At 66.0% G+C, this 55267-nt stretch carries 56 protein-coding genes and 2 tRNA genes (2 of these 58 cut by a window edge); 31 read left to right on the top strand and 27 right to left on the bottom strand.

The features are described from left to right. Together slmA and IP91_RS18815 are read right to left on the bottom strand one after the other, a co-directional pair. A protein-coding gene (gene slmA / locus IP91_RS18810; protein WP_145650635.1) for a nucleoid occlusion factor SlmA crosses the window boundary here: on the bottom strand, nt 1–319 show its 5' portion. 257 nt of this gene lie to the left of the window's left edge; the window shows 319 of its 576 coding nt (coding positions 1–319); its start codon is at nt 317–319; the stop codon falls past the left edge of the window. Nucleotides 320–352: 33 nt separating this feature from the next. Continuing rightward, the gene (locus tag IP91_RS18815) at nt 353–1123 is read right to left on the bottom strand and encodes a pyrimidine 5'-nucleotidase (protein WP_145650636.1); all 771 of its coding nucleotides are present in this window, start codon (nt 1121–1123) and stop codon (nt 353–355) included. 19 nt (nt 1124–1142) lie between these two features. On the opposite strand from IP91_RS18815, the gene IP91_RS18820 reads away from it, so the two are divergent. Continuing rightward, nucleotides 1143–2057: a TraB/GumN family protein gene (locus IP91_RS18820; RefSeq protein ID WP_145650637.1), complete on the top strand. Its 915-nt coding sequence runs from the start codon at nt 1143–1145 to the stop codon at nt 2055–2057. A gap of 110 nt (nt 2058–2167) precedes the next feature. Here IP91_RS18820 and IP91_RS18825 read toward each other — a convergent pair. Continuing rightward, nucleotides 2168–2242, bottom strand: a tRNA-Thr gene (locus IP91_RS18825). Nucleotides 2243–2307: 65 nt separating this feature from the next. Then, entirely contained in the window at nt 2308–3234 is a 927-nt protein-coding gene (gene argB, locus IP91_RS18830) for an acetylglutamate kinase (protein WP_145650638.1), read from the bottom strand. Between the two features lie 158 nt (nt 3235–3392). On the opposite strand from argB, the gene IP91_RS18835 reads away from it, so the two are divergent. Beyond that, nucleotides 3393–3629, top strand: a complete 237-nt coding sequence (locus IP91_RS18835; protein ID WP_145650639.1) for a cysteine-rich CWC family protein — start codon at nt 3393–3395, stop codon at nt 3627–3629. Between the two features lie 27 nt (nt 3630–3656). On the opposite strand, the gene IP91_RS18840 is transcribed toward IP91_RS18835, so the two are convergent. Further along, on the bottom strand, nt 3657–4724 hold the full coding sequence (locus tag IP91_RS18840) for an extracellular catalytic domain type 1 short-chain-length polyhydroxyalkanoate depolymerase (protein WP_145650640.1): 1068 nt from the start codon (nt 4722–4724) through the stop codon (nt 3657–3659). A 205-nt stretch (nt 4725–4929) separates the two neighbouring features. Between IP91_RS18840 and IP91_RS18845 the strand changes: the two genes are divergently transcribed. The 3 genes from IP91_RS18845 (at nt 4930) to IP91_RS18855 (ending at nt 7281) form a co-directional block, all read left to right on the top strand. Next, nucleotides 4930–5133: a DUF1289 domain-containing protein gene (locus IP91_RS18845; protein ID WP_145650641.1), complete on the top strand. Its 204-nt coding sequence runs from the start codon at nt 4930–4932 to the stop codon at nt 5131–5133. Between the two features lie 23 nt (nt 5134–5156). Further along, nucleotides 5157–6065, top strand: coding sequence for an MBL fold metallo-hydrolase (locus IP91_RS18850; protein WP_145650642.1), 909 nt, complete (start codon nt 5157–5159; stop codon nt 6063–6065). Between the two features lie 262 nt (nt 6066–6327). Further along, the gene (locus IP91_RS18855; protein WP_145650643.1) at nt 6328–7281 is read left to right on the top strand and encodes an NAD(P)H-dependent flavin oxidoreductase; all 954 of its coding nucleotides are present in this window, start codon (nt 6328–6330) and stop codon (nt 7279–7281) included. 173 nt (nt 7282–7454) lie between these two features. On the opposite strand, the gene IP91_RS18860 is transcribed toward IP91_RS18855, so the two are convergent. Continuing rightward, a complete protein-coding gene (locus tag IP91_RS18860) occupies nt 7455–8162 on the bottom strand; it encodes a hydrolase (protein ID WP_145650644.1) in 708 nt (235 codons plus the stop codon). Between the two features lie 100 nt (nt 8163–8262). Beyond that, entirely contained in the window at nt 8263–9033 is a 771-nt protein-coding gene (locus IP91_RS18865; RefSeq protein WP_158643168.1) for a sigma-70 family RNA polymerase sigma factor, read from the bottom strand. Between the two features lie 126 nt (nt 9034–9159). On the opposite strand from IP91_RS18865, the gene clpP reads away from it, so the two are divergent. Continuing rightward, on the top strand, nt 9160–9744 hold the full coding sequence (clpP, locus tag IP91_RS18870) for an ATP-dependent Clp endopeptidase proteolytic subunit ClpP (RefSeq protein ID WP_145650646.1): 585 nt from the start codon (nt 9160–9162) through the stop codon (nt 9742–9744). Here the strand turns inward: clpP and IP91_RS18875 are convergent. Further along, nucleotides 9741–10322 (bottom strand): hypoxanthine-guanine phosphoribosyltransferase, encoded by a 582-nt coding sequence (locus tag IP91_RS18875; RefSeq protein WP_145650647.1) that lies wholly within the window; start codon nt 10320–10322, stop codon nt 9741–9743. The two genes, clpP and IP91_RS18875, sit on opposite strands and share 4 nt — an antisense overlap. Nucleotides 10323–10589: 267 nt before the next feature. On the opposite strand from IP91_RS18875, the gene IP91_RS18880 reads away from it, so the two are divergent. From IP91_RS18880 to IP91_RS18920, 9 genes are all read left to right on the top strand, one after another. After that, on the top strand, nt 10590–11570 hold the full coding sequence (locus tag IP91_RS18880; RefSeq protein ID WP_145650648.1) for an alpha/beta fold hydrolase: 981 nt from the start codon (nt 10590–10592) through the stop codon (nt 11568–11570). 79 nt (nt 11571–11649) lie between these two features. Beyond that, nucleotides 11650–13494 carry an aminopeptidase P family protein gene (locus tag IP91_RS18885; protein WP_145650649.1) on the top strand — a complete coding sequence of 615 codons (1845 nt, stop codon included), beginning with the start codon at nt 11650–11652 and terminating at the stop codon, nt 13492–13494. Further along, the gene (locus IP91_RS18890) at nt 13491–13751 is read left to right on the top strand and encodes a hypothetical protein (RefSeq protein ID WP_145650650.1); all 261 of its coding nucleotides are present in this window, start codon (nt 13491–13493) and stop codon (nt 13749–13751) included. Before IP91_RS18885 ends, IP91_RS18890 begins: the two co-directional genes overlap by 4 nt. 35 nt (nt 13752–13786) lie before the next feature. Beyond that, complete coding sequence (locus IP91_RS18895) at nt 13787–14530, top strand: MgtC/SapB family protein (protein WP_145650651.1); 744 nt, start codon at nt 13787–13789, stop codon at nt 14528–14530. A 29-nt stretch (nt 14531–14559) separates the two neighbouring features. Further along, nucleotides 14560–15144 carry a DUF924 family protein gene (locus tag IP91_RS18900; RefSeq protein ID WP_145650652.1) on the top strand — a complete coding sequence of 195 codons (585 nt, stop codon included), beginning with the start codon at nt 14560–14562 and terminating at the stop codon, nt 15142–15144. Nucleotides 15145–15146: 2 nt separating this feature from the next. Beyond that, nucleotides 15147–15980: a Rossmann-like and DUF2520 domain-containing protein gene (locus IP91_RS18905; protein WP_145650653.1), complete on the top strand. Its 834-nt coding sequence runs from the start codon at nt 15147–15149 to the stop codon at nt 15978–15980. A gap of 182 nt (nt 15981–16162) precedes the next feature. Beyond that, nucleotides 16163–16525: a hypothetical protein gene (locus tag IP91_RS18910; protein ID WP_145650654.1), complete on the top strand. Its 363-nt coding sequence runs from the start codon at nt 16163–16165 to the stop codon at nt 16523–16525. A gap of 100 nt (nt 16526–16625) precedes the next feature. Next, complete coding sequence (locus IP91_RS18915) at nt 16626–17222, top strand: alpha-ketoglutarate-dependent dioxygenase AlkB family protein (protein WP_145650655.1); 597 nt, start codon at nt 16626–16628, stop codon at nt 17220–17222. A gap of 220 nt (nt 17223–17442) precedes the next feature. Further along, on the top strand, nt 17443–18027 hold the full coding sequence (locus IP91_RS18920; protein ID WP_145650656.1) for an outer membrane beta-barrel protein: 585 nt from the start codon (nt 17443–17445) through the stop codon (nt 18025–18027). 127 nt (nt 18028–18154) lie between these two features. Here the strand turns inward: IP91_RS18920 and ettA are convergent, their stop codons facing one another. Together ettA and rarD are read right to left on the bottom strand one after the other, a co-directional pair. Then, nucleotides 18155–19822 (bottom strand): energy-dependent translational throttle protein EttA, encoded by a 1668-nt coding sequence (ettA, locus tag IP91_RS18925; RefSeq protein WP_145650657.1) that lies wholly within the window; start codon nt 19820–19822, stop codon nt 18155–18157. A gap of 67 nt (nt 19823–19889) precedes the next feature. Further along, nucleotides 19890–20774, bottom strand: a complete 885-nt coding sequence (rarD, locus tag IP91_RS18930) for an EamA family transporter RarD (protein ID WP_145650658.1) — start codon at nt 20772–20774, stop codon at nt 19890–19892. Between the two features lie 166 nt (nt 20775–20940). Between rarD and IP91_RS18935 the strand changes: the two genes are divergently transcribed. Together IP91_RS18935 and IP91_RS18940 are read left to right on the top strand one after the other, a co-directional pair. Continuing rightward, nucleotides 20941–22812, top strand: coding sequence for a potassium transporter Kup (locus IP91_RS18935; protein ID WP_229474659.1), 1872 nt, complete (start codon nt 20941–20943; stop codon nt 22810–22812). Nucleotides 22813–22947: 135 nt separating this feature from the next. Next, nucleotides 22948–23406 carry an FKBP-type peptidyl-prolyl cis-trans isomerase gene (locus IP91_RS18940; protein ID WP_229474661.1) on the top strand — a complete coding sequence of 153 codons (459 nt, stop codon included), beginning with the start codon at nt 22948–22950 and terminating at the stop codon, nt 23404–23406. A gap of 105 nt (nt 23407–23511) precedes the next feature. Here the strand turns inward: IP91_RS18940 and IP91_RS18945 are convergent, their stop codons facing one another. The 12 genes from IP91_RS18945 to minC form a co-directional block, all read right to left on the bottom strand. Next, the gene (locus tag IP91_RS18945; protein WP_145650660.1) at nt 23512–23964 is read right to left on the bottom strand and encodes a GNAT family N-acetyltransferase; all 453 of its coding nucleotides are present in this window, start codon (nt 23962–23964) and stop codon (nt 23512–23514) included. A 75-nt stretch (nt 23965–24039) separates the two neighbouring features. Beyond that, entirely contained in the window at nt 24040–24465 is a 426-nt protein-coding gene (locus IP91_RS18950; protein WP_145650661.1) for an organic hydroperoxide resistance protein, read from the bottom strand. A gap of 221 nt (nt 24466–24686) precedes the next feature. Then, nucleotides 24687–25730 (bottom strand): histone deacetylase family protein, encoded by a 1044-nt coding sequence (locus IP91_RS18955; RefSeq protein WP_145650662.1) that lies wholly within the window; start codon nt 25728–25730, stop codon nt 24687–24689. Between the two features lie 24 nt (nt 25731–25754). Continuing rightward, a complete protein-coding gene (gene gshA, locus IP91_RS18960; protein WP_145650663.1) occupies nt 25755–27350 on the bottom strand; it encodes a glutamate--cysteine ligase in 1596 nt (531 codons plus the stop codon). A 149-nt stretch (nt 27351–27499) separates the two neighbouring features. Continuing rightward, on the bottom strand, nt 27500–28324 hold the full coding sequence (prmC, locus tag IP91_RS18965; RefSeq protein WP_371860636.1) for a peptide chain release factor N(5)-glutamine methyltransferase: 825 nt from the start codon (nt 28322–28324) through the stop codon (nt 27500–27502). Nucleotides 28325–28343: 19 nt separating this feature from the next. Next, complete coding sequence (locus tag IP91_RS18970; protein WP_145650665.1) at nt 28344–28811, bottom strand: disulfide bond formation protein B; 468 nt, start codon at nt 28809–28811, stop codon at nt 28344–28346. A gap of 227 nt (nt 28812–29038) precedes the next feature. Further along, nucleotides 29039–30115 carry a peptide chain release factor 1 gene (gene prfA / locus IP91_RS18975; protein ID WP_145650666.1) on the bottom strand — a complete coding sequence of 359 codons (1077 nt, stop codon included), beginning with the start codon at nt 30113–30115 and terminating at the stop codon, nt 29039–29041. Between the two features lie 72 nt (nt 30116–30187). Next, nucleotides 30188–31462 carry a glutamyl-tRNA reductase gene (gene hemA, locus IP91_RS18980; RefSeq protein ID WP_145650667.1) on the bottom strand — a complete coding sequence of 425 codons (1275 nt, stop codon included), beginning with the start codon at nt 31460–31462 and terminating at the stop codon, nt 30188–30190. A gap of 113 nt (nt 31463–31575) precedes the next feature. Then, nucleotides 31576–32265, bottom strand: coding sequence for a response regulator transcription factor (locus IP91_RS18985; RefSeq protein WP_145650668.1), 690 nt, complete (start codon nt 32263–32265; stop codon nt 31576–31578). Between the two features lie 386 nt (nt 32266–32651). Then, nucleotides 32652–32903, bottom strand: coding sequence for a cell division topological specificity factor MinE (gene minE, locus IP91_RS18990; RefSeq protein WP_145650669.1), 252 nt, complete (start codon nt 32901–32903; stop codon nt 32652–32654). Further along, a complete protein-coding gene (gene minD, locus IP91_RS18995; protein WP_145650670.1) occupies nt 32904–33719 on the bottom strand; it encodes a septum site-determining protein MinD in 816 nt (271 codons plus the stop codon). 61 nt (nt 33720–33780) lie between these two features. Then, the gene (gene minC / locus IP91_RS19000; RefSeq protein ID WP_145650671.1) at nt 33781–34560 is read right to left on the bottom strand and encodes a septum site-determining protein MinC; all 780 of its coding nucleotides are present in this window, start codon (nt 34558–34560) and stop codon (nt 33781–33783) included. Between the two features lie 223 nt (nt 34561–34783). Here minC and IP91_RS19005 point away from each other — a divergent pair, with 223 nt between their 5' ends. The 7 genes from IP91_RS19005 to IP91_RS19035 all read left to right on the top strand — a co-directional run bounded on the left by IP91_RS19005 (nt 34784) and on the right by IP91_RS19035 (nt 40471). Then, a complete protein-coding gene (locus tag IP91_RS19005) occupies nt 34784–35704 on the top strand; it encodes a LysR substrate-binding domain-containing protein (RefSeq protein ID WP_145650672.1) in 921 nt (306 codons plus the stop codon). A gap of 124 nt (nt 35705–35828) precedes the next feature. Then, the gene (locus IP91_RS19010) at nt 35829–36197 is read left to right on the top strand and encodes a phasin family protein (protein WP_145650673.1); all 369 of its coding nucleotides are present in this window, start codon (nt 35829–35831) and stop codon (nt 36195–36197) included. Between the two features lie 56 nt (nt 36198–36253). After that, nucleotides 36254–37432 carry an acetyl-CoA C-acetyltransferase gene (locus IP91_RS19015; RefSeq protein WP_145650674.1) on the top strand — a complete coding sequence of 393 codons (1179 nt, stop codon included), beginning with the start codon at nt 36254–36256 and terminating at the stop codon, nt 37430–37432. An 89-nt stretch (nt 37433–37521) separates the two neighbouring features. Further along, complete coding sequence (phbB, locus tag IP91_RS19020; protein ID WP_145650675.1) at nt 37522–38262, top strand: acetoacetyl-CoA reductase; 741 nt, start codon at nt 37522–37524, stop codon at nt 38260–38262. Nucleotides 38263–38477: 215 nt separating this feature from the next. Continuing rightward, a complete protein-coding gene (gene pip / locus IP91_RS19025) occupies nt 38478–39443 on the top strand; it encodes a prolyl aminopeptidase (RefSeq protein ID WP_145650676.1) in 966 nt (321 codons plus the stop codon). 100 nt (nt 39444–39543) lie between these two features. Continuing rightward, nucleotides 39544–40008, top strand: a complete 465-nt coding sequence (locus IP91_RS19030; protein ID WP_145650677.1) for a DUF2721 domain-containing protein — start codon at nt 39544–39546, stop codon at nt 40006–40008. Between the two features lie 10 nt (nt 40009–40018). Further along, nucleotides 40019–40471: a hypothetical protein gene (locus tag IP91_RS19035; RefSeq protein WP_145650678.1), complete on the top strand. Its 453-nt coding sequence runs from the start codon at nt 40019–40021 to the stop codon at nt 40469–40471. Nucleotides 40472–40479: 8 nt separating this feature from the next. Here IP91_RS19035 and IP91_RS19040 read toward each other — a convergent pair whose 3' ends face one another. From IP91_RS19040 to IP91_RS19055, 4 genes are all read right to left on the bottom strand, one after another. Further along, on the bottom strand, nt 40480–41139 hold the full coding sequence (locus tag IP91_RS19040) for an SRPBCC family protein (RefSeq protein ID WP_145650679.1): 660 nt from the start codon (nt 41137–41139) through the stop codon (nt 40480–40482). Between the two features lie 291 nt (nt 41140–41430). Then, nucleotides 41431–43140 carry a cation:proton antiporter domain-containing protein gene (locus IP91_RS19045; protein WP_145650680.1) on the bottom strand — a complete coding sequence of 570 codons (1710 nt, stop codon included), beginning with the start codon at nt 43138–43140 and terminating at the stop codon, nt 41431–41433. A 275-nt stretch (nt 43141–43415) separates the two neighbouring features. Next, nucleotides 43416–44537 (bottom strand): beta-ketoacyl-ACP synthase III, encoded by a 1122-nt coding sequence (locus IP91_RS19050; protein ID WP_145650681.1) that lies wholly within the window; start codon nt 44535–44537, stop codon nt 43416–43418. A gap of 134 nt (nt 44538–44671) precedes the next feature. Further along, complete coding sequence (locus tag IP91_RS19055) at nt 44672–46147, bottom strand: S41 family peptidase (protein ID WP_229474663.1); 1476 nt, start codon at nt 46145–46147, stop codon at nt 44672–44674. Nucleotides 46148–46463: 316 nt separating this feature from the next. Here IP91_RS19055 and IP91_RS19060 point away from each other — a divergent pair, with 316 nt between their 5' ends. Both IP91_RS19060 and IP91_RS19070 read left to right on the top strand, forming a co-directional pair. Further along, the gene (locus IP91_RS19060; RefSeq protein ID WP_145650682.1) at nt 46464–47051 is read left to right on the top strand and encodes a hypothetical protein; all 588 of its coding nucleotides are present in this window, start codon (nt 46464–46466) and stop codon (nt 47049–47051) included. A 138-nt stretch (nt 47052–47189) separates the two neighbouring features. After that, a complete protein-coding gene (locus tag IP91_RS19070; protein ID WP_145650684.1) occupies nt 47190–49235 on the top strand; it encodes a M13 family metallopeptidase in 2046 nt (681 codons plus the stop codon). A 121-nt stretch (nt 49236–49356) separates the two neighbouring features. Here the strand turns inward: IP91_RS19070 and IP91_RS19075 are convergent, their stop codons facing one another. Further along, nucleotides 49357–49938: a c-type cytochrome gene (locus IP91_RS19075; protein WP_145650685.1), complete on the bottom strand. Its 582-nt coding sequence runs from the start codon at nt 49936–49938 to the stop codon at nt 49357–49359. 238 nt (nt 49939–50176) lie between these two features. Here IP91_RS19075 and IP91_RS19080 point away from each other — a divergent pair. The 5 genes from IP91_RS19080 to prsK form a co-directional block, all read left to right on the top strand. Next, a tRNA-Arg gene (locus tag IP91_RS19080) sits at nt 50177–50252 on the top strand. 613 nt (nt 50253–50865) lie between these two features. After that, nucleotides 50866–52155: a nucleotide sugar dehydrogenase gene (locus IP91_RS19085; protein ID WP_145650686.1), complete on the top strand. Its 1290-nt coding sequence runs from the start codon at nt 50866–50868 to the stop codon at nt 52153–52155. Between the two features lie 13 nt (nt 52156–52168). Then, nucleotides 52169–53224 carry an SDR family oxidoreductase gene (locus IP91_RS19090; RefSeq protein ID WP_145650687.1) on the top strand — a complete coding sequence of 352 codons (1056 nt, stop codon included), beginning with the start codon at nt 52169–52171 and terminating at the stop codon, nt 53222–53224. 66 nt (nt 53225–53290) lie between these two features. Further along, the gene (locus IP91_RS19095) at nt 53291–54691 is read left to right on the top strand and encodes a TIGR03013 family XrtA/PEP-CTERM system glycosyltransferase (RefSeq protein ID WP_145650688.1); all 1401 of its coding nucleotides are present in this window, start codon (nt 53291–53293) and stop codon (nt 54689–54691) included. Nucleotides 54692–54694: 3 nt separating this feature from the next. After that, nucleotides 54695–55267, top strand: the 5' end (the start) of a protein-coding gene (prsK, locus tag IP91_RS19100; protein ID WP_229474665.1) for an XrtA/PEP-CTERM system histidine kinase PrsK. Its footprint extends 1467 nt past the window's final position; 573 of the gene's 2040 nt are visible here — the first part of the coding sequence; its start codon is at nt 54695–54697; its stop codon lies off the right edge, out of view.

Consider the following 55267-nt stretch of genomic DNA (forward strand, 5'->3'; position numbering starts at 1 on the left):
TCAGCACGCGCGTCATGCCGGGGTTGTTCACGGCGAACTGCAGCAGCAGGGCGAGGATGTCGCGCGCCTGCGCCATGCCGTCCTGCTGCCGTTCGGTCGCCTGGTTGATCAGGCCGAACACGCTCGTCTCGATGAACTCGATCAGGCCTTCGAACATCTGCGCCTTGCTGGCGAAGTGCCGGTACAGCGCCGCTTCGGACACTTCCAGCCGGCGCGCCAGCGCGGCGGTGGTGATCTTCTCGCCCTTCGGATGCTCGAGCATCGCGGCGAGGGCCTGGAGGATTTGCAGCTTGCGTTGACCGGGCGGTGTCGTAGCCATAAGCCTGTTCGGGAGTGGTAGAAAATGAATGCGCTAGGTAGCGAGTGGCGAGCGCCGCAGGCGCGCCAGCCGCTGCGGCAGGTGCTTGACCGACCTGACCTTGACGTCGACCCAGCCGGGCCGCACCAGGCGCTTCGGCGGATGGGCCGCGCCGATCGGGTCGCCCACCTTCAGGTATTGCGTGACCCAGGCCGTGCCCATGCCCAGCGCGTGCGCGGTGCGCAGGTTGGCCAGCGTGTCCTCGACGAGGATGCAGCGGCGCGCCGTCACGCGCTGGTGCCGCATCACCTTGCGCAGCAGGAGCTTCGACGGCTTCGGCCGCAGCTGGCCGTTCACGCGCATCGATTCGATGGCGATGTGGTGCGTGAAGTGGCGGGCGATGCCGAGATGGCGCAGCACCATCGTCGAATAGCGGTGCGGCGCGTTCGTCAGCAGCACCTTGCGGCCGGGCAGGCGCCTGAGCAGCTGGCCCAGGCCCTTCTCGTGGCGGATCATCGACAGCAGGTCGTCCATGCCGTGCGTCTCGGCCAGGAAGTGGTCGGCCCGCACGCCGTGGTGCTTCACCAGTCCCAGCAGCGTGGCGCCGTAGCGCTTCCAGTACAGCGTGCGCGCCGCGTTCACGGTCTCCACGCAGGCCGGCGTGGTGCCGTCGCCGAGCACGCGCGCGATGTACGTGTTCATGTTCGCCATGATCGCCGGGAAGATCGCGTGCGAAGCATTGTGCAGCGTGTTGTCCAGGTCGAACAGCCACACGGGGGCGGAAGGTTTAATATTCACGTCTGTTGGAACTGCCAAGGAAGTCATGCGACGCCAGATTATAGTGATGTTTTGTTGCCTGTTCGTGTTTACCGCTGCGCCAAATGCTACGCCGCGGGCATGGGCCGACGACGCCGCGCCGCCCTCCCCGGCACCGGACCGGGGCGCACTGTTCCGCATCGAAGGTTCCGGCCACGTGGCCTGGCTGTTCGGCACCATCCACGTGGGTTCGCAGAGCTTCTATCCCCTCGAGCCGCGCATCACGGCCGCCTTGCAGACGGCGCGCGTGCTGGCGCTGGAAGTCGATCCCCTGGGCAGCCAGGACGACATCGCGCGCGCCGTGCGCGAGTACGGCATCTACCAGAACGGCCGCGGCCCGGCATCGGCCGAACTGCACGCTGCCTACCGGCCGCGCCTGGACCGCCTGCTGCGCCAGTTCGACGTGGCGCCCGCGTCGGTGGCGCCGATGAAACCGTGGATGATCGCCAGCCTGCTGACGGTGCGCGAGTTCGAGACGCAGGGCTACCAGTCCGAGCTGGCCGTGGAAGTGTGGCTGTCGAAGGGCGCCCGCGAACGCAAGCAGAAGATCGTGGAACTGGAATCGGTGCAGGCGCAGATGGCGCTGTTCGGCCGCATGAGTACTGGCGACCAGGCCCTGTTCCTGCAGGAGACGATCGATGCGATCGACAAGCGCGAACAGGCCTCCGACGCGCGCGCCATCGCGCAGGCCTGGGCCACGGCGGACAAGGCGGCGCTGGAGCGCATCGCCGAGAAGACCGCCAGCGACGAGTCGTTCTCCGGCCGCTTCGTTACCCGCGTGCTGCTGGCCGGGCGCAATCCGCTGCTGGCGGACGGCATCGCGAAGCTGCTGGCGCGCGAGACGAGCAGCGTGGCGGCGATCGGCGTGCTGCACCTGGTCGGCAAGGGCAGCGTGCCGGAACTGCTGCGGCAAAAGGGCCTGCGCGTGGAACGGATCTACTGACGGGTCTACTGAGGGCGGTACTGAGGAATTTGCTGCGGGTCTTGCGGAAAGCGGAGAGGGAACTGCAAGGGAAGAGAAGGATACTGCGGGCTACTGCGCAAAGCGGGAAGTGGTGCCCTTTACGTGGATTGAACACGTGGCCTCTCCCTTACCAAGGGAGTGCTCTACCACTGAGCTAAAAGGGCATCGGTACGACTGAAGGTATGGCTCACACAGCGAAAAAACGGGCAGCATGACTGCCCGCTTTTTTTCAGTGAGACCGGATCATAGTGCCAAACGCCTGTTCGGTCAACACTTCGAGCAGCAGGCTGTGCTCGATGCGCCCGTCGATGATGTGCACCGTGTTCACGCCCGACTTCGCCGCATCCAGCGCGGACGAGATCTTCGGCAGCATGCCGCCGGAGATCGTGCCGTCGGCGAACATCTCGTCGATTTCGCGCGCCGACAGGTCGGTGACCAGGTTGCCGCTCTTGTCCTGCACGCCGGCGATATTGGTCATCATGATCAGCTTTTCTGCCTTCAGGATCTCGGCGATCTTGCCGGCCACGACATCGGCGTTGATGTTGTAGGCCTGGCCGTCCTGGCCGAAACCGATCGGCGAGATGATCGGGATGAACGCATCGTCCTGCAGCGCCTTCACGACGGCCGGGTTGATCGCATCGATCTCGCCCACGAAGCCGATGTCCAGGTACTGGCCCGGGTTGTCCTTGTCCGGCATCGCCATCTTGCGCGCGCGGATCAGGCCACCGTCCTTGCCCGTCAGGCCCACGGCCTGGCCGCCGTAGTGATTAATCAGCATCACGATGTCCTGCTGGACTTCGCCGCCCAGCACCCACTCGACGACTTCCATCGTTTCCTCGTCGGTGATGCGCATGCCCTGCACGAAGGTGCCCTGCTTGCCGATCTTCTTCAGCGCATTGTCGATCTGCGGACCGCCGCCGTGCACCACCACCGGATTCATGCCCACCAGTTTCAGCAGGATGACGTCGCGCGCGAAGCCGTGCTTCAGGCGCTCGTCCGTCATCGCGTTGCCGCCGTATTTGATGACGATGGTCTTGCCATGAAAATTGCGGATGTACGGCAGCGCTTCGGCAAGAATCTGCGCCTGGATGCGCGGCGATACCGCGGTCAGGTCGTCCGATTGCACATCCAGGGTCAGGTTGGTGAGTTGGCTCATGGCGGGTCCGGTAGAGAGATGGGGCTAATATACAGCGACAGCGTAGCGAAGGCATGAACGGCCGCGCTCTGGCGTCTGCTGGTGTTCCAAGACGGTTGACGCGCATTATAGGGCCAAATGGCTTGTGGTTTGGCAGCCGATCCGCTAGCGTTGGCGCGATGAGCACCTGCGAGCGCTGCGGCGCCACTTTTCACTGCGCGATGAAGGACGGTCCGGCTGCCGGGGAGGGCGCTGCGCCGTGCTGGTGCACCTACCTGCCGGCCGTGGTTCCCGTCCCCGCGCCCGTTCCGGGTTCTTCTGCCGAACGGGAGGTGGCCGTCGGCTGCTGGTGCCCGGCCTGCCTGGCGGCGCAGATCGCTGCCTGGCAAAAAGGCAGGCCAGCCGGGAGCGATTGAATAGCTCAACTGCCGCTCAACTGCCGCTCAACTGCCGCGCACCGTGCTGAAGAAGCGCATCATCTCGCGGCTGGCATCCGGCCCCTTGTGGTCCGTGTAGCTGCCGGCCGCGCTGCCGCCCGACCAGGCATGGCCGGCGCCGTGGATGACCCAGTGCTCGGCCAGCGGCGAGCCGTCGTGCAGCCAGTGCTTGACGCGTGTGTAGGCATGGCCATCGGGCACGCGGCCGGCCACCCGCGACGGCTGTGCGCTGCCCCCCAGCGGATGGCTGCGCAGGCCCTGCGCCATCAGTTCCTCGCCATTGGCCGGATGCACCGTCGTGTCCCGGTCGCCATGGAAGACGATGATGGGCAGGCCGGCGCTGCGCGCCTCCCGGGCACTCGACGCGGCGCCACGCTTCATGGCCGACAGTGCGGAAGGCAGGTCGCGCGCCGCCGCGAACGGCAGGCCGGAATGCACGCCCACGGCGCTGAACAGTTCCGGATACAGCGTGCCCACGATGACGGCCATCGCCCCGCCGGCCGACATGCCGGCGATGTACACCTGGCCCGGCGTGACGGGATAGCGGTCCATGATGTCCTGCGCGATGCCGGCGATGATCGAGGGCTCGCCCTGGCCGTGCTTCTGGTCCAGGGCGCTGAACCAGTTCCAGCAGCGTGCATGGTTGGCGTCCGCCGACTGGGCCGGATAGACGACGAAGCAGCGGCGCTCCTCGGCCACCGCGTTCATGCGCGTGCCGGCGGCGAAATCGTCCGGATCCTGGCCGCAGCCGTGCAGCATGATCACCAGCGGCAGCCGCTGGCCTTTCCAGCAGGACGGGGTGTACAGCTTGTAGTGGCGCGTGCCGGCGCCGTTCGTGTAGGTGCCCGATGTGAAGCGGGTGCCGGCCGGCGCGGCGGGGGCGCGCGGCGGTGGTGACGGCAGTGGCGCAGGGGGTTGGGCTGGCGGCGGCGCGTCGAAGATGCGTTCGGGCCGGGGCAGCCTGAAGGCGGCGGGAATGCCGGGCGTGCGGAACGCCGAGTCGGTGAAGGCCCTGCCGAACAGGAGGCGGGCCGTCTTTCGAACCTGCTTCAACCAGTGGTGACCGTCTTTCATCGCATACCTCGGAGGCTGGTGGATGCCGCTGTACTGCGCCTCCCCCAGCCGGTGCCGGCTGCAACGATGGGGCGGCGCGCGCTGCGTCTCCTCTGCGCTCCGTGGGTCCACGGGCCATTGTTTGGGGCCAGTATAGCCAAATTCACCGGCGCGGGGTGCCGCACTGTATCGGCTAAAATACACTCTCGACCGAACACCACCGCCCATGAAACCTGCTACACCGGAATTCGCCACGCCAGTGCCTTCGCCCTGCGTCAGCCTGTGCAAGATGAACCGCGACACCGGCTTCTGCGAGGGCTGCCTGCGCACCATCGACGAAATCGTCGCCTGGTCGAAGGCGGACGACGACTTCAAGCGCGCCGTCTGGGCCCGGCTCCCCGCGCGCGAACAGTCGATCGGTTTCGACTGAACGGCCGGGCCGCGCATCCCATCATGATCACGCTTCCCGATTCCATCCGCGTCTTCGAACGGGGCTGGCTCTCCGCCAACAACGTGCTGCTGGTCGGCCGCCACGACACGGCGCTGATCGACAGCGGCTATGTCACGCACGCGCCGCAAACGCTCGAGCTGGTGCGCCACGAACTGCCGGGCCGCCGGCTCGACCGCCTGTACACCACGCACCTGCATTCCGACCACTGCGGTGGCAACGCGCTGCTCGAGGCGCACTTCGGCTGCGACACCTTCGTGCCCGCGCCGGAAGAAGAGAAGGTGCGGCACTGGGACGAAGACGCGCTGGGCTTTCGCGCGCTGGGCCAGCAGTGCCCGCGCTTCCTGATCGACGGCGTGGTCCGCCCCGGCGACGTGCTGACCCTGGGCGACCTGGAATGGCAGGTGCTGGGTGCGCCGGGCCACCAGGCCCACTCGCTGATCTGGTACTGCGCCGCGCACAAGCTGCTGGTCTCGGCCGATGCGCTGTGGCAGAACGGCTTCGGCGTGATCTTCCCCGAACTGGAAGGCGACGAAGGCTTCGAGGAAGCGGCCGCCACGCTGGACGTGATCGCGGCGCTGGACGTGGAGGTCGTCGTGCCCGGCCACGGCGCCATGTTCACCGATGTGGACGCGGCCCTGACCCGCGCCCGGCGCCGGCTCGATTTCCTGTCGTCGAAACCGGCCAACAACGCCGAGTACGCGGTGAAGGTGCTGCTCAAGTTCCTGCTGCTGGAACGCCAGCGCATCCCCGTCGCCGACGTGCAGGCGCTGCTGGCCTCCATTCCCGTGGTCGTCGCCACCAACCTGCGCCACCTGCACAAGTCCGAAGCCGACCTCGCCGCCTGGGCCATCAAGCAGCTCGTCCGGGGCCTCGCCGCGAAGATTGACGGCGACGACCTCGTCAATGTCTGACCGGGCCAGCCAAGGCTGAGTCCGTGTCACACCAAGGGGTCAGGCGTAGTGACACGAGCTCAGCATTACCGCCTTTTTTGCCGTGCACGAGGGGCTGAAATCTCCGCGCAGGGGCCTACGGTTGAGTGCGTGTCACTACGCCTGACCCCATAGGGTGACACGGGCTCGACGGTGGATAGAGCGATTCGTCTAGAATTCGTACGACCGTACTTTTTCGGGTCTATAATCGATTGATCTGATCAACCTCAAAAGCGAGTCGACCATGGCCGTGCCAAGCGTGTTGCAAAACCTGTCTCTTCCCGTTATCGCTTCGCCGATGTTCATCGCCAGCGGCCCCGCGCTCGTGGCGGCGCAGTGCAAGGCCGGCATCGTCGGGTCGTTCCCGGCGCTGAACGCCCGGCCGGCCGAGCTGCTCGATTCGTGGCTGACGGACCTGCAGAAGGAGCTGGCCGAGTTCCAGGCTGCCCATCCGGATAAAAAGGTGGGGCCGATCGCCGTCAACCAGATCGTCCACCAGTCGAACGACCGCCTCGCCCATGACGTGGAAGTGTGCGTCAAGCACCGCGTGCCGATCATCATCTCGTCGCTGCGCGCCCCGCCGAAGGAGATGCTGGACGCGATCCACAGCTATGGCGGCATCGTGCTGCACGACGTGATCTCGCTGCGCCACGCGCAGAAGGCGCTGGAGGCGGGTGTCGATGGCCTGATCCTCGTCGCGGCCGGCGCAGGCGGCCATGCCGGCATGCTGTCGCCGTTCGCGCTGGTCGGCGAAGTGCGCAAGATCTTCGACGGTCCCATCGCGCTGTCCGGCGCGATCGCCACGGGCGATGCGATCCTGGCGGCCCAGGCGATGGGCGCGGACTTCGCCTATATCGGCTCGCGCTGGCTGGCCACGCAGGAGTCGAACGTGACGGATGCCTACCGCGACGCGATCGTTGAATCGGCCGCGGCGGACGTGGTCTACACGAACCTGTTCACGGGCGTGCACGGCAACTACCTGAAGAAATCGATCGTGGCGGCCGGCCTGGATCCGGACGCGCTGCCCGAGTCGGACAAGAGCGCGATGAGCTTCGGCTCGTCCAGCGCCAAGGCCTGGCGCGACATCTGGGGTGCCGGCCAGGGCGTGGGCCTGATGAATGACGTGCCGACGGTGGCCGAGATGGTGGAGCGCCTGAAGGCCGAGTACGACGCGGCCCGCCGCCGTCTGGCCCTGTAACGCCATCCACCATGGAAAAAGGGGCCGCGGCCCCTTTTTTGCGTTAACGCGGCTTTACTGCGCGTGGTTTTACTGCGTGTGGCTTTACTACCTGCGGCTTTACTACCTGCGGCTTTACTACTTGCGGCTTTACTGCGTGCGACTTTACCGCGTGCGACCTTACTGCCAGCGGCTTACTGCGGCTGCGCCGGCACCGGCGCGAGCGTCTCGTGCTGCGACGTGATGCGCTGCGGCGCCTTGTGCACCATCGTGTAGGCGTAGTCGACGCCCATGCCGTACGCACCCGAGTGCTCGCGCACGATCTTCATCACGGCATCATAGGTATCGCGGTGTGCCCAGTCGCGCTGCCATTCCAGCAGCACCTGCTGCCAGGTGACGGGCACCACGCCGGCCTGGATCATGCGCTGCATCGCGAAGTCGTGCGCTTCCTTCGACGTGCCGCCCGAGGCATCGGCCACCATGTAGATCTCGTAGTCGCCTTCCAGCATCGCGCACAGGGCGAAGGTGGTGTTGCACACTTCCGTCCACAGGCCCGCCACGATCACCTTCTTGCGGCCGTTGGCGGCCAGCGCATCGCGCACCTTCTGGTCGTCCCACGAATTCATCGACGTGCGTTCCAGGATCGGCTGGCCGGGGAACACATCCAGCAGTTCCGGATACGTGTGGCCCGAGAAGCTCAGCGTCTCGACGGTGGTGATGGTGGCGGGGATGTTGAAGACCCTGGCGGCCTTGGCCAGCCCGACCGTGTTGTTCTTCAGGACCTGGCGGTCGATCGACTGCACGCCGAAGGCCATCTGCGGCTGGTGGTCGATGAAGATGATCTGGCTGTTCTGCGGGGTCAGGACTTCGAGCTTGGCGGTATTCGTAGCGGTCGTGTTCATGGGGCACCTCGGATGGTTGATCTGCACCGAAAATGGTAGTGCAGACCTGCCCCGCTGCCCATGGGTCTTAGGTGGGAGCGCCGCTACCCCTGCATGGGGTTCACGCCGGCACCAGCCGGCGGCGCGGCGCCACCACGTACAGCGCCGTGTCGAGGCTCAGCAGCAGCGCCACGCGGCCGTAGCGCAGCACCGCCACGCCCCAGCCGCCGTTGATGCCCTGCAGCCGCGCCGTAGTCCCCGCCCGGCACAGCGTGCGTGCCAGCGCCTGCGGCGTGGTGCCGGCATCCGCAATCACTTCGCTGCCGGTGACGAGCCGCACCACGGCATCCTCGTCATGCCGCGCGATGGCATCGACGAACGCCTGCGCCAGCTCTGCACTGTCGGCATTCGCACCGCGGCGCGCCGGTCCCGTCTGCACGCGCGACTTCGCCCGCCGCACCAGCTGGCGCGAATGCTCCGTCTTCACGTCCAGGATGGCGGCGATCTGCGCATGGGGCACGTCGAACACCTCGTGCAGCAGCAGCGCGGCGCGCTCGGCCGGCGACAGGCGCTGCAGCATCAGCAGCACGCCGTACGACAGCTCGCACAGCCGCTCCACCGTGTCCTCGCCGGACGGCAGCGCGTCGTCCAGCCAGGCTTCCGGCAACGCGTCCTGTTCCCGTTTCAGCCGCCGCAGCCGGTCGATGGCCAGCCGCGTCGCCACCGTCGTCAGCCAGGCAACGGGGGTGACGAGTTCGCGCGGCCCGGCCGCATGCCAGCGCAGCCAGGTGTCCTGCACCACGTCTTCCGCCTCGGCCAGGCTGCCCAGCATCCGGTAGGCGATCGACAGCAGGCGCCGGCGCGACGCTTCGAAGGTTTCAAGCTGGTTCATCGCATTCTCCTTTGCGCACATGACGAACGGGAACCCGGCAGCGTGACAGCGCATCGAAAAAATATTCTCGTCACGCGGCGGTTGCGTCCTGCGTCAACAGGCAACCACCCACCCACCGGAGCCGCCATGAACCTGATTCCCACCGTCGTCGAAAACACCGGCCGCGTCGAACGCGCCTACGATATCTACTCGCGGCTGCTGCGCGAGCGCATCGTCTTCCTGGTCGGCCCCGTCACGGACGAATCGGCCAACCTGATCGTCGCGCAGCTGCTGTTCCTGGAATCCGAAAACCCCGACAAGGACGTGTCACTGTACATCAACTCGCCCGGCGGTTCCGTCTACGCGGGCATGGCCATTCACGACACGATGCAGTTCATCCGCCCGCAAGTGGCCACGATCTGCACGGGGTTCGCGGCCAGCATGGGCGCATGGCTGCTGGCGGCGGGGGCGAAGGGCAAGCGCTATGCGTTGCCGAATGCCCGCATCATGATCCACCAGCCCAGCGGCGGTTCGCAGGGCACGGCGGCGGACGTGGAGATCCAGGCGCGCGAGGTGCTGCACCTGCGCGAGAAAATGAACCGCATCCTCGCCGAGCGCACCGGGCAGGACGTGGCCCGCGTGGCGCGCGACACGGAGCGCGACCGCTACATGTCCGCCAGCGAGGCGCTCGACTATGGCCTGGTCGACGAGGTGCTGGCAGTACGGGCTTAGGCCTGGTTCGACGACAGCGCCGCGTTGTCGATGGCCCACAGGCCCGGCAGGTTGCGCCAGTAGCCGTAGGCATCCATGCCGTAGCCGACCACGAAGCGGTTCGGGATCACCAGGCCCACCAGGTCCGGCTTGACGGGCTTGGCCTTGCCGATCGCCTTGTCGGCAAACACGGCGATCACGACTTCCCGCGCGCCCATGTCCAGCAGGCGCTGCTTCACGTGGGCCAGCGTCTCGCCCTCGTCGAGGATGTCGTCGACGACGATCACGGTGCGGCCTGCCACGTTCGAGCGGGGCACCACCTTCCACACCACTTCGCCGCCGCGGTCCTCGTCGCCGTAGCGGCTCACGTGGATGTAATCGAATTCGAGCGGGAAGGTCAGCTGCGGCAGCAGGTTGCCCGTGAAGACGACGGCGCCGCCCATCACGCCCAGCACCAGCGGGAATTCTTCCTGCGTGGCGTAGCGCGCGTTCAGCGCGTCGGCGACATGGCGGACGGCGTCCTGCACCTGCTGTGCGGTGAAGATTTCTTCCGCGCTGTCCAGCAGTGCACGGGCCCGTTGATGATGAAATTCTTGCATGGTGTCGAACGTAAAACAGGTGAAGGAGGGCGCAATTATCCGCGATCCCGGCGAAAAACGAAGCGCACATCGTGGCCCGTCCCGGCATGCTGCGGCGCATGACGGATGCCGTCGCGCATGGCTGCACCCTCCCGGCCATGAAATCCTCTCCGCCCCGGCATGTCCCTATGGCAGTGCAGCAAACCTGTCCTCAGTGTTAGTGGCTTAACAAAGTGCAGCCACCGGCTGGCTTAGCCTGTACCGATTCAATGGATACGGGAGCATCGCATGGCACGGTTGAGTGGAACGAAGAAGATCCTGGCGGTCGCGGGTGCGCTGGCCATCGCGCACCTGGTGGTGCGCGCCAAAACGCAGCAGGCCGAGGCCGAGAATCCGCCGGCCGGCCAGTTCGTCACCGTCGATGGCGTGCGGCTGCATTATCTCGAGCGGGGCGAAGGACCCGTCGTCGTGCTGTTGCACGGGAATGGCGCCACGTCGCTGGACTTCGAGCTGTCCGGCCTGATCGACCACCTGGCGCGGGACCACAAGGTGATCGCCTTCGACCGCCCTGGCTTCGGCTACAGCGAACGGCCGCGCACGACGATCTGGACGCCGGCCGAGCAGGCCGCGCTGCTGGGCAAGGCGCTGAAGGAACTGGGGATTTCGCAGGCCGTCGCGGTTGGCCATTCCTGGGGCACGCTGGTGGCGCTGGCGATGGCGCTCGACGCGCCGGACCTGGTGCGCGGCCTGGTGCTGATGTCCGGCTACTACTATCCGAGCGCGCGGATGGACGTGGCGCTCATGTCCGCACCCGCCATCCCGGTGGTGGGCGACGTGCTGCGGCATACCGTGTCGCCGCTGCTGGGCCGCCTGCTGTGGCCGAAGTTCATCGGCCGCATCTTCAGCCCGCGCGAGGAGGCGGCCCGCTTCAAGCCGTGGCCGAAGTGGCTGTCGCTGCGCCCCTCGCAGCTGCGCGCGGCCGGTGCCGAATCGGCGCTCATGATTCCGGCGGCCGCCACGCTGAACAAGCGCTACCCTGAAATCACGATGCCGGTGGCGATCTTCTCGGGCGCCGGCGACAAGATCGTCACGCACGAGCACAATGCCGAGCGGCTGCACCGCGAACTGCTGCAAAGCCGGCTGCACACGATCGAGGATGCCGGCCACATGCTGCACTACGTGGCGCAGGAGGAGATCGTGCGTGCCGTGGACGATATCGTCGAGCGCCGCCCCGGCATGTCGTTCCAGCAGACCACGCACCATTCCTGACAGCGGCAGGGCCAGCGCGCCCTGCACCGGAGGGGCCCCGCGCGGTATCATGGGGCTCTTCGAGTTCCTGCTACCGACCATGTCTCCTAGTTCCATCCCCGCCAGTTCCCATCCCGCCAGCCACGTGCAGGTCGTCACCGGCCGCCTGGCCGCCCTGCGCCAGGCGATGCGCCGCGCCGGCGTGGATGCCGTCCTCGTGCCGTCCTCCGATCCGCACATCTCCGAATACCTGCCGCCCCGCTGGCAGGGCCGCGAATGGCTGTCCGGCTTCACGGGCTCGGTCGGCACCTTCATCGCCACGCAGGACTTCGCCGGCGTGTGGACGGACGGCCGCTACTTCACGCAGGCCGAGGCGGAACTGGCCGGCACCGGCATCGCGCTGATGAAGATCCCGTCCGGCGCCAGCACGCTGTACGTGGAATGGCTGGCCGCGCACCTGCAGCCGGGCCAGGTGCTGGCCGTGGATGGCAATGTGCTGGGCCTGGCGATCGCCCGGCTGCTGGCCGGCGCGCTGGATTCGAAAGGCGTGATGCTGCGCACCGACCGCGACCTGCTGGACGATGTGTGGCAGGACCGTCCCGGCCTGCCCGCCGGCGCCGTGTTCGAACACGAAGCGCCGTATGCCGCCACGTCCCGTGCCGACAAGCTGGCCACGCTGCGGACCGCGCTGGCACGGCAGGGCGCCACGCACCACTTCGCCTCCACGCTGGACGATATCGCCTACCTGTTCAACCTGCGCGGCGCGGACGTGAACTTCAATCCGGTGTTCGTGTCGCATGCGCTGATCGGCCCGGACCGCGGCACGCTGTTCGTCGCAGATGACAAGGTTCCCGCCGCGCTGGCCACCCGGCTGGCCGCGGACGGCATCACGGTGGCGCCGTACGTGCGCGCCGCCGCGGCGCTCGCCGAGCTGCCGCCGGATACGGTGCTGCTGCTCGATCCGCGCCGCGTCACGCATGGCACCCGGCAGGCCGTGCCAAGGCAGGTGAAGGTGGTCGAGGCGATCAACCCCACCACCTTCGCCAAGTCGCGCAAGACGGACAGCGAAGCGGCCCACGTGCGCGCCACGATGGAACAGGATGGCGCGGCGCTGTGCGAATTCTTCGCCTGGCTGGAAGAGGCGCTGGAACACCGCCACGATGTGCCGCTGAACGAGGTCGATATCGACCGCCATATCACGGCCGCACGCGCGCGCCGCCCCGGCTTCGTGAGCGCCAGCTTCGCCACGATCGCCGGCTACCGCGCGAACGGCGCGATCATGCATTACCGCGCCAGCGAAGGCCAGTGCGCCACCATCGCAGGCGACGGCCTGCTGCTGATCGATTCGGGCGGCCAGTACGTGGGCGGCACGACGGACATCACGCGCGTGGTGCCCGTCGGCGCGATCAGTGACGAACACCGCCGCGACTTCACGCTGGTGCTGAAGGGGATGATGGCGCTGTCCGCCACGCGCTTCCCGCGCGGCACCCGCGCGCCGCTGCTCGATGCGATCGCCCGTGCGCCGATCTGGGCGGCCGGCGTGGACTTCGGCCACGGCACCGGCCACGGCGTGGGCTTCTTCCTGAACGTGCACGAAGGCCCGCATGCCATTTCTCCTGCACTGCCACCCGACCCGCACACGGCGATGGAACCGGGCATGATCACGTCGATCGAGCCCGGCATCTACCGCCCCGGCCAGTGGGGCATCCGCATCGAGAACCTGGTATTGAACCGCGCGGACGGCACCACGGAATTCGGCGAATTCCTGCGCTTCGAGACATTGACGCTGTGCCCCATCGATACCCGCTGCATCGACCGCGCGCTGCTGCGCGAGGACGAGCTGGGGTGGCTGAACGACTACCATGCCACCGTGCGCGCGCGCCTGGCGCCGCACGTGAGCGGCGCCGCGCTGGCCTGGCTGAACACAAGGACCCAACCACTATGAGCCGATCCACCCGCGCATCCAACGCCATCGACCGCCTGAAGGAACGCAGCGGCAATCCCGGCTATTCGATGACGATCACCGGCAGCGGCCACTTCTTCCTGACGGCGGGACCGGGCCAGCCGCCCCTGTGCCCGCCGATGGAGCTGGACGATTTCGTCGCCTTCGTCAAGGCGCAGGGACCGCAGACGCCGAAGCGCATCAGCAAGCTCGACGTGGCGTTCGAAAAACAGCTGGTCAAGAAGCCGCCGAAGGCCTGATGTCCGCCGCATTGTCCACGGCATTATCAGCCAGCATGCCGTTGCCCGAGCTGCTGGGCGCCTACTGGTCCTCCGGCGAGCTGGTGACGAACGGCGTCATCCTGCTCAACCTGCTGGGCGCGCTGCTGCTCGGCATGCTGGTGGGCTACGAGCGCTCGTACCACGGGCGCGCCGCCGGCATGCGCACTTACGGCCTGGTGTGCATGGCATCGGCCGCGCTGACCGTGATCGGCGGCTATCCCGAGCACTGGTTCGGCGGCCACATGACGGGGCTGGTGGGCACCGATCCCACCCGCGTCATCCAGGGCATCGTCACCGGCATCGGCTTTCTCGGCGCCGGCGTGATCATGCGCGAAGGCTTCAACATCAGCGGGCTCACGACGGCCGCATCGATCTGGGCCTCGTCCGTGATCGGCATCCTGGTCGGCGTGGGCTTCTACATGGCGGCGATGGGCCTGGCGCTGCTGTCGGCCCTGGTGATGATCTACCTGTCGCGTGTCGAAGCCTGGCTGCCGTCGCGCCATGCGATCGCCATCACGCTGCGCTTTCGCGAGGGCTACGAGCCGTCCGAGGAGGCGCTGCGCCGCATGGCGTTCGAGCGGGGCTACCAGATCGCCGGCGGCTCGCTGATGATCGGGCTGGACAAGGGCAGGCTGGAATGGCGCTTCGTGGCGCTGGCACTGGGCAAGCGCAGCGGCACGCCGATGGCGCAGCTGGCGACGGAAATGGCGCATTTCGACGGCGTCGAAGGCTTCCAGATCACGCATGCCCGCAACTGAACCATGCAGGAAATACCCAAAGGAAGATCATGCTCGTGACCTCGCAAGACGTACTGGATTTCTGGTTCCTGCCGATCGGCGTGAAGGGGCACAACGCGCAGCGCCCCGAGTGGTTCCGCAAGGACGATGCGTTCGACCGCCAGATCTTCGGCCAGTTCGGCGATGCGGTCGAGGATGCGCTGGCCGGCGGCCTGCGCCACTGGGACGACGAAGGCACGCAGGGGGTGCTGGCGCGCATCCTGGTGCTGGACCAGTTTGCCCGCAATGTGTACCGCGGCACGCCGAAGGCCTTTGCCGGCGATGTGCTGGCGCTGGAAGCGGCACTGGCCATCGACAACTCCGGCGCCAGCCAGACGCTGCCCGTGGTGCAGCGCGCCTTCTCGTACATGCCGTTCGAGCATTCGGAAAACCTGTCGATGCAGCAGCGCTCCGTGATCCTGTTCGACAAGCTGGCCGCGTCCAGCCCCGGCTTCGAGAGCATGCTCGACTTCGCCAAGCGGCACCACGACGTGATCCGCAAGTTCGGCCGCTTCCCGCACCGGAACGCCATCCTGGGCCGCACCTCGACGCCGGAGGAGCTGGAGTTCCTGCAGCAGCCCGGCTCCGGTTTCTGACCATGCCCGCCCCTGCCGTTGACCTTGCCATCGTCGGCGCCGGCCATGTGGCCCGTGCGCTGGGGCGCCTGTTCCACGCGTCCGGCACGTGCGAGGTGCGCGGCGTGCTGGCACGCTCGGCCGCCTCCGCCCAGGCCGGCGTGGACTTCATCGGCGCGGGGCTGGCCTGCGCCACGTATGACGAACTGCCGGTGGCGCAGCTCTACCTGCTGGCCGTGACGGACGACCAGATCGTGCCCGCCTGCGCGGCCCTGGCCGCCAGCCGCCCGCTGGCCGGTGCCGTGGTGGTCCACTGCAGCGGCGCGCTGGCATCCGGCGCGCTGGAGGCTGCCCGGCAGGCCGGCGCGCACGTGGCCAGTGCCCATCCGATCCGCAGCTTTGCCGATCCGGCGGCGGTGGCGGCCAGTTTCGCGGGCACGTTCTGCGGCATCGAAGGCGATGCCGGCGCGCTGGCCGTGGTGGTGCCGGCGCTGGAGGCGATCGGCGCCCGGCCCGTGGCGATCGACCCGGCGGCGAAGACCGTGTACCACGCGGCGGCCGTCTTCGCCAGCAACTACCTGGTGACGGTGCTGGATGCGGCATTGCGCGCCTATGTGGCGGCCGGCATCCCGGAAGACGTGGCCCGCGAACTGGCCCGGCCGCTGGCCCAGGAGTCGCTCGACAATGTCTTCCGCCTGGGCGCGGCGCCGGCCCTCTCGGGCCCCGTCGCGCGCGGCGATTTCGTGACCGTGCACCGGCAGCAGGAGGCCGTGGCCGGTTGGGATGCCGATACCGGCGCCCTGTATGCGGCGCTGGTGCCTCCTACTGCGGCGCTCGCCGCTCGGAAACGCTCCTGATGCACTGTACCGACAGTCAATCTTGCAACGAAGGCTTCATTCATGAAGATATTCTGTCCTGAACGTTGTTATACGGCAAAAAAGCTTCCACGATGATCGACAAATGTGTCGCAAGGCAATAAGCTACCCTTTTACCATTCATCAGCGGCGCGATGCTGACCAGCGCCGGACAGGGGAACCACATGTTATTTCTGAAGTCCACGACCGTCACGAAAGCGCCGGGCATCTACGAGGTCGATATCGCTGCCAAACCACCGGGCAAGACCTTCGGCGTCTACCTCGCCACCGACCCGGACAATCCGCCGTCGGACGTGCTGGCCGCCCTGGAAGCTGCCGGTTTCCAGCAGACGCACAGCTCGGGCTACACCCACAAGGACCGCGGCAAGGTGCTGGACCTGCATTTCCAGAAGGATGGCACGGACCTGTTCAAGGGCTGGAAAGTGGAAGAGAACGAAGCCAACATGGCGTTCATCAACAAGCTGTTCTCGGATCAGGGCATCACCATCACGCCGCGCGTGATGAGCCTGGCCGAAGCCTACGCATAAATTTCAAGCCGTCGTTCACACAGGGCCCGCAGGCGCGAACCGATGTGTTCCGCCGCGGGCCTTGTCGCATCCGGGCCCGTCACGCGGCTATGATGTGGCGATGGACCTGTTTTCCGCCGCTACCGACCTCCAGCCCATCCCGATCGGGGATGGCGACCTGTTCTTCCTCGCGCAACTGCCGCTGGCGCAGTCCAATGAGGCCATCCTTGCTGCCCTGCTGGACGATATCGCCTGGCGCGAGGAAACCATCGTCCTCTACGGCAAGCAGCACAAGCAGCCGCGCCTGTCCGCCTGGTATGGCGACGCGCGCTATACCTACTCCGGCCGCATGTTCCACCCCCTGCCGTTCACGCCCCTGCTCCGGGAGATCAAGGCTGCCGTCGAGGCGGCAACGGGCCGCACCTACAACAGCGTGCTGCTGAACCTCTACCGCAACGAGTGCGACAGCATGGGCTTCCACAGCGACGACGAACGGGAGCTGGGTCCCGAGCCGGCCATCGCCTCCCTTACGTTTGGCGCCACGCGCACCTTCGTGCTGAAACACAAGACGCTGCCCAAAACCGTGAAGCTCGACCTGACGGACGGCAGCCTGCTGCTGATGGCCGGCGCACTGCAGCGGCACTGGCGCCACGGCATCAACAAGGAAACCAGGCCGCGCGGCCTGCGCGTGAATCTGACGTTCCGAACGATCTTCTGAGTTTCTTTTCCACGAAACCACTTTATTAGGGTTTCTTAAGGGAACGCCGCCAGTTTGGGGGCGTTCCTTCACTTTCAATAGTGATTACATCTGCTCACAATTATTACGGTTCTATCCCTTTTGATAAGGGAACGTGGTGCTATCTTGGCTCTATCGCAGTTCCTACATTAATGAACAGCGATCCGACGCACCGAGAAACCCTTTGCTGAGAGATCACATCATGAAAAAGACTATTTTCGCCCTTATCGCTTCCGTTGGTGTCATTGGCGCCGCTTCCGCACAAATTTCCGGCGGCACCCCGTATGTGGGGATCGGTGGCGTCGTGAGCGAACACCGCTACGAACTGAACAACGACTCCTCGGGTGGCGACACCAACAAGCACGAATACGGCGGCAAGGTCTTCGCCGGCTACCAGATCACCCCGATGTACGGCGTGGAAATCGGCTACACCGACTTCGGTAAGTCCAGCTATGCGTACAACGTGAATGGCGCCGCCGGCCGTGCCGAAGCGGATGCCAAGTCCTATTACCTGGCTGCCAAGGCCGCCTACCCGATCGCCGAGAAGACCAACCTGACCGGCAAGCTGGGCGTTGCCCACAACAAGAACGACGTGTGGGCCACCGGCCTGGCGTCGAACTACAACGGCGATTCCAGCCGTAACGCGCTGTACGCGGCCGTTGGCGCCGAATACGCCGTGAACGAGAAGGTCTCGCTGTCGCTGGAATACGAGCACTACGGCAAGAACGACATCGACCTGGGCCGCAGCAAGGGCGCCGTGTCGCTGGGCGCGCGCTACAACTTCTAAGCGCCGCCGCACCGATCGAGGCGGGTACGACAACGACGGGAGAAGCCGTTCCGCCAATGTCCTTGTGCCCGCCTCACCATGCAAAACGGGCCGCGATTTCGCGGCCCGTTTTCTATTGCTCTGACACTTAAGCCGACAACGGCTTGTAGCGGATGCGCTTCGGCTTGGCACCTTCCTCGCCCAGGCGCTTCTTCTTGTCCGCTTCGTATTCCTGGTAGTTACCGTCGAAGAACGTCACCTGCGAATTGCCTTCGAAGGCCAGGATGTGCGTGGCGATGCGGTCCAGGAACCAGCGGTCGTGCGAGATCACCATCACGGAACCGGCGAACTCCAGCAGCGCATCTTCCAGCGCACGCAGCGTTTCCACGTCCAGGTCGTTCGACGGTTCATCCAGCAGCAGCACGTTGCCGCCCTTGAGCAGCGTCTTGGCCAGGTGCAGGCGGCCCCGTTCACCGCCGGACAGGTTGCCGACCACCTTCTGTTGGTCGCCGCCCTTGAAGTTGAAGCGGCCCAGGTAGGCGCGCGACGGCATCTCGAAGCGGCCCACGCTCAGCATGTCCGCGCCGCCCGACACATCCTCGAACACGGTCTTGTTGTTGGCCAGCTCGTCGCGGTTCTGGTCCACCAGCGACACGCGGGCCGTCTGGCCGATCACGACTTCGCCGCTGTCCGGCTGGTCGAGGCCGGCGATCATCTTGAACAGCGTCGATTTGCCGGCGCCGTTCGGGCCGATGATGCCGACGATGGCGCCCGGCGGCACGGTGAACGACAGATTGTCGATCAGGAGGCGGTCGCCGAAGGCCTTCGACACGTTCTTGAATTCGATCACGTCATTGCCCAGGCGTTCCGCGACGGGGATGAAGATCTCCTGCGTCTCGTTGCGCTTCTGGTACTCGTATTCGGACAGTTCGTTGAAGCGGGCCAGGCGGGCCTTCGACTTGGCCTGGCGCGCCTTCGGGTTCTGGCGCGACCATTCCAGTTCCGTCTTCAGTGCCTTCTGGCGAGCCGATTCGGTGGATTCTTCCTGCTTCAGGCGGGCCTGTTTCTGGTCCAGCCACGAGCTGTAGTTGCCCTTCCACGGGATGCCATGGCCGCGGTCCAGTTCCAGGATCCATTCGGCGGCATTGTCGAGGAAGTAGCGGTCGTGGGTGATGCCGACCACGGTGCCGGGGAAGCGCAGCAGGAACTGCTCGAGCCATTCCACGGATTCGGCATCCAGGTGGTTGGTCGGTTCGTCGAGCAGCAGCATGTCGGGCTTCGACAGCAGCAGCTTGCACAGTGCCACGCGGCGCTTTTCACCACCCGACAGCACGCCGATTTTCGCGTCCCATGGCGGCAGGCGCAGCGCGTCCGCGGCCATTTCCAGCTGCGTGTTCAGGTTGCCGCCGTCGGCGGAGGCGATGATCGCTTCCAGGCGCTGCTGCTCGGCGGCCAGCGCGTCGAAGTCGGCATCTTCCTCGGCATATGCGGCGTACACGGCGTCCAGCTTGGCTTGCGCCTCGGCCGCTTCGCCCAGGCCCGATTCCACTTCCTGGCGCACGGTCTTGTCCGGATCGAGCTGCGGTTCCTGCGGCAGGTAGCCGATGTTCAGGCCCGGCATCGGCCGCGCTTCGCCCTGGATGTCGGTATCGATGCCGGCCATGATCTTCAGCAGGGTCGACTTGCCCGAGCCGTTCAGGCCCAGCACGCCGATCTTCGCGCCCGGGAAGAACGACAGCGAGATGTCCTTCAGGATCTGGCGCTTGGGCGGGACGATCTTGCCCACGCGGTTCATGGTGTAGACGTAATTTGCCATTGAGAAATTCTTATAGAGGTGTTCGGAGAATACGGAAGGTCAACAAGGATACGCCAAACGCGCGGGACTAGCCAGCAACGGCCGGCCGGCGCGCCGTCCAGAAGCCTTCCGCCACGTACAGCGCCAGCGCGCTCCAGATCAGGATGAAGCCCGCCAGCCGGGCGCTGGAGAAGGTCTCGTGGAAGAACACCAGGCCCAGCACCATCTGGATGGTTGGCGTGATGTACTGGAGCATGCCCAGCACCGACAGGGGGATCTTGCGCGCGCCGCTGGCGAACAGCAGCAGCGGAATCGCCGTGATCGGGCCGGCCGCGACGAGCAGCAGGCGCGTGGTGGCGGAAGGCGTCGTCAGGAAGGCGTTGGTGCCGTGCACCGTCAGCCAGATCACGTAGCCGGCCGCCAGAGGAAACAGCAGCAGCGTCTCGAACGACAGGCCTTCCAGCGCCGCCAGCGCGGCCGTCTTGCGCAGCAGGCCGTATCCGCCGAACGAGACGGCCAGCAGCAGCGCGATCCACGGCAGCTGGCCGGCCTGCCAGGTCAGCCAGGCCACGCCGGCCGCCGCCACGCCCAGGGCCAGCCACTGGCCGCCGCGCAGCCTTTCCTTCAGCAGCGCCAGGCCCAGCAGCACATTGATGAGCGGCGTGATGAAGTAGCCCAGGCTGGCGTCGATCACGTGGCCATTGTTGACGGCCCAGATGTAGATACCCCAGTTGGCCGACAGTAGCAGCGCGCTGGCCGTGAACATTCCCACCACCTTCGGCTGGCGCAGCACGGCGGGCAGCCATTTCCACTGCTGGCGCACGGTCAGCACGATGCACAGGAAGAGCAGGGACCACACCATGCGGTGGGCCAGGATCTGCAGCGGCGGCACGTCGCCCAGCGCGTGGAAGTACAGGGGAAACAGGCCCCACAGCAGGAAGGCGAGGGTGGCGTTGAGGGTGCCGGGATTCATGCGGGAACAGCTCCGTGATGGTAACGGTGCCGCTGGCCCCGTGACGCGGGTGGAAAACCCGCCAGCATACAACATGCGGCCATCCTCCATGACAAGGTGTTTCGCTTGCAATTCATGGACACTTGCCATATTGTGCAATGCGCCAAAACTGACTTCAGGTGTAACTTTGACGGACAAGAAAAGTAGTCTCGCCGCGCTCACGCTGGCCGCGGTGGGTATCGTCTACGGCGACATCGGCACCAGCCCCCTCTACACGCTGAAAACCATCTTCGACCCGGAACACGGCCTGCCGCTGACGGAAGCGAACCTGCTCGGCATCATCTCGCTGATCTTCTGGGGGCTGACGATCATCGTCTCCCTGAAGTACGTGACCCTGGTGCTGCGTGCCGACAACCACGGCGAGGGCGGCATCATGGCGCTGATGGCGCTGGCGCTGAACTCCGTCAGCAAGCGCTCCGGCTGGCATTTCCCGTTGCTGGTGATCGGCGTGCTGGGCGCCACCATGTTCTATGGCGACAGCGTGGTGACGCCGGCGATCTCCGTGCTCGGTGCAATCGAGGGCCTGGAAGTGGCCGCGCCCGCGCTGGAGCAGTACGTGGTGCCGCTGGCCGTGGTCGTGCTGGTGTCGCTGTACGCCGTGCAGCGCCACGGCACGGCCGGCATCGGCCGCTTCTTCGGGCCCGTGATGATGGTGTGGTTCCTGGCGCTGGCCGTCATGGGCGTCATCAATATCGCCCGCGAACCGCACATCCTGCTGGCCCTGAATCCCCTGCATGCGCTGGCCTTCATGTACCACAACGGCTTCGTGGCGTTCGTGGCGCTGGGCGCCGTGGTGCTGGCCTTCACCGGCGCCGAGGCGCTGTATGCGGACATGGGCCACTTCGGCAAGAAGCCGATCCGCGCCGCCTGGTTCATGGTCTGCTTCCCGGCGCTGGCGCTGAACTACTTCGGCCAGGGCGGCCTCCTGATGGCGCAGCCGGAAGCCGTGTCGAACCCGTTCTTCCAGCAGCTGGGCAGCTGGAGCGTGTACCCGCTGGTGATCCTGTCGACGATGGCCGCGGTGATTGCCTCGCAGGCCACCATCTCCGGCACGTTCTCGATGACCAAGCAGGCCATCGCGCTGGGGCTGCTGCCGCGCATGCGCGTGCTGCACACGTCCGAACACCAGATCGGCCAGATCTACATCCCGGCGGTGAACTGGCTGCAGCTGATCGTGGTGCTGATCGCCGTCGTCGGCTTCGGTTCCTCGGACAAGCTGGCCGGCGCCTACGGCATCGCCGTCACGGCCACCATGCTGGCCACGACGGTGCTGACTTTCTTCGTCACGCGCTACCGCTGGCACCTGCCGCTGGCCGTGTGCATCGGCGCGACCGGCTTCTTCCTCGTCATCGACGTGCTGCTGTTCTCGGCCAGCACCCTGAAGCTGTTCCATGGCGGCTGGATGCCGCTGCTGCTGGGTACCGCGCTGTTTACCATCATGCTCACCTGGCGTACCGGCCGCGAGCTGGTGTTCCGCAACCTGCAGAAGCATGCCATTCCGCTGGAAGAGTTCCTGTCCTCGCTGTTCGTGGCGCCGCCGGTGCGCGTGCCGGGCACCGCGATCTTCCTGCGCGGCGAGAGCGACGGGGTGCCGCACGCCATGCTGCACAACCTGTCGCACAACAAGGTGCTGCATGAACGCGTGGTATTCCTCACGGTGCACATCGTGGAAGAGCCGTACGTGCCGATGGCCGAGCAGGTGCGCATCACGGACCTGGGCCACCAGTGCTTCCAGGTAAACGTGAGCTACGGCTTCAAGGACGAGCCGGACATTCCCGCCATCCTCGGCCTGTGCAGCCTGCACGGCCTGCGCTTCGAGATGATGGAAACCTCGTTCTTCATCGCCCGCCAGACGGTGATCTCGGCCCCCAACCAGGGCATGGCGCCGTGGCGCGAGCACCTGTTCGTGGCGATGTCGCGCAACTCCCGTGCGGCGGCGGACTACTACCAGATTCCCCCCAACCGGGTGATCGAGCTGGGCACCCAGGTGGAAATCTGACGACACAAATTTGTAAAGAAATGTAGTCGCTGGAAAGGCGTCGTAACAGTCTGCTAAACTTCCGCACTGTTTGCGTCCGACGCGGTATGCAGGCGGCGCTCGACACACCACCAACAATTTTTAGGCAAGAGACCCATGAAATCGATGTTTAAGCTCCTCGCGACCCTCGCTTGCGCCATGGCGCTGACCGCCTGCGGCGGCGGTGACGACGATGTTGCCATTGCCGCTCCGGCCGTGGCCAACCTGTCGCAGATCGACATGACGGTCGGCACCGGCATCGAGGCCACCGCCGGCGACTCCGTGACCGTGGCCTATTCCGGCTGGGTCTACGACAGCACCAAGACCGACAACAAGGGCAGCCTGTTCGATTCCGCCACCAGCGCCAGCCCGTTCACGTTCGTGCTCGGCAAGGGCACCGTGATCGCCGGCTGGGACCAGGGCGTGCCCGGCATGAAAGTGGGCGGCAAGCGCCGCCTGACCATCCCGGCATCGCTGGCCTACGGCGCGCAGTCGCTGACGGCCGCCAACGGCACGGTCATCCCGGCCAACTCGCCGCTGGTGTTCGAGATCGAAGTGCTGGCCATCAAGCGCTGAGCGGCGTTCGGTGCAGACAAGAACGGCGGCCCGATGGCCGCCGTTTTTCATGGCGCCGGACAATTGCCCGAAAAATGGGGACAGACCCCATTTTTCCGGCAACATTCAGCGCAGCATGTCGATGTGCAGGATGCCGTCCTCGTCGTACGGCGCGCTGACCGTTGCGAAGCCGAAGCTTTGGTAGAAGTGTTCCAGGCGCTGCTGGGCGCCGATGCGGATGCGGTGGCCGGGGTGCTGGGCTTCGGCGCGGCGGATGCCTTCGGCGACCAGCTGGCGGCCGATGCCGGTGCCGCGCGCGATGGCCGGCGTGAGGATGCGGCCCAGCGACATTTCCGTGTATTTGGCGCCCGGTGCGAGGCAGCGCAGGTAGGCGACGAGGCGGCGCGCGCCGTCGATGGTCTGCCACGCCATCAGGTGATGGGCGGCTTCGTCGTAGCCATCGAGGTCGGGGTACAGGCAGGTCTGTTCCAGCACGAAGACTTCCTGCCGCTGGCGCAGCACTTCGTACAGGTCCTTGCGGGGGATTGCTTCAAACGCCAGCCACTGCCATTCGATCATCGTGCATGCCTCGGACAAAAGAGGCATTGTAAGGCAGTGGCCGGCGGTACTACTTCAAACTCGGCTACCTGTGGCTCAGACGATCGTCAGCGTGACGTCGATGTTGCCGCGGGTGGCGTTCGAATACGGGCAGACGATGTGGGCAGCCTGCACCAGCTTCTCGGCCGTCTCGCGGTCCAGGCCCGGCACGGAGATCTTCAGTTCCACTTCGATGCCGAAACCGGTTGGGATCGGGCCGATGCCCACGGTGGCCTCGATCGACGTGTCGGCCGGGACGGTGATCTTGTCGCGGCCGCCAACGAATTTCATCGCGCCGATGAAGCAGGCCGAGTAGCCGGCAGCGAACAGCTGTTCCGGATTGGTGCCGGTGGCGCCATTGCCGCCCAGTTCCTTCGGCGTCGTCAGCTTCACGTCCAGCACGCCGTCGCTCGAGACGGAACGGCCTTCCCGGCCGCCGGTGGAGGTGGCGGTGGCTTGGTACAGGGCTTTTTCGATCGACATGATGAAATCCTTTCAGTTGGATAATAAACGATTCAGTAGTGCGCTATGTTTTACCGGGCTTGCTGACTGCGTGGTGCTATCGGTACTGCCAGGCGCTGCTGAGTAACCTCTGACTAATGAGTGCTAACTGCTGCTGCTCGCCACATCCGCAGCGCCCATGTGCACAATATACATAGCGCGCGATTTAATTGCAAGCGATTTTTATCGTGCCGTGCGCAGGCCTACAGCGCCGTCTCGAACCCTTCCAGCACGTTGACGACATTCACGCCGAGCTCGCGCAGCGGGCTGCCGCCTTCGAACACGAAGCAGGTGGGCAGGTTCAGCCAGGCGAGCCGTTCACCGAGGCGCAGGAAGTCGCCGCCCTGCAGGCCGAAGCCACCGTGGACTTCGCCGGCAAACGTATTGGCACCCAAGGCCACCACGAGCGCATCGGGCCGGTACATCGACAGCCGCACGCAGGCCGTCTCCAGCGCGGCGAACCAGGCCTGTGGCGTGCTGCCGGCCGGCAGCGGCAGGTTGACGTTGTAGCCCAGGCCCGCACCGCCGCCCGTCTCGTCGCCATGGCCGCTGAAGAAGGGATAGGCGCCGCGCGGATCGGCGTGCAGGGACAGCGTGAGCACGTCGCTGCGGTCGTGGAAGATGGCCTGCGTGCCGCTGCCGTGGTGGTAGTCCACGTCGAGGACCGCCACGCGCTGCAGGCCGTCGTCCAGCAGGTGTTGGGCGGCCAGCGCGGCGTTGTTCAGCCAGCAGCCACCGGCGCAGGACTCGGCCCCCGCATGGTGGCCCGCGGGGCGGGTGAGGGCGAAGGTGCTGCGTTCGCCGATGCGTAGCGCATGGGCCCCGTTGATGGCGCAGTCGGCACCGCCCTTGGCGGCGCTCCAGGTGCCGGCCGTGAGCGGCGTGAGCGTGTCGGCCGAGTACAGGCCAAAGCGGGCGTTGAAGTCGTCGGGTTCGATGTCCGGCCGTGCCGTGCGCACGGGCCACAGGGAGGGAAAGGCATCGCGCCCCCCGTTGTCGGCGGACTGTGCCAGCCACTCGCTCCAGGCCGTGCGCACGAAGTGCAGGTAGCGCGGGGTGTGCACCCGCTCCAGCGACATCAGCGGCACGCCGTGCGGGGTGACGATGCGGCCCAGGCCGCGGCGCCCCAGTTCGGCGACGATGCCGTCGATGCGGTCCGGCGTATCGCGGGGCGGCGCCGGCTGGCCGTGCACGAGCGCGTGCCGGGGCCGCCATTGGCCGTGCTGTTCGTTAAAAAAGGTGAGCACGGCGGGAGAGGTCGCGCGGTCCGGTCAGACCTGGTTCGGGCACAGGTTGCTGGCGCGGTAGGCCTTGACGTAGTCGTCGAAGCTGCCGCGCGGCGCCGCGTCGATCTCGGCCTGCTCGGCCACCGACTGCTGCGCCAGCTTGTCGAAGTAGGCCGCTTCTTCCGTGGTGGGCGGGTGGGCGCGGAAGTAGGCTGCGTGCTGTTCGCTCTGCGCCAGGCCGAACGCGGCAAACGAGTTGCCGTGCCGGGCCAGTTCGCGCAGTACCGCAGCCGAGGGCGTGCGTTCCGGATCGGCCAGTTTCGGGGCCTGCTGTCCGAGGGCATCCGTGTGCTGGGTGTCGCCGCGCAACCCGTCCAGCAGTTCGGCGGCGGGACGGATGCGCGCCAGCAGCGCTTCGCCAGCATCGCGCAAGGGTACTTCGCGGCCGTCGACCGTCAGCGTCAGGCCCGGGCGGCGGCCCTCCTTCACGGTGCGGGCGAAATTGCGCGCCAGGACCTCGCCTTCCAGTTCGGAGATGGCCGGGCTGTCGTCCAGCGCGCAGAACAGCAGGAACGCATCCAGGAAGCGGCCCGTCGTCACGCTCACGCCCACCGGCTCGAACGGATCGACGTCCAGGCAGCGCACCTCCACGTACTGCACGCCGCGGTTGCACAGGGCCTGGATCGGGCGTTCGCCGGTGCGGATCACGCGCTTCGGCCGGATCGTGGAGTAGTACTCGTTCTCGATCTGGATCACGTTGGTGGACAGCTGGATCCACTCGCCATTGGCATCCTTCGTGCCGATCTTGCGGTACGGCTCGTATGGCTGGTTGACGGCGCGCGTGAGCGTGGCCACGTAGGAATCGAGGCTGTTCTCGTGCGGGCGCAGGCCCGACTGCGCATCATTCTGGTAGCCCAGGTCGCTCATGCGCAGGCTGGTGGCGAACGGCAGGTACAGCGTGTCGGCCGACAGCGTGTCGAGCTTGTGCGGCTTGCCGCGCAGGAAGCCGCTGTTCAGTGCCGGCGACGTGCCGAACAGGTACATCAGCAGCCAGCTGTGGCGGCGGAAATTGCGGATCAGCGCCAGGTAGGCTTCCGACTGGTAGGCGGTGCGCGACAGCTTCCTGTCGGCCGGCTCGTTATCGGCCAGCACGCGCCACAGCGCCTCGTCCAGCGAGTAGTTGTAGTGGATGCCGGCGATGCACTGCATGGCCTTGCCATACCGGACGGCCAGGCCGCGGCGGTACACGTGCTTGAGCATGCCCAGGTTGGACGGACCGTACCAGGCGATCGCGATGTCTGCCTCGGCCGGCAGGGCGGCGGGCATCGACTGGCTCCACAGCAGTTCATCGCCCAGCTTGCTATAGGCATAGCGGTGGATGCCGTCCAGCTTGTCGATCGTGGTGGCGATGTCGCCCTCGGCCGGCGTGATGAACTCGGCCAGCGCTTCCGCGTAATCGGTGGTGATTTCCGGGTGCGTCAGGGCCGAGCCCCAGCCGGCCGGATGGGGCGTACGGGCCAGCTGGCCGTCCGGCTGCACGCGCAGCGTTTCCCGTTCGATGCCACGCAGGCCGCCGCGCAGCACCGCGCGGTGCGGCTCGGCGGCCAGCAGGGCCAGGCGGCGCGTCAGTAGAGTGGACAATTGGCTTTCCTTTCTTGTACATCGGACCAAAATATTGGTGCGAGAGTAACCGAATTTGCAAAAACGCGTACGCCCGTGCTCGAAAAATCTCCCGCCGGCACGGCCCTCCGGGATTCTAGCAAAGCGCTATGGTGCGCTCGGGGCGCTGGCTAACGGAGGCGGACGCGTCCACCCGTCACGCGCGCGATGCCGGCCAGGTCGTGCCAGCTCTGCACCTCGGTGTAACCGCGCTCGCCCAGCAGGGCCTGCACGGCGGCGGACTGGTCGTAGCCGTGCTCCATCAGCAGCCAGCCGCCCGGCACCAGATGGTCCGGTGCGCCCGCGACGATGGCGCGCAGCGCGGACAGGCCATCGGCACCGTCCGTGAGCGCGCCCGCTGGTTCGAAGCGCAGGTCGCCTTCGGACAGGTGGCGGTCGCCGTCCGGGATGTAGGGCGGGTTCGAGACGACCAGGTCGAACGTTTCACCGGCCACGGCCGTGAACCAGTCGCTGTGCAGGAACCGGACGGTGGCCTGGTTGTGCGTGGCGTTGGCCCGTGCGACGTCGAGCGCGGCGGGGCTCACGTCCAGCGCCGTCACCTGCGCATCGGGCCGCGTGTGCGCCAGCGCCACGGCGATGGCGCCGCTGCCGGTGCCCATGTCCAGCACGCGGGAGCGCGGTGCCAGCCGTTCGAGTGCCAGTTCGACCAGCAGTTCCGTGTCGGGGCGGGGGATCAGCACGGCGGGGCCGACCCGGAAATCGAGGCCGTAGAACTCGCGGTGCCCGATGAGGTAGGCGACCGGTTCGCCGGCCAGCCGCCGGTCGACGAGGGCGGCGAAACGGGCCGCCTCATCCCCGGTCAGCGCGCGTTCGGATTGCGTGATGAGGCCGGTGCGGGTGAGGCCCAGCGCGTGGCACAGCAGGATGCGGTGATCGACCGGGTCCAGCATACTCTGGCGCTGCAGGGCGGCCAGCGTGGTGCCGGCGGCGATCATGGTCTTCATGCGGGCGTGCTCAGGCGCGGCGGCGCAGCAGCACCCACAGCATCGTGGCAGCCAGGATCACGAACCAGACGGCCGACCATTGCGGCACCGACAGGCCGACGATCGCATCGGTGGCGTTCTCGCACAGGCCGTCCGCCTGGAACAGCCAGGGCAGGTAGGTGGCGGTGGGGATCTTGTTCAGCGCCGTTTCGACCGGGTCGATGCCGCAGGAGAAGCCGGGGTGTGCCAGCACATACAGGTGCTTGCCGACGACGCCGAGCCCGCCCACCGCCGCCGCCAGCCCGAGCGCCGCGCCGACCTTCGGCTTGCGCGCAAACGCGCCGACCAGGCAGCCGGTCGCGATCGCCAGGAACAGGTAGCGCTGGATCACGCACAGCGGGCAGGGCAACATGTCCTTCACGTGCTGCAGATACAGCGCGGCCCCGATCAGCAACAGGCAGACGGCGGCGGTCGACAGCAGAATGGAGCGCGAGTTCATGTGTGATGATTGTCCGAAAGTGAAGGCGCCAATTCTCGCACAAATGCGTACACCTCAGCCCGTGTCCACTTTGGGGTCTGACCCCGACATGGACACGAGCTCAGCTTTACTCACGTGCAGCGCGACACTAACGATGACAGGCTGAATCGCTGAAAAATATCAGCATTGATGGGACCGTGTCCATGTCGGGGTCTGACCCCGGATGGACACAGGCTGAGCATTAACGATCAGTCGCCCAGCGCGGCAAGCTGTTCGGCCTGGTGTTCGGCGGCGAGGGCGTTGGTGAGGTCGGTCAGGTCGCCGTCCATGATCATGTCCAGCTTGTACAGCGTGAGGTTGATGCGGTGGTCCGTCATGCGGCCCTGGGGGAAGTTGTAGGTGCGGATGCGTTCGCTGCGGTCGCCGCTGCCGATCAGGCTCTTGCGCGTGGCTGCTTCCTGCGACTGCTGTTCGCGCAGCTGCACGTCCTTGATGCGCGCCGCCAGCACCTTCAGCGCGGAAGCCTTGTTCTTGTGCTGCGAGCGGTCGTCCTGGCATTCGACGACGATGCCGGTCGGCAGGTGCGTGAGCCGCACCGCGGAGTCGGTCTTGTTGATGTGCTGGCCGCCGGCACCGGAGGCGCGGTAGGTGTCGATGCGCAGGTCGGCCGGGTTGATGTGCACGTCTTCCACCTCGTCCGCCTCCGGCATCACGGCCACCGTGCAGGCGGACGTGTGGATGCGGCCCTGGGTTTCCGTGGCCGGCACGCGCTGCACGCGGTGGCCGCCGGACTCGAACTTCAGCTTCGAGTAGGCGCCGTTGCCGACGATGCGCGCGATGACCTCCCGGTAGCCGCCCAGATCGCTTTCCGACGCGGACACGATTTCCACCTGCCAGCGGCTGCGCTCGGCAAAGCGCGTGTACATGCGCAAGAGGTCGCCGGCGAACAGGGCCGATTCGTCGCCGCCCGTGCCGGCACGGATCTCGAGGAAGATGTTGCGCTCGTCGTTGGCATCCTTCGGCAGCAGCATTTTCTGCAGGTCCAGCTCCAGGGCTGCCAGGCGCGCCTTGCCGGCCTCGATTTCTTCCAGGGCGAAGTCCTTCATGTCCGGATCGGCCAGCATCTGCTGCGCCTCGTCGATATCGCCCTGGGCGCCCTGGTAGTCCTTGTAGAGCGCCACCAGCGGGCCCAGCTCGGCGTGCTCGCGCGTCATCTTGCGGTAGCTGTCCATATTGGCCGTGGCCCCTTCGGACATCAGCAGTTCGTCCAGCTCGACGAGGCGGTTGGCGAGTTGGTCCAGCTTGGCCAGCATTGATGGTTTCATGGTCTTGTTCTGGGTATGGTGGGACAGGCCGCGCGGCGGTGGCCGGCGGCACGGGAAGGCAGGGGAGGGCCGCTAACGGCGGCCGCGGAACAGCTGGGGCAGCAGCTCGGCGAGCTGGGCGCGTTCGTCGCCTTGCGCGCGGTGCAGGGCCTGTTGCGGGCCGTGCATGAACTTGGCCGTGAGGCCCTTCGACAGCGCTTCCAGCACGGCATCGATGTCCTCGCCGCGGGCCAGCAGCTTGCGGGCGCGGTCGAGCTCGGCCTGGCGGATCGCCTCGCCGTTTTCATGCAGGTTCTGGATGACGGGCACCACGGCGCGGTCGTCGACCCAGTGCATGAACGACTGCACGCGCGTCTCGATGATGGCCTCGGCCTGCGCCACGGCGGCCTGGCGGTTCTCCAGCCCGGCCTGCACCACCTTGCCCAGGTCGTCGACGGTGTACAGGAACACGTCGTTCAGGCGCGCCACTTCCGGTTCGATATCGCGCGGCACCGCCAGGTCGACCATGAACATCGGCTTGTGGCGGCGCGCTTTCACGGCGCGCTCGACCATGCCGAGGCCGATCAGCGGCAGCGACGAGGCTGTCGAGGAAATCAGGATGTCGTAATGGTGCAGCTGGGTCTGCAGGTCGGCCAGTCGCACGGCCTTGCCGTTGAAGCGGTGCGCCAGCTGCTCGCCCCGTTCCAGCGTGCGGTTCGCGACCGTGACGGACTTCGGATTCTGCGCCGCGAAGTGCGTGGCGCACAGCTCGATCATCTCGCCGGCCCCGATGAACAGCACGTTCTGCTCGGACAACTTGTCGAAGATGCGCTGCGACAGCCGCACGGCGGCGGCGGCCATCGACACGCTCTGCGCGCCGATCTCGGTGGTGCTGCGCACTTCCTTGGCGACCGAGAAGCTGCGCTGGAACAGCTGGTGCAGATAGGTGCCGAGGCCGCCCGCTTCGTCGGCGGTGCGGATCGCATCCTTGATCTGGCCGAGGATCTGGGTTTCGCCCAGCACCATCGAATCGAGCCCGGAGGCGACACGGAACGTGTGGCGCACCGCCTCGTGCTGCGGCAGCATGTACAGGTGGGGCCGCAGTTCGGCGTAGTTCAGCTGGTGGAAATCGGCCAGGAAATGGGCGCCGGCGTCCAGCGGGTTGGCCGCGGCGCTGGCCGCATAGAGTTCGGTGCGGTTGCAGGTGGAGAGGATTGCCGCCTCGTTGCCGCCGGTGTGCTCCAGGCGCCCGAACCAGTTGCGCGCCTCGTGCACGGCCCGGCCCAGCTGGTCAGGCGCGAACGCCAGCCGTTCGCGCAGGGCGACCGGAGCTGTGGTGTGGTTGAGGCCGACGGCTAGGAGTTGCATCTCTATACAAATCAACGACGTAGGCCACCATTATAGCCTGTTGTGCCGTCGCGGTCCCGGCGCGGCCAGCCTGGCCGCCGGTGGACAAATCGTCCCAGCTGCCGCCTTGGCAATCAGCTGCCGAGTTTTTCCAGCCGATAACCGTAGCTATAAACGGGCACGAGCCGGAAACCATTCTCCGGTTTCAGCTGCAATTTATTACGAACGCGTGACACGTGCGTATCCATCGTCCTGGACGGTACGTCCGTTTCCCTTATCCAGACGGCTTCATGAATATAAGCCCGTGACAGCGGGCGGCCGATGTTGCGGAAAAACAGCAAGGCCAGATAAAACTCCTTGTGCGTCACGTCCAGGACATGACCATCCATTAACAACCTGCCCGGACGGGTTTCAAAAACATATTGGCCGAAAGTCAGTTGTTCGGCGCCATTCTGCGTGGGGAAGGCGCGCCGCAGCAGGGCCTGCACGCGGGCCACCATTTCGCTGCGCCGCAGGGGCTTGATCATGTAGTCGTCGGCGCCCGCATCGAGGCCGGACACGATGTCGTCCTCGCCGGAGCTGGTGGTCATGAACATCACGGGGGCATTCTCGTTGAGCCGCTCGCGCGCCTTGCGCATCAGCTCGGCGCCACCCATGTCGCTGACCTGCCAGTCGAATATCAGCATGTCATAGCTTTCCTTGCGCAGCTGGCCCAGCAGATCCTTCCCGCTCTGGAAACCATGGCAAATGTGACCGGCGGAAGTCAGGACCTGGGAAATCAGATCGGTCTGACTGCGGTCATTATCGAGGACGACAATTCTCATCTTATCTGGAAGTTAAAACCCGGAAGTAAGGCTTGGTCACCGGGAATATAACAGGATTCGGTTAGCCAGTTACCTTTTTGACTAACTATTTCTTTGAATCCACATCCTGAAAGTCGGTGTGCGAGCCAGCGTGCGATAACACGGTACACTGGTTAAACGCTATTTTCAATAAACTTTTACATTTGGCAATTATTTAGCCACGGAAAATTTTTGTTGCACCGATGGCACCGATGGCCCGGTTGCGGGCCTGGAATCGCGGCAGGGAGCGGTGGGAAAAAGGCGAAAACGGCTGTTGGCCACGTTGGAACCGCGCGACCGGGTGCTACTGCCGGGCTCGTGTCCATGTCGGGGTCTGACCCCGGGGTGGACACGGGCTCGGGCGTGGATCAGGCGTCCGGCAGTACCACGTTGACGTCGAGCACCTCGAGGTTGCCCTGGCGGTCCAGCGAGATCTTGATGTCGTCGGCGTTCACCTTGGTGTACTTGGAGATGACTTCGATCAGTTCCTTGTGCAGCGCCGGCAGGAAGTCCGGACCCGTGCGGCCGTTGCGCTCGCGCGCGATGATGATCTGCAAGCGCTCCTTGGCGGCGTTGGCCGTCTTGGGCTTGCTGGGGAACAGGAAGGATAGCAGCGCCATTTACTTTGCTCCAAAGATGCGCTTCAGCAGGCCCGGCTTCTCGTAGTCGGTAAAGCGCAGCGGCTTTTCCTCGCCGAGGAAGCGGGCCACCACGTCTTCGTAGGCTTCCGCCACGTCGGTGCCCTTGAAGTGGATCGCCGGGTTGCCCTGGTTCGACGCGTGCAGCACCTGCTCCGATTCCGGCACGATGCCGATCAGCGGGATGCGCAGGATTTCCTGCACGTCCGTGTAGCTCAGCATCTCGCCCGCTTCCACGCGCTTCGGCGAATAGCGGGTGATCAGCAGGTGTTCCTTGACCGGCTCGCCGCCCGACTGGGCGCGGCGCGACTTGGCCTGGATGATGCCCAGGATGCGGTCTGAATCGCGCACCGACGACACTTCCGGATTGGTCACCACGATGGCTTCGTCGGCGAACGTCAGCGCCATCAGCGCGCCGTGCTCGATGCCGGCCGGCGAGTCGCAGATGATGTATTCGAAGCCCATGGCGATCAGCTCGGCCAGCACGACCTCGACGCCGTCTTCCGACAGGGCATCCTTGTCGCGCGTCTGCGAGGCGGGCAGGATGAACAGGTTGTCGCAGTGCTTGTCCTTGATCAGGGCCTGGTTCAGCGAGGCTTCCTTGTTGATCACGTTGATCAGGTCGTAGACGACGCGGCGTTCGCAACCCATGATCAGGTCCAGGTTGCGCAGGCCGACGTCGAAGTCGATCACGGCGGTCTTGAATCCACGCAGCGCCAGGCCGGTGGAGAAGCTGGCGCTCGAAGTGGTCTTGCCGACTCCGCCCTTGCCGGACGTCACAACAATAATTCTTGCCACAAATAATCCTTTTCAGATGAAAGCCTGGCGCGCAACGGTCTGCGGGCCTGCCGGAGATTGCTTAATTAACAGATTGTATATCCAGTCTGTCACCGACGAGCCTGATTTGTGCGGGTTTGCGGGCCTGCTCGGCCGGGAAACCGTCCTCGAACGTGCTGTACACGCCGGCGATCGACACCAGTTCCGGCGCCATCGAGAGGGCGAAAATGCGGGCACCGGCATCGCCGGAAGCACCGGCCAGCGCCCGGCCGTTCAGCGTGTTGTAGACGTGGATGCTGCCATCGGCGATCAGCTCGGCGCCGTTGTTGACGACGGCCATCACGATCAGGTCGCCGCCGCGCGCGTAGATGCGCTGGCCGGCGCGTACCGGCGTGTCGATGATCAGGGTGCCGGCATTGGCTTGTGGCGCTGGCGCGGGCGTCGCGGCCGCTGGTGCCTGGGCAGTCGGTGCGGTCTCGGACACCGGAACCGCTTCCGGTGCTGCGCTGGCCGGTGCCGCGCTGGACGTGGACACGTCGCGCTTGCCCGAATCGAGCGACAGTCCCAGTGCCTGGATTTCATCGACCATGTCCGGCCGCGCATTGCGCACCGCCACCGGATTGAGCCGGTATTTCTTCAGCAGCGCGATGGTGCTGGCCCAGTCGATCCGCTCGCAGCCCGGTGCCAGGTCGCCCACGTCGATGACGGCGAGGTCGCCCTCGAAGAAGTCGGACACGCCGCCCGTCATGCCCTTCAGGGCCGCGTCGAGCGCGATGCCGTCGGACGTGTGCAGGATGGCGGAGACGGCGACAACCGTGGAAATCTTGATTTCGATGGGTTTCTGGAACGGGCTTTTGGACATGACAGGAGTAAAAGTTCGGGCTGGCCCGGGCCCGAGCATTTTACTGTCAAAAATTAATTAGCTGGGGGCATTTCGTGCATGGAAAGGGGGACGCCATGCGGGTTCCGTCGCCCTTCCGCAGCAGGGTCAACGTGAATTTTGTTCACGCATTGCCGTCGTGCTGTCACGAGGGTTAAATATTGCCGCGCTACAGTGGCCCATCCTTCCCACTTGCCTGCCGCCCATGCTGGAACTCCGCCACCTGCGCACCCTGGCCGCCCTCCGTTCCGCGGGCAGCCTGGTGCGCGCCGCCGAACTGCTGGAGCTGACCCAGTCGGCCCTGTCGCACCAGGTCAAGCTGCTGGAGGACCGCTATGGCGGCCCGCTGTTCGAGCGCAAATCCGTGCCGATCGGTTTCACCGCCACCGGCGCGCGGCTGCTGCGGCTGGCCGACCTGGTGCTGCCGGAAATCGCGCAGGCCGAGCGCGACGTGGCGCGGCTGGTGCAGGGCGACCAGGGCCGGCTGCGCATCGCGCCGGGCAGCCACGCCGCGTTCGACTGGCTGATGCCGGTGATGGACGAATTCCGCCAGCGCTGGCCGGAGGTGGAAATCGACCTGGTGGCGGAACTGCGCGATTCGCCGGCCGAACTGCTGGCTGCCGGCGAGGTGGATGTCGTCATCGGTGCCGCCTGCGGCGCGGGTGCGGTGCCGCTGTTCCGCGCCGAGATCGTGGCCGTGCTGGCGCACCAGCATCCGCTGGCGGCGCAGCGGCGGCTGGGCGGGACCGATTTTGCCGGCGCCACGCTGATCACCTATCCCGAACCGGAGCAGCAGATCGAACTGGTGCGCGACGTGCTGCGTCCCGGCGGCATCCCCTTCGTGCGCCGCACGGCCGGCATGACGGCGGCGATCCTGCAGCTGGTGGCCAGCCGCCGTGGCATCGCCGCCTTGCCGTTCTGGGCCGTGAAGCGCCACCTGGACGACGGCTACGTGACGGCCCGCCCGATCGGCGAACACGGCCTGTGGAGCGACATGGCGGTGTCGCTGGCGCCGGGGCTGCGGCACACGCCCTACGTGGTCGACTTCGTGAAGGTGCTGCGCGAGCAGTGCGCCACGCGGCTGCCGGGCGCGCGGCTGCTGGCCGAAAGGCCGCTTGGAAGCTAGAGGCCGATTGGACGTTAGGCACCGATCTGCCCGTGTCGTAGAGCTTGATGTAGATCAAATATCTCATCACTGTCGCCAATTAGCATGAAAGCCTTTGCGCCATCTCAGTCGGGAAGGAACGCTCATGCTCATCGCCCCCTCGGTTTTACCTGCGGAGTTGCTGTATGCGACCCGCACCCTCGTCGAATCGCACCTGGCCGGCTGCAACGCCCTGTGGCAGGCCGCGTTCGACAGCTCCGCCACGCTGCTGGACGTGCACGTGAAGGCGGCGCGCGCCCAGCTGGCCGCCGCCAACAGCGCCTCGAACCAGCTGCTGTTCGTGCGCGATCCCCAGGACCTGCTGGACATCGCCGCGCGCCAGGGCCAGCAGGCCTTCGACCGGGCCCAGCGCTACGGCCGGCAGATGGCCGGCGTGGCCAGCCATGCCCACGAACGATTGGGCGAGCTCGGTAAGGACATCGCTGGCTCCTCGCGGCACAACCCGATAGAATGAAATGTGGTAATCACAACCCCCGCTGGCCAAGCATGTCAGTACACTGGAGAAAGTAAATGGATGATGTAGTCATCGTTGCCGCGGCCCGTACCGCGGTTGGCAAATTCGGCGGCAGCCTGGCCAAGATTCCCGCAGCGGACCTGGGCGCCCATGTGATCAAGGGCCTGCTGGCGCAAACCGGCATCGACCCGAACCTGATCAGCGAAGTGATCCTCGGCCAGGTGCTCACGGCCGGCGTGGGCCAGAACCCGGGCCGCCAGGCCATCATCAAGGCCGGCCTGCCGGACGCGATTCCCGGCTACACGATCAACAAGGTCTGCGGCAGCGGCCTGAAGGCCACCTTCCTCGGTGCGCAGGCCATCAAGGCGGGCGATGCGGACATCATCATCGCCGGCGGCCAGGAAAACATGAGCGCCGCACCGCACGTGCTGAACGGCTCGCGCGACGGCTTCCGCATGGGTGACGCGAAGCTGACGGACACGATGATCGTCGACGGCCTGTGGGACGTCTACAACCAGTACCACATGGGCATCACGGCCGAGAACGTGGCGAAGAAGTACGAGATCTCGCGCGCCCAGCAGGACGAATTCGCGCTGCAGTCGCAGCTGAAGGCGGAAGCGGCGCAGAAGGCCGGCAAGTTCAAGGACGAGATCCTGCCGTACGAAATCGTGTCGAAGAAGGGCACCACCGTGTTCGATACCGATGAATACGTGAAGCCCGGCTCCACGCTGGAAGGCCTGCAGGGCCTGCGTCCCGCGTTCAACAAGGAAGGCAGCGTCACGGCCGGCAATGCGTCCGGCATCAACGATGGCGCCGCCGCCGTGGTGCTGATGTCCGCCTCGAAGGCGCGCGAACTGGGCCTGAAGCCGCTGGCGCGCATCAAGGCCTACGCCTCGTCCGGCCTGGATCCGGCATTCATGGGCATGGGCCCGGTACCGGCCTCGAAGCTGGCGCTGAAGAAGGCCGGCTGGTCGCCGCAGGATCTGGACCTGCTGGAAATCAACGAGGCGTTTGCCGCCCAGGCCTGCGCCGTCAACCAGGAAATGGGCTGGGACACCAGCAAGATCAACGTCAATGGTGGCGCGATCGCGATCGGCCACCCGATCGGCGCGTCCGGCGCCCGCATCCTGGTCACGCTGCTGCACGAGATGGTGCGCCGCGATGCGAAGAAGGCCCTGGCCTCGCTGTGCATCGGCGGCGGCATGGGCGTGGCGCTGGCCGTCGAACGCGAGTAATTCCGGTCGAATAACAGAGTTCCAGAAATTCGCATACACCGGGCCGCCATCGATGCGGCCCGGATTTCACGCACACAAAGGAGATAGCGATGGCACGAGTTGCATTGGTAACGGGCGGTATGGGTGGTCTGGGCGAAGCGATCTGCATCAAGCTCGTTGCGCTGGGCTACAAGGTGGTCACCACCTATTCCCCCAACAACACGAAATACCAGGGCTGGCTCGACCAGATGAAGGAGGCGGGCTACAACTTCGCCGCCTACCCGGCCGACGTGTCGGACTACGATTCGGCGCAGGAATGCGTGGCCGCGATCGTGCGCGACATCGGCCCGATCGACGTGCTGGTGAATAACGCGGGCATCACCCGCGACACCACGTTCAAGAAGATGGACAAGGTGAACTGGGATGCGGTCATCCGCACCAACCTCGATTCCGTGTTCAACATGACGAAGCCGGTGGCGGACGGCATGGTCGAGCGCGGCTGGGGCCGCATCATCAATATCTCGTCCGTCAACGGCCAGAAGGGCGCCTTCGGCCAGACCAACTATTCGGCCGCCAAGGCCGGCGTGCACGGCTTCACGAAGGCGCTGGCGCTGGAAGTGGCGCGCAAGGGCGTGACGGTGAACACCATCTCGCCGGGCTACATCGGCACCAAGATGGTCACCGACATCCCGCAGGACGTGCTGGACACGAAGATCCTGCCGCAGATCCCGATGGGCCGCCTGGGCAAGCCGGACGAAGTGGCCGGCCTGGTGGCCTACCTGTCGTCCGAGGAAGCGGCGTTCGTGACGGGCGCGAACATCGCCATCAACGGCGGCCAGCACATGTCGTAAGCGGTACGAGTCGTCAACAGCACAAGTCTTGAAACAGCACGAGTCTTAAACAGCACGAGTCTTAAACAGCACGAGTCTTAAAACAGCACGAGCAGCCGTCCCGGCGGGACAGGCACCTGTGGCACGGCGCGAGCCGGCGGCAGGTCCCTGTCCCGCTTTTTTTGGCCGCGATTACAATGGTGGGCATGCCATCCCTACTGCCCGACGGAGCCTCGATGCCTGATCCCACACCCGCGTTGCCCCCGCTGTTTCCCACCATCGCGCCGCTGCGCAGCGGCATGCTGCCGGTCGACGAGCTGCACACGCTCTACTGGGAGGAGGTCGGCAATCCGCAGGGCATCCCCGTGGTCTTCCTGCATGGCGGGCCCGGCGCCGGCCTGTCCCCGCACCACCGGCGCTTCTTCGATCCGCGCCACTACCGCGTGATCCTGTTCGACCAGCGCGGCGCGGGCCAGTCCACGCCGCTGGGCGAGGTGCGCAACAACACCACGCAGCTGCTGGTGGACGATATCGAGAAGCTGCGCGCGCTGATGGGCATCGAGCAGTGGCTGGTGTTCGGCGGCTCATGGGGTTCCACCCTGGCGCTGGCGTATGGCGAAGCGCATCCGGAACGCTGCCTGGGCTTCATCCTGCGCGGCATCTTCCTGTGCACGCCGCTGGAAGTGGACTGGTTCATCGACGGCGCCCAGTGGTTCCATCCCGAGATCCACGAGGAATTCGCCGCGCCGATTCCCGAGGACGAGCGGGGCGACCTGCTGCAGGCCTACTACAAGCGCATCATGGACGACGACCCGGCCGTCTACTGGCCCGCCGTGCGGGGCTGGAGCCGCTTCGAAGGGCGCCGCGTGTTCCTGCTGCCGCAGCCGGAAGAGGCGCCGTGCGACACGCTCGACCTGGGCATCGGCCGCCTCGAGGCCCACTACATGGCGAACATGGCGTTCTTCGAGGACGACCAGCTGCTCCGGAACATCGGCCGCATCGCCCACCTGCCGGCGACCATCGTGCAGGGGCGCTACGACGTGATCTGTCCGCCGTTCACGGCCTGGCGCCTGCACAAGGCCTGGCCCGGCTCCGTCGTGAAGATGGTGCCCGATGCCGGCCATGGCGCAATGGAGGCGGGCATCTGCCGCGAACTGGTCGCGGCCACCGAGCAGTTCCGCCGCTTCCGGCGCTTCGACTAGGCGTTACGCTACGGGTAAGTTCGGATATCGGGCGGGACCGGGAGGCTGCTACACTGGCGCCTGGGACCGGAACCGTTTCCGTCAATAATTAGATCAAACAATGAATATCCAGCTGGGCGATATCGGCCACATCATTCAACTGGCGATCGCGCCGGTGTTCCTCCTGAACGGCGTGTGCACCAACCTGCAGGTGCTGATCAACCGGCTCGCGCGCATCATCGACCGCTCGCGCGTGCTGGAAGACCGCCTGGACGTCGCCTACAACGACACCTACCTGAACGAACTGGACGTGCTGTACCGGAGATCGCACCTGATCAACCTGGCGATCACGCTGTCGACCGCCTGCGGCCTATTCGTCTGCCTCGTCATCGCGCTGCTGTTCATCGGCGACACCGCCAACCTCACGCTCGACAAGTACATCGCCGGCCTGTTCGTGGCCGCCGTGATCAGCCTGATCTTCAGCTTCGGCTTCCTGCTGCGCGAGATCTTCATCGCTTCGGCCGCCATGCGCGCGATGCGCCACGTGCGCCGGGCGCCCAAAACCTACGAACCAGCCAACGAGTAAGAAGCACATCATGCACGACTATCAACGTCCCCCGACCCTGCACCGCTACGGCCCGCAGAGCGAACTCGAACTGGCGCTGCGCCAGGGCCAGTTCGCGCTGCGTCCCGTCGGCGGCTTCCTCACGCTGTCGTTCTCGCAGGCGTGGCGCCGCGAGCTGTTCGACCACTTCGGTGCGGACAGCTGCCTCGTCATCCACAACAGCGAGGAATTCGGCGAGCGCGTGCACCGCGCCGTCCAGCGCACCCTGCCCAACTGGGCGGGCATCGACGGCGCCGTCGAATACGGCACCCGCGCGGCACTGGGCGCCGCCTTCACGATGGGCACGCAGGATGCCATCGAACAGGAATGGAAATTCGCCTGGCGGCCGATGCATGCGCAGGCCAGCCTGAATCCGGTGGTGATCCGCATCGGCAGCCTGGAGAATTTCGCGGAAGTGCGCTCGCGGGATTTCTACCCGGCTTGAGCCGAGGCTTAGCGGGGCAGGCCGGCCGTCGAGGCCTGCGAGCGGGCCAGGTCGGTGCTGCTGGAGGGCAGGTTGCGGGGCGCGATGCCCTTGTCGAGCCGCACCAGCACGGCGCCCATCATGCGCTCGACGTCGCTGCGGATGATGTTCGTGCCGAGGATGCCCGGCACGTAGAAGCTCGGCATCATGCGGCCCGAATACTGGATGCGCGTGCCGCCCGTCTCCGGGATCGGCGCCAGCTCCCAGCGCGATTCGTAATGCTTCATGTCGCCCGAGATCAGCGCGATGTCGATCGACGTCATCGGCTGCTCGGTGGCGCGCACGATCAGGTGCACGGCGCGCGACATGAACAGGAAGCGCGCGGTGCCGAACTGCTCGATGATCACCTCGTTGCCGTTGCGGGACAGCACCCGGCAGGACGCCAGGTCCGGCACGAATTCCTCCATGCGGTCATAGCCCGTCAGGATGCGCCAGACGGTGGGCAGCGGCGCCTGCACGCTGCCGGTCGCATCGATCTCGTACATGTGCATGGCATCCTGCGTCACCCGCTTGACGGACACCTGCAGCTTCGGCGTCTCCGCTTTCGGCGTGTCGCCCCGCGGCGCCTGCGCGAACGCGAGCGCCGGCACGGTACAGCCGATCAGCAGGAACAACAGGAGTTGCTTCATGGTTCCAGCGTAAGGGAACTGATCCCGGAACACAAGACCGCACGCCCGTTCGATTCAGCCCACGGTTACCCAGCGCACGCAGTCCATTGCAACCGTCCAGCCCGTGTCCACCAAGGGGGCGGCGCAGGGGTTTCGACAGGCGTAGCTTGGCGCCTGCGAAGCGGTGACGGCTTGCAAGCCGTCACTCCTTCCAGACCCCACATGGACAGTCTCAGCCGTCCAACATAGTTGAGTTCGTGTCCATGTAGGGGTCTGACCCCAAGGTGGACACGGGCTGGGCGGTAGAAGTCGTCAGTGCGCGCTGGCGGCGGGCTGGCGGAAGGTGTCGAGGACGTGGGCGGTGATGCCGTTGGCGAGTTCTTCCTCGCCGATGAAGATCTTGCCGGCGTGTTCCTGGCGCAGCAGCTCGGCTTCCTCTTCGCTGTGGGTGCGCACGACGGTGCGGATGTCCGGGTTCAGCGTGCGCGCGATCTCGATCATCGTGCGCACGTGGAAGGTGTCCGGCGTGGCGATCACCAGCATGCGGGCGTGGGCGATGTGGGCCTGGATCAGCACCGCCGGCTCGCTGGCGTCGCCCGCCACCGCCGGGATGCCATTGCGGCGCAGCTCATCGACCATGTCGCGGTTCTGTTCGGCGACGACGAAGTGGATGCCGTTCTCGATCAGCGTGCGCGCGATGCGGCGGCCCACGCGGCCGTAGCCGACGAGGACGACCTGGCCGGCCAGCTTGGTGCGCGCGGTCGTCGTCGGCAGCTCGGCCAGCGGATCGGCCGGACGCTCGAAGCGGGCCGCCAGCCGCGGATTGTTACCGAGCCAGCGCTCCAGTGGCCGGATCGCCGCGAACACCAGCGGGTTCAGTGCGATCGAGATGATCGCGCCGGCCAGGATCAGGCTCTGGCCTTCCTGCGGCATCAGATGCAGCGAGATGCCCAGCGCAGCCAGGATGAACGAGAACTCGCCGATCTGCGCCAGGCTGGCCGAGACCATCAGCGCCGTGCGCGCCGGATAGCGCAGCACCACCACCAGCACGAATGCGGCGATCGATTTGCCGAACACGATGATGGCGACGACGGCCAGCAGCTGCAAAGGCTGCTCGACGATGATCGACGGCTCGAACAGCATGCCCACCGAGACGAAGAACAGCACGGCGAACGCATCGCGCAGCGGCAGCGATTCCTGGGCCGCGCGGTGCGACAGTTCCGATTCGCGCAGCACCATGCCGGCAAAGAAGGCGCCCAGCGCGAACGAGATACCGAACAGCTTGGTGGCGGCGAAGGCGATGCCGACGGCGGCGGCGATCACGCACAGCGTGAACAGTTCGCGCGAACCGGTGCGCGCCACCTGCCACAGGATCCACGGGAACAGCTTGCGGCCCACCAGCAGCATGAACGCCACGAAGGCGGCCACCTGGCCCAGCGTGATCCCCAGGGTCATCCAGATATTGGCATCCGGATCGACGCCGCTCGTGTCGCCGCCCAGCGAGGGCGCCAGCGCCGGCAGCAGCACCAGCACCAGCACGGTGACGAGATCCTCGACCACCAGCCAGCCCACCGCGATGCGGCCGTTGAAGGAATCGAGGATGCCCCGTTCTTCGAGCGCACGCAGCAGCACCACCGTGCTGGCCACCGACAGCGCCAGCCCGAACACGAGGCCGCCGCCGATCGTCCAGTCCCACCAGTAGGCCAGACCCATGCCCATCGCGGTGGCCGCGGCGATCTGCAGCACGGCGCCGGGCAGCGCCACCTTGCGCACTTCCCACAGGTCGTCCAGCGAAAAGTGCAGGCCCACGCCGAACATCATCAGCATCACGCCGATCTCGGCGAGCTGGCCGGCCAGGTGTGCGTCGGCCACGAAGCCGGGCGTGGCGGGACCAAGGAGGATGCCGGCGGCCAGGTAGCCCACCAGCGCGGGCAGCTTGACCTTGGTGGCGAGGAAGCCGAACACGAGGCCGAAGCCCAGCGCGGCGGCGATGGTGGTGATCAGGGTGACGTCATGGGGCATGCAGGCGGGGTTCCTTTCGGGGATGGAGGGAGGACTCGTGCGGGAAACGGCAAGCCATTTCCGCATCGAGTATAAACCGTCATCCCCGGCCGGCCTTGGAAACCGCCGGCGCTGGCGCTGCTGCTGATGTTGCGGCAAGTGCCGCTGCAGGTGTCCACGGAAGGTGTCCGACACCATTCCCGATCGCGGCAGTGACCGCAATGAGGCGTGTGGCGGGAACGGTGCCAGCCACCGGTTGGCCTCCGGTATCAGCCACCGGTTGGACCTGGCCCCGCTTACAGCTTCTGCACCACCACGCTGCCGATCGAATACCCGGCACCGAACGAGCAGATCACGCCGTAGGCGCCCTGTGGCAGGTCGTCCTGGTATTTATGGAAGGCGATAATCGAGCCGGCCGACGACGTGTTCGCATACGTGTCCAGCACCACCGGCGCTTCGGACGGCTCGGCATCGCGGCCCAGGATCAGGCGCGCGATCAGCTGGTTCATGCTCAGGTTGGCCTGGTGCAGCCAGAAGCGCTTCACCTGCGTCACGTCCAGGCCCGCGCTGGCGATCGAGTTCTTGATCATCTCGGCCGCCATCGGGCACACGTCCTTGAACACTTTGCGGCCCTGCTGCTTGAACAGCTTGTCCGGCTGGCCGATGCCCGACTCGTCGAAGCGGTTCATGAAGCCGTAGTTGTTGCGGATATTGTTCGAGAACGACGTCTTGAGCTTCATGTCGAGGATCGCGAAGCGGTGCTCAGACACGGCCGCATCGGCCGCCTCGATCACCATCGCCGTGCAGGCGTCGCCGAAGATGAAGTGGCTGTCGCGGTCGCGGTAGTCGATATGGCCGCTGGTGATTTCCGGGTTCAGCACGAGCACCGCGCGCGCCTGCCCCGTCTGCACGGCGGTGGCGGCGGTCTGGATGCCGAACGTGGCGGAGGAACAGGCCACGTTCATGTCGAAGCCGAAGCCTTCGATGCCCAGTTCCTGCTGCACTTCGATGGCCATGGCCGGATAGGCGCGCTGCATGTTCGAGCAGGCGACGACGACCATGTCGATATCGGCCGGCGTGCGGCCGGCGCGTTCCAGCGCCTGGCGCGCGGCGGCCACGCAGATCTCGGCCTGCAGCGACAGTTCGTCGTTGGACCGTTCGGGGATCTGCGGCGCCAGGCGGCGCGGATCGAGCGCGCCGGCCTTCTCCATCACGTAGCGGGACTTGATGCCGGAAGCTTTCTCGATGAAGGCGGCGGACGACGGTTCCAGCGCGGTCGCGGTGCCGGCGGCGATGGCGGCGGCATTCTCGTCGTTGAACAGAGCCACGTAGGCGTTGTAGCTTTCCACCAGCTCTTCGTTGGAGATGGCGTGCGGCGGCGTGAAGAGGCCGGTCCCGCTGATGACGGCTTGTTTCATGGGCAAACTTTCGAAATCGTTAAGGCGCGGATCGTGAGCGCGCCTGGGTCGGCGCCGATTTTACCCCAATCGCCGCATGAAAAAACGGCGCCGCGGGTTCTCCCCGGGCGCCGTCCTCCGCTCTGCCGTCTTCCTTATTTGCCGGTCACCGGCGTGGCCGCCTGCACGATCGTCGATTCCGGTTTCGCCGTCTGCACGGGCAGGCCCTTCAGCTGGTTCAGCGCCTGCGTCAGCTGGAAATCGCCGGCGCTGCCGTATTCGAGCGGCTCGCGCTTCTTCTCCAGCGCCAGGATGCGCACCTGTTCTTCCAGCTCGTCGCGGCGGTCCCTGGCGGCCTCCGTGTCGCGGTCGTTGGACAGGTGCTTGGCCAGGTCCGCCTCGCGCATGCGCAGCGCGTTCAGGCCGTCGCCATCGGCGTATTCGTTGACCAGCACGTCCGGCACGATGCCCTTGGCCTGGATCGAGCGGCCGTGCGGCGTGTAGTAACGCGCGGTCGTGAGCTTCAGCGCCGTGTCGGACGTCAGCTGGCGGATCGTCTGCACCGAGCCCTTGCCGAAGGTCTGGCTGCCGATGATGGTGGCGCGCTTGTAGTCCTGCAGCGCGCCGGCCACGATCTCGGAGGCGGACGCGGAACCCGTGTTGACCAGCACCGTGAGCGGCACGCGCTTCAACGCGTCCGGCAGGCGTGCCAGCGGATCGCTGTCGCTGCGCAGCGAATAGAACTCGGGCCGCGCGTAGTAGGTCTGTTTGGAGTCGGCCACCTGGCCGTTGGTGGAGACGATGGCGGCGTCCTTCGGCAGGAACGCCGCGGCCACGCCGATCGCGCCCTGCAGCACGCCGCCCGGATCGTTGCGCAGGTCCAGCACGATGCCTTTCAGCTGCGCATCCTGCTTGTACAGTTCGGTGATCTTGGCGGCCAGGTCGTCCAGGGTCGGCTCCTGGAACTGCGCCACGCGCAGCCACGCATAGCCCGGCTCGATGATCCTGCCCTTGACGCTTTTCTGGTGGATCTCCTCGCGCACCAGGCTGAAGGTGAGGGGCTGCGGCTCGTCGCGGCGCAGCACCGTCAGCGTCACCTTGCTGTTCGGCTCGCCGCGCATCTTCTTCACCGATTCGTCCAGCGACAGGCCCTTGAGCGGCGTGGTGTCCAGCCGCGTGATCAGGTCGCCCGCCTTGATGCCGGCGCGCCAGGCCGGCGAATCCTCGATCGGCGCAACGATCTTGATGGTGCCGTCCTCGCTCTGGGCGATCTCGATGCCCAGGCCCACGAACTTGCCCTGCGAGCCTTCGCGCAGCTCCGCGTAGGCCTTCTTGTCCAGGTAGGCCGAATGGGGATCGAGCGAGGCAACCATGCCCGAAATCGCGTCGGCCAGCAGTTTCTTGTCCTCGACCTGCTCGACATAATCGGACTTGATGAGGCCATACACATCGGCCAGCTGGCGCAGTTCCTCCAGCGGCAGCGCCGGCTCCGCGGGCCGCTGCGCCATCGCGGAAAACTGCAGCGACACGGCGATGCCCGCCACCACCCCCACGCCCACCAGGCCGGCGCTCTTCATGCGCTTGCCGACCCGTCCCTTGATGCTGTCCTCGTTCCTGCTTTCCATGCTCATGGCGACCCTTCCAAAGCGGCGCGCACGGGCGCCGCTGGCCCAGTATAAACCCGAACGGCCGCGCTGGCGGCGGCTTCCCGGCCCGGCGGCCGCCGTTTTACGGGGATTTACGCCACCCTTAAGGATGGGGAAAAGCGGCACCGGATGTTGCGGCTTTCGACGTCTTGTAGACCTTCCGTTAATGAGAGTAAGTAAATGTAAGAATGCCGGAAAGCACCGATTTCGCGTCCTAAACTGGGTTTGTATTTCTCTCTACCCTGAAGTGGTTTTAGCCTGCGCCCCCCCGGTGCAGGCTTTTTTTTGCACGGAGTTTTCCATGATGATTCGTACCAAGGGCGCGGCTGCGCTGACTTCGGCAATCGTGGCGTTCGCGCTGCTGGCCGCCGGCCCCGCGTCCGCGCTGCCCGTCAACGAAATGCGGGCGCAGGATCTGCTGATGATGGCGCCTGCGCTGAAGGACTCGCTGAAGCTGAACGCCAACCAGGCCACGCTGTGGCAGCAGACCGAGAGCCGCACCCGCACGCTGCTGCGCGAACGCCAGTCGCGCGAGGAGCGCCAGCAGGCGGCGGCGCTGCAGGCCTTGCAGGGCAAGGACGTGGAACTGCGCGAAGTGACCGGCGCCCTCGATGCGGAAAGCGCCCTGCTGCTGGCCGAGGAAAAGCAGCTGCGCGAATGGTGGCTGACGGTGAACGACGCCCTCGACGAAACCCAGCGGCGCGCGGTGGCCGTGTTCCTCGTCGAGCAGATGCAGCGCAAGGCCGAGGGGCCGGGCGGTGGCGGTGCGCCGCGCAGCGATGGCGAGGGACGCGGCGGTCACCGGGGCGGCGGCGGTCCCGGCGGCATGGGCGGCGGGATGGGCGGCAAGGGCGGCGGGGGCGCGGGCGGCATCAATATCGGCCTGTAAGGCACGCAGGCGTAGCAAAAAGACCACGACCGGCGGCGTGGTCTTTTTTTATTCCCGGCCGGGCGTATGGTATTGTCGATTGCCCGGCAACGACCGGGCATCACTGTCATAGACCCAGATCCACAAGAGGGAACTACCTTGAAACGACACCTGTTAAGTGCATTAACGCTGGGCCTGCTGGCCGGCGTCTGCGGCATTGCCGGCGCGGCCGACAAGGCCTCCGCGAGCAAGGCCGCTTCCGGCATCGCTACCGAGTATGTCGACCCATCCGTGCGCGCCCAGGACGACTTCTTCGTGCACACCAACGGCAAATGGCTGGCCACCACGGAGATCCCGGCGGACAAGTCCAGCTGGGGCTCGTTCGCCAAGCTGCGCGAGGATATCCAGCCGCAGCTGCGCCAGATCATCGAGGACGCGGCAGCCGCCAAGAATGCCGGCGCCGAGCAGCAGCGCATCGGCGACTTCTACGCCAGCTTCATGGACGAAGCACGTGTCGAACAGCTGGCCATCGCGCCGCTGAAGGACCAGCTGGCGCGCATCGCCGCCATCGGCGACAAGAAGGCATTGCCGGAGCTGTTCGCCACCGCCAACCGTTATGGCGTGACGATGCCCATCAATTTCGGCATCCACCAGGACAACCGCGATTCGACCAAGTACGTGGCCGACTTCTACCAGGACGGCCTGGGCCTGCCGGACCGCGACTACTACCTGAAGAAGGACGATGCCAAGCTGGCCGATGCGCTGGCCAAGTATGAAGTCCACGTGGCAAAGATGCTGACTCTGGCCGGCGATGCGAACGCCGCCGCCAATGCAAAAGCCATCGTGGCCTTCGAAACGGAACTCGCAAAGATCCAGTGGAGCAAGGTCGAGCTGCGCGATCCCGTCAAGGCCTACAACAAGGTCGACATCGCCAAGGTGGGCGAGCTGATGCCGGGCTTCGACTGGAACGCCTACCTGGCCGCCACGGGCGTGCAGGGCAAGGCCACGTACGTGATCGTCAGCCAGCCGACCTACCTGCAGGGCCTGGACAAGGTGCTGGCCAGCACGTCGCTCGACACGCTGAAGGCCTATGCGCAATGGCACCTGATCCACGAAGCGGCACCTTACCTGTCGAAGGCCTTCGTGGACGAGAACTTCGCGTTCTACGGCACCACGCTGTCCGGCGCGACGGAAAACCGGCCCCGCTGGAAGCGCGGCGTGAGCACCACGGAATCGGCGCTGGGCGAAGCGATCGGCAAGGTCTATGTGCAGCAGCACTTCCCGCCCGAGTACAAGGCGCGCATGGAAGCCCTGGTGAAGAACCTGCTGACCGCCTTCCGCCAGAGCATCAACACGCTGGACTGGATGACCCCGGCCACCAAGAAGGAAGCACAGGCCAAGCTGGCCAAGTTCACCACCAAGATCGGCTACCCGAACAAGTGGCGCGACTACTCCGCGCTGACGGTCAAGCGTGACGACCTGGTGGGCAATGTGTGGCGCGCCGCCGAGTTCAACTACAACAAGGAGCTGAACAAGCTGGGCAAGCCGATCGACCGCGACGAGTGGCTGATGACGCCGCAGACGGTGAACGCCTACTACAACCCGGAAATGAACGAGATCGTGTTCCCGGCCTCGATCCTGCAGCCGCCGTTCTTCGATCCGAAGGCGGATGACGCGGTGAACTATGGCGGCATCGGCGGCGTGATCGGCCACGAGATCAGCCACGGCTTCGACGACCAGGGCGCCCAGTACGACGGCGACGGCAACCTGCGCGACTGGTGGAGCGCGGCCGACCACAAGAACTTCAAGGCCAAGACGGGCCAGCTGGTGGCGCAGTACAGCGCCTTCAGCCCGCTGCCCGGCTACAACGTCAACGGCGAACTGACGCTGGGCGAGAACATCGGCGACAACTCCGGCCTGGCCGTGGCCTACAAGGCCTACAAGCTGTCGCTGAAGGGGAAGAAAGCGCCGGTGATCGACGGCCTGACGGGCGACCAGCGCTTCTACATGGGCTGGTCGCAGGTATGGCGCATGAAGATGCGCGAACCGGCCCAGATCGTGCAGATCAAGACCGACCCGCACGCGCCGGGCCAGTTCCGCGCCAACGGCACGATGCGCAACCAGCCGGGCTTCTACGAGGCATTCGGTGTCAAGTCGGGCGACAAGATGTACCTGCCGCCGAAGGACCGCGTGATCATCTGGTAAGCGTTTGATTCGAGGCTTGCGAGGCCGCCTGCGGGCGGCCTTTTTCATGGCCGCCCGCTTTTTGCAGGCGTAAAAAAACCGCTCCGGGGAGCGGTCCCGTGTCGGATTTCCTGCCAGTGCGTCAGGCTTTCGGCGGCGCTGCGGGCGCCGCTTCGGCGGCAGGCGCATTCTCCGCAGGCGCGGCGGCGGCCGGTGCGGGCACTTCCGGTTCCTTGAACTTGGCGCCGGACTGGTTGGCCATGAAGACCACGGCGCGCGCCACTTCCACGTCATCGAGATCCGGGTTGCCGCCCTTGGCCGGCATCGCGCGGATGCCTTCGATGGCGTGCTTGACGACCGTGTCGTAGCCCTGCGCGATGCGCGCCGCCCACGAGCCGGCGTCGCCCACTTTCGGCGCACCGGCCACGCCCGCGCCATGGCAGGCCTGGCAGGTGGAGGTGTAGATCGCCTCGCCGCCCTGCAGCACCTTCGGCGCACTGGCGTCCTTGAAGGTGAAGCCCTCGTCGGCAACGGGTTTCAGGCGCGTGGCGATGGATTCGGCCGACATGGCGTTCGAGCCGGCGCCGGTGAGCTGCTTCTGCGTGACGTACTGGACGAGGAGGATGATGCCGAAGATGGTAACGAGGAAGAAGCCTACGACTGCTGCGATGAGTTGCTTGGGCGTCCGGATCGCGGACTGGTGCTCGTGGTGTGCGTCGCTCATGATTTCCTTAGTACAAAGGCTGGTCGACCAGCGTTAATGTTTTGACATCCGGGGTACTTGGGTATGGCAGACTTCTTGCCTGAGGGCGAAACGATTATAGTCTCAAAGTTATCGCTTGCGAAACGTTCTGGCAGCGTTGGCAAGCAGGCCGCGGAGCGTCGCCAGAGTGAAATAGTTGTGCTTCGAGATAGACGTGCGCGGGGAAAGCCGGTATCCTTCGGCTTCTCGCAAGACCCGTGCGGCTGTAGCTCAGTGGATAGAGTATTGGCCTCCGAAGCCAAGGGTCGCTGGTTCGATCCCAGCCAGCCGCACCACCCTCCGGATTTCTTTCTTCAGTTCCCCTCGCTTTCTCCTCGCTTCCCTGTTTCCCCCATCTTGTTTCTGCTGCCATAGAATGTAACTTTCAGTTTGCATTCCGGTGCGCGCCAAGTCCATGTCGGAGGATTTTCCATCTCCATGCCATCGGCGTGTTGGGGGCGCCATGTACCCCCTGTCGCCAGCCGTCATGCCAGGCTCTGCCTCATTGTGGCGCAATTCCTGCATCTGCCATGAGCACGCCCGGCCGCGCAAGTACGTGTGGTTTTCCTGCTATCCAGACAATTTGCTGACACTTTCGGTAACAACTGCGATTAAGCTTGCAACACCGCTGACGCTGTTGTCGTGCACTCACCAATTGCCTTGAAGCATTGACGCATTGCCGGGTGTCGGTGGTTTCTGGTGTGTAATATTCGGTTTCTTGCGCAGCAATCCTGCTGCGCGGGAGGACCGAGCTGCCGCAACCTGGGCTGCCGCACTGCCCGACCTGCATCCCCTGCAAGTGCAGAACCCGTTGTAAAGATCGTATCGCTGGAGTTTTTCCCTGTTTTGTCTTCATTCCGCCGTGGCTGCACAGCCGCAGGCCAACGTGATTCAGAAACGGAACCGACCATGGATAACGATGATGTCGTGGCAGTCGTGGGACTTGGCTACGTCGGCCTGCCGCTGGCGGTGGAATTCGGCAAGAAGCGGCCGACGATCGGGTTCGACCTGTCGGCCGCCAAGGTGGCCGCCTACGAGCGTGGCGTCGATCCCACCGGCGAGGTGCCCGAGGCGGACCTGCGCGCCGCGCGGCACCTGCGCGTCACCACCGATCCCGCCCGGCTGGCGGAAGCGGACTATATCGTCATCGCCGTGCCCACGCCCGTGGACATCGCGCACAATCCCGATTTCGGACCGCTGATCGGCGCCTCCACCAGCGTGGGCAAGCACATGAAGCGCGGCGCGGTCGTCATCTACGAATCCACCGTGTATCCGGGCGCCACCGAGGAAGTCTGCGTGCCCGTGCTGGAACGCCACTCGGGACTGAAATGGCGCGAGGATTTCCATATCGGGTTCTCGCCGGAGCGCATCAACCCGGGCGACCGCGAACACCGGCTGACCACCATCCTGAAGGTGGTATCGGGCGACGATGCCGCCACGCTGGACGCGGTGGCCGCCCTGTACGAATCGATCGTCACGGCCGGCGTGTACCGCGCCTCCAGCGTGCGCGTGGCGGAAGCGGCCAAGGTCATCGAGAACACGCAGCGCGACCTGAACATCGCGCTGATGAACGAGCTGGCCATCATCTTCGACAAGATCGGCATCGACACGCTGGAAGTGCTGCAGGCGGCCGGCACCAAGTGGAACTTCCTGCCGTTCCGGCCCGGCCTGGTGGGCGGCCACTGCATCGGCGTCGACCCCTACTACCTCACGCACAAGGCCGAGATGATCGGCTACCACCCGCAGGTGATCCTGGCCGGGCGCCGCATCAACGACGGCATGGCGAAGTACGTGGCCGAGAAAACCGTCAAGCAGATGATCGCCAACGGCTGCCACGTGAAGGGCGCCAAGGTGAACGTGCTGGGGCTCACGTTCAAGGAAAACTGCCCGGACCTGCGCAATTCGAAGGTGGCGGACGTCGTCTCGGAGTTGCGTTCCTATGGCCTGGACGTGCACGTGCACGACCCGGTGGCCGATGGCGGCGAGGCGCTGCACGAATACGGCATCGCGCTGGAGGGCTGGGACAGCCTGCCGCAGGCCGATGCAGTGCTGGCCGCCGTGTCGCACCGCGAGCTGCTGGCCCGTTCACTCACGGACCTGTCGGCCAAGCTGCAGCCGGGCGGCTGCTTCATCGACGTGAAGTCGCAGTTCAACCTGTCCGGCCTGCGCGAAGCGGGCTTCTCGGTGTGGCGCCTGTAGGCACGTGGAAACCATGGGAGGCGAGCGCGCTGTGAGCAAGTTCGACGACGTGAAGGCACACCTGCGCGGGCGCCGCTACCGCTGGCTCGTGACGGGCGCCGCCGGTTTCATCGGCTCGAACCTGGTGGAGGCGCTGCTCGGGCTCGGCCAGCAGGTGGTCGGGCTGGACAATTTCTCCACCGGCCACCGGCATAACCTGGACGAGGTGCGCGGCGCCGTCGGCGAACGGGCCTGGTCCGGCTTCCGCCTGGTGGAAGGCGATATCCGCGATGCGGCCACCTGCGCCCAGGCCTGCACGGGCATCGACTACGTGCTGCACGAAGCGGCACTGGGCTCCGTCAGCCGCTCGATCGAGGATCCGCAGCGCACCCACGATACCAATGTCACCGGCTTCCTGAACATGCTGCTGGCGGCCCGCAACGCGCAGGTCGCGCGCTTCGTCTATGCCGCCTCCAGTTCCACCTATGGCGACGATGCCGGGCTGCCGAAGATCGAGTCGCGCATCGGCCGGCCACTGTCGCCGTACGCCGTGACGAAGTATGTCAACGAGCTGTATGCCGAAGTGTTCGCGCGCTGCTACGGGATCGAGACGATCGGCCTGCGCTATTTCAACGTGTTCGGGCGGCGCCAGGATCCGCAGGGCGCGTATGCCGCCGTGATTCCGCAGTGGGTGGCGGCGATGATCGGCGACCGCCCCGTGCTGATCAACGGCGATGGCGAGACGAGCCGCGATTTCTGCTTCATCGACAACGTGGTGCAGGCCAACCTGCTGGCCGCCCTGGCCACCGCGCCGGGTGCGGTGAACTGCGTGTTCAACGTGGCGCTGAACCAGCGCACCAGCCTGAACCAGCTGTACCGCATGATGCGCGCCCTGCTGCAGGAGCGCTTTCCGCACCTGCGCGGCAGGGAGCCGCAATACCAGCAATTCCGGGCCGGCGACGTGCGCCATTCGCAGGCCGATATCACCCGTGCGCGCGAACTGCTGGGCTATGCACCGACACACACCATCGATGCGGGACTCGGCGAAGCAATGGACTGGTACGTGCAGCACCTGGCGAAGGCCAGCTGACCGGTTTACCGAGGCCGCGCGCGACGGCCCGGACATAAAAACGGATGTGCCCTTGGGGGGTCAACGATGCTCAGAATCTCGAACCACTACGTGTCCAAAGTGGTGTTCAGCCTGCTGTTCCTGGAAGTGCTGATCCTGATCGGATCGTTCTATGCGGGCGCCGGCCTGCGCGTGTCGGCGGGCGCCGAATTCATGCTGCCGCAGCTCGATCACTTCTTCCTGTCCGCCTGCGTGTTCGCGGCGGCGATCGTGTTCTCGATGAGCGCGCTGGGCATGTACCAGGTCCGGCTCAGCGAAGGGCTGCGCAATTCCTTCTTCCTGCAGCTGATGCCGTCGTTCGCGATGGGCTTCTGCATCCTCACGCTGGTGTTCTACCTGGCACCGGACCTGTACTTCGGCCGCGGCATCCTGGTGCTGGTGTTCTGCATCTCCGGCACCGGCATCGTGCTGGCGCGGATGCTGTTCCTGAAAACCTCCGAGCTGTCCTTCCTGGAATCGCGCATCCTGTTCATCGGCTGCGGCACGCTGGCGCGCGACTGCGGCGAACTGGCGCGTGCCGGCAGCTACCACCGCTACCGCATCGCCGGCTATGTGCGCGTGCCCTGCGAGGACGTGGCCGTACCGGAGGACAGCCTGCTGGTGCTGGAGGAAGGCCGCACGCTGCTGCAGCTGGCGCGCCAGTGCCGGGTCAGCGAAATCGTCGTCTCCGTGCAGAACCGTCGCGGCGTCGAGTTCCCCATTGCCGACCTGCTGGACTGCAAGCTGTTCGGCATCGAGGTCACCGATTCCACCACCTTCTTCGAGCGGGAAACCTGCCAGATCCGCGTCGAGTCCGTGCAGCCCAGCTGGCTGGTGTTCGGCGGCGGTTTCGACCAGAGCCGGGTGCGCACCTTCATGAAGCGCAGCTTCGACCTGGTCGCCAGCCTGCTGCTGCTGGTCGTCACGCTGCCGGTGATGCTGCTGACGGCGCTGGCCATCTACATCGAGGACCGCGCGCCCGTGTTCTATTCGCAGGAGCGGGTGGGCAAGGACGGGCACCTGTTCCGCGTGCTGAAGTTCCGCAGCATGTACATGGATGCCGAGCGGGGCGGCCCGCCGCAGTGGGCGGCCCGCAATGACCCGCGCATCACCCGCGTGGGCCGCGTGATCCGCAAGCTGCGCATCGACGAGCTGCCGCAGATCCTCAACGTGCTGAAGGGCGAGATGAGCTTCGTCGGCCCGCGGCCCGAGCGGCCGTACTTCGTCAGCCAGCTGAACGAGCGGGTACCTTACTACAACGTGCGGCACAGCATCAAGCCCGGCATCACGGGCTGGGCCCAGGTGCGCTACGGCTACGGCGATTCGGTCGACGACGCCCTGCAGAAGCTGCAGTACGACCTGTACTACGTGAAGAACAACAGCCTGCTGCTCGATGTGCTGGTGCTGATCGACACGTTCAAGGTCGTGATGTTCCGCGGCGGCCGCTGAGCGATGCACGGGCTACCCATGGCGGCCAGCGTGCCGGTCTTCAGCTACGCCAGCGCGGCGCTGGCGTTCCTGCTGCTGTGCACCGCACTGCTGACGCGCTGGCGCGGCCGTCCGCACGGCCGCCTGCTGGCCGCTGCCTGCGGCGTGACGGTGCTGTGGAGCGCCGCCCAGGCAGGGCTTGCGGGCGGAACGCCGCCGGCCATCGTGGTGGAACTGGCGGAGTTGCTGCGCGGTGCACTGTGGACCGCCGTCACGTTCGCCATGCTGGGCGCGGCGGCGAAGGCGCAGCGCCTGGCCCTGTTGCGGCGCTTTGCCATCGGCCTGTACGCGGTGCTGTTCATCGGCGCCCTGCTGCCGGCCGCGCTCACGCCTTCGCTCCAGTTCCAGCTCGCCGTTGTCGGCCGCATGGGTGCGGCGGTGCTGGGCATGCTGCTGGTCGAGCAGCTGTACCGCAATGCCGGCACGCAGGGCCGCTGGGCCGTCAAGTTCGTCTGCCTGGGCATCGGCGCCATGTTCGCCTACGACTTCTACCTGTACAGCGACATGCTGCTGTTCCGCGGCCTGAACCGGGACCTG

Origin of the sequence: Pseudoduganella lurida (assembly GCF_007830455.1) — a bacterium.
GTDB classification, from domain to species: domain Bacteria; phylum Pseudomonadota; class Gammaproteobacteria; order Burkholderiales; family Burkholderiaceae_D; genus Rugamonas; species Rugamonas lurida.

Excerpts from the sequence above, each read along its gene's own strand:
- IP91_RS18815 (WP_145650636.1), bottom strand. The coding sequence starts at position 1,123 with ATGACTTCCTTGGCAGTTCCAACAGACGTGAATATTAAACCTTCCGCC.
- IP91_RS18820 (WP_145650637.1), top strand. The coding sequence starts at position 1,143 with ATGTTTTGTTGCCTGTTCGTGTTTACCGCTGCGCCAAATGCTACGCCG.
- argB (WP_145650638.1), bottom strand. The coding sequence starts at position 3,234 with ATGAGCCAACTCACCAACCTGACCCTGGATGTGCAATCGGACGACCTG.
- IP91_RS18835 (WP_145650639.1), top strand. The coding sequence starts at position 3,393 with ATGAGCACCTGCGAGCGCTGCGGCGCCACTTTTCACTGCGCGATGAAG.
- IP91_RS18840 (WP_145650640.1), bottom strand. The coding sequence starts at position 4,724 with ATGAAAGACGGTCACCACTGGTTGAAGCAGGTTCGAAAGACGGCCCGC.
- IP91_RS18845 (WP_145650641.1), top strand. The coding sequence starts at position 4,930 with ATGAAACCTGCTACACCGGAATTCGCCACGCCAGTGCCTTCGCCCTGC.
- IP91_RS18850 (WP_145650642.1), top strand. The coding sequence starts at position 5,157 with ATGATCACGCTTCCCGATTCCATCCGCGTCTTCGAACGGGGCTGGCTC.
- IP91_RS18855 (WP_145650643.1), top strand. The coding sequence starts at position 6,328 with ATGGCCGTGCCAAGCGTGTTGCAAAACCTGTCTCTTCCCGTTATCGCT.
- IP91_RS18860 (WP_145650644.1), bottom strand. The coding sequence starts at position 8,162 with ATGAACACGACCGCTACGAATACCGCCAAGCTCGAAGTCCTGACCCCG.
- IP91_RS18865 (WP_158643168.1), bottom strand. The coding sequence starts at position 9,033 with ATGAACCAGCTTGAAACCTTCGAAGCGTCGCGCCGGCGCCTGCTGTCG.
- clpP (WP_145650646.1), top strand. The coding sequence starts at position 9,160 with ATGAACCTGATTCCCACCGTCGTCGAAAACACCGGCCGCGTCGAACGC.
- IP91_RS18875 (WP_145650647.1), bottom strand. The coding sequence starts at position 10,322 with ATGCAAGAATTTCATCATCAACGGGCCCGTGCACTGCTGGACAGCGCG.
- IP91_RS18880 (WP_145650648.1), top strand. The coding sequence starts at position 10,590 with ATGGCACGGTTGAGTGGAACGAAGAAGATCCTGGCGGTCGCGGGTGCG.
- IP91_RS18885 (WP_145650649.1), top strand. The coding sequence starts at position 11,650 with ATGTCTCCTAGTTCCATCCCCGCCAGTTCCCATCCCGCCAGCCACGTG.
- IP91_RS18890 (WP_145650650.1), top strand. The coding sequence starts at position 13,491 with ATGAGCCGATCCACCCGCGCATCCAACGCCATCGACCGCCTGAAGGAA.
- IP91_RS18895 (WP_145650651.1), top strand. The coding sequence starts at position 13,787 with ATGCCGTTGCCCGAGCTGCTGGGCGCCTACTGGTCCTCCGGCGAGCTG.
- IP91_RS18900 (WP_145650652.1), top strand. The coding sequence starts at position 14,560 with ATGCTCGTGACCTCGCAAGACGTACTGGATTTCTGGTTCCTGCCGATC.
- IP91_RS18905 (WP_145650653.1), top strand. The coding sequence starts at position 15,147 with ATGCCCGCCCCTGCCGTTGACCTTGCCATCGTCGGCGCCGGCCATGTG.
- IP91_RS18910 (WP_145650654.1), top strand. The coding sequence starts at position 16,163 with ATGTTATTTCTGAAGTCCACGACCGTCACGAAAGCGCCGGGCATCTAC.
- IP91_RS18915 (WP_145650655.1), top strand. The coding sequence starts at position 16,626 with ATGGACCTGTTTTCCGCCGCTACCGACCTCCAGCCCATCCCGATCGGG.
- IP91_RS18920 (WP_145650656.1), top strand. The coding sequence starts at position 17,443 with ATGAAAAAGACTATTTTCGCCCTTATCGCTTCCGTTGGTGTCATTGGC.
- ettA (WP_145650657.1), bottom strand. The coding sequence starts at position 19,822 with ATGGCAAATTACGTCTACACCATGAACCGCGTGGGCAAGATCGTCCCG.
- rarD (WP_145650658.1), bottom strand. The coding sequence starts at position 20,774 with ATGAATCCCGGCACCCTCAACGCCACCCTCGCCTTCCTGCTGTGGGGC.
- IP91_RS18940 (WP_229474661.1), top strand. The coding sequence starts at position 22,948 with ATGAAATCGATGTTTAAGCTCCTCGCGACCCTCGCTTGCGCCATGGCG.
- IP91_RS18945 (WP_145650660.1), bottom strand. The coding sequence starts at position 23,964 with ATGATCGAATGGCAGTGGCTGGCGTTTGAAGCAATCCCCCGCAAGGAC.
- IP91_RS18950 (WP_145650661.1), bottom strand. The coding sequence starts at position 24,465 with ATGTCGATCGAAAAAGCCCTGTACCAAGCCACCGCCACCTCCACCGGC.
- prmC (WP_371860636.1), bottom strand. The coding sequence starts at position 28,324 with ATGATCGCCGCCGGCACCACGCTGGCCGCCCTGCAGCGCCAGAGTATG.
- IP91_RS18970 (WP_145650665.1), bottom strand. The coding sequence starts at position 28,811 with ATGAACTCGCGCTCCATTCTGCTGTCGACCGCCGCCGTCTGCCTGTTG.
- prfA (WP_145650666.1), bottom strand. The coding sequence starts at position 30,115 with ATGAAACCATCAATGCTGGCCAAGCTGGACCAACTCGCCAACCGCCTC.
- hemA (WP_145650667.1), bottom strand. The coding sequence starts at position 31,462 with ATGCAACTCCTAGCCGTCGGCCTCAACCACACCACAGCTCCGGTCGCC.
- IP91_RS18985 (WP_145650668.1), bottom strand. The coding sequence starts at position 32,265 with ATGAGAATTGTCGTCCTCGATAATGACCGCAGTCAGACCGATCTGATT.
- minE (WP_145650669.1), bottom strand. The coding sequence starts at position 32,903 with ATGGCGCTGCTATCCTTCCTGTTCCCCAGCAAGCCCAAGACGGCCAAC.
- minC (WP_145650671.1), bottom strand. The coding sequence starts at position 34,560 with ATGTCCAAAAGCCCGTTCCAGAAACCCATCGAAATCAAGATTTCCACG.
- IP91_RS19005 (WP_145650672.1), top strand. The coding sequence starts at position 34,784 with ATGCTGGAACTCCGCCACCTGCGCACCCTGGCCGCCCTCCGTTCCGCG.
- IP91_RS19010 (WP_145650673.1), top strand. The coding sequence starts at position 35,829 with ATGCTCATCGCCCCCTCGGTTTTACCTGCGGAGTTGCTGTATGCGACC.
- IP91_RS19015 (WP_145650674.1), top strand. The coding sequence starts at position 36,254 with ATGGATGATGTAGTCATCGTTGCCGCGGCCCGTACCGCGGTTGGCAAA.
- phbB (WP_145650675.1), top strand. The coding sequence starts at position 37,522 with ATGGCACGAGTTGCATTGGTAACGGGCGGTATGGGTGGTCTGGGCGAA.
- pip (WP_145650676.1), top strand. The coding sequence starts at position 38,478 with ATGCCTGATCCCACACCCGCGTTGCCCCCGCTGTTTCCCACCATCGCG.
- IP91_RS19030 (WP_145650677.1), top strand. The coding sequence starts at position 39,544 with ATGAATATCCAGCTGGGCGATATCGGCCACATCATTCAACTGGCGATC.
- IP91_RS19035 (WP_145650678.1), top strand. The coding sequence starts at position 40,019 with ATGCACGACTATCAACGTCCCCCGACCCTGCACCGCTACGGCCCGCAG.
- IP91_RS19040 (WP_145650679.1), bottom strand. The coding sequence starts at position 41,139 with ATGAAGCAACTCCTGTTGTTCCTGCTGATCGGCTGTACCGTGCCGGCG.
- IP91_RS19045 (WP_145650680.1), bottom strand. The coding sequence starts at position 43,140 with ATGCCCCATGACGTCACCCTGATCACCACCATCGCCGCCGCGCTGGGC.
- IP91_RS19050 (WP_145650681.1), bottom strand. The coding sequence starts at position 44,537 with ATGAAACAAGCCGTCATCAGCGGGACCGGCCTCTTCACGCCGCCGCAC.
- IP91_RS19055 (WP_229474663.1), bottom strand. The coding sequence starts at position 46,147 with ATGAGCATGGAAAGCAGGAACGAGGACAGCATCAAGGGACGGGTCGGC.
- IP91_RS19060 (WP_145650682.1), top strand. The coding sequence starts at position 46,464 with ATGATGATTCGTACCAAGGGCGCGGCTGCGCTGACTTCGGCAATCGTG.
- IP91_RS19075 (WP_145650685.1), bottom strand. The coding sequence starts at position 49,938 with ATGAGCGACGCACACCACGAGCACCAGTCCGCGATCCGGACGCCCAAG.
- IP91_RS19085 (WP_145650686.1), top strand. The coding sequence starts at position 50,866 with ATGGATAACGATGATGTCGTGGCAGTCGTGGGACTTGGCTACGTCGGC.
- IP91_RS19090 (WP_145650687.1), top strand. The coding sequence starts at position 52,169 with ATGGGAGGCGAGCGCGCTGTGAGCAAGTTCGACGACGTGAAGGCACAC.
- IP91_RS19095 (WP_145650688.1), top strand. The coding sequence starts at position 53,291 with ATGCTCAGAATCTCGAACCACTACGTGTCCAAAGTGGTGTTCAGCCTG.